39 protein-coding genes, 2 tRNA genes and 1 pseudogene are annotated in these 57,671 nt (G+C 63.2%); 21 read left to right on the forward strand and 21 right to left on the reverse strand.

Annotated features, from left to right (window positions below):
• Positions 1–712 precede the first annotated feature (712 nt).
• The 9 genes from CSQ85_RS06805 to rpmH all read right to left on the reverse strand — a co-directional run bounded on the left by CSQ85_RS06805 (position 713) and on the right by rpmH (position 8,378).
• Positions 713–1,834 carry an NAD(P)/FAD-dependent oxidoreductase gene (locus CSQ85_RS06805; RefSeq protein WP_150383429.1) on the reverse strand — a complete coding sequence of 374 codons (1,122 nt, stop codon included), beginning with the start codon at positions 1,832–1,834 and terminating at the stop codon, positions 713–715.
• Between the two features lie 254 nt (positions 1,835–2,088).
• Positions 2,089–3,651, reverse strand: a complete 1,563-nt coding sequence (locus CSQ85_RS06810) for a ParB/RepB/Spo0J family partition protein (RefSeq protein WP_150383430.1) — start codon at positions 3,649–3,651, stop codon at positions 2,089–2,091.
• Position 3,652: 1 nt separating this feature from the next.
• On the reverse strand, positions 3,653–4,597 hold the full coding sequence (locus tag CSQ85_RS06815) for a ParA family protein (protein ID WP_150383485.1): 945 nt from the start codon (positions 4,595–4,597) through the stop codon (positions 3,653–3,655).
• Positions 4,598–4,910: 313 nt separating this feature from the next.
• The gene (rsmG, locus tag CSQ85_RS06820; protein WP_150383486.1) at positions 4,911–5,579 is read right to left on the reverse strand and encodes a 16S rRNA (guanine(527)-N(7))-methyltransferase RsmG; all 669 of its coding nucleotides are present in this window, start codon (positions 5,577–5,579) and stop codon (positions 4,911–4,913) included.
• Between the two features lie 130 nt (positions 5,580–5,709).
• The gene (locus CSQ85_RS06825; protein ID WP_150383431.1) at positions 5,710–6,243 is read right to left on the reverse strand and encodes a Jag family protein; all 534 of its coding nucleotides are present in this window, start codon (positions 6,241–6,243) and stop codon (positions 5,710–5,712) included.
• Between the two features lie 204 nt (positions 6,244–6,447).
• Positions 6,448–7,455, reverse strand: a complete 1,008-nt coding sequence (gene yidC, locus CSQ85_RS06830; RefSeq protein WP_190972942.1) for a membrane protein insertase YidC — start codon at positions 7,453–7,455, stop codon at positions 6,448–6,450.
• Complete coding sequence (gene yidD / locus CSQ85_RS06835; protein WP_150383487.1) at positions 7,455–7,754, reverse strand: membrane protein insertion efficiency factor YidD; 300 nt, start codon at positions 7,752–7,754, stop codon at positions 7,455–7,457. Before yidD ends, yidC begins: the two co-directional genes overlap by 1 nt.
• A gap of 25 nt (positions 7,755–7,779) precedes the next feature.
• Entirely contained in the window at positions 7,780–8,217 is a 438-nt protein-coding gene (gene rnpA / locus CSQ85_RS06840; RefSeq protein ID WP_150383433.1) for a ribonuclease P protein component, read from the reverse strand.
• A gap of 26 nt (positions 8,218–8,243) precedes the next feature.
• Positions 8,244–8,378: a 50S ribosomal protein L34 gene (rpmH, locus tag CSQ85_RS06845; protein WP_003827866.1), complete on the reverse strand. Its 135-nt coding sequence runs from the start codon at positions 8,376–8,378 to the stop codon at positions 8,244–8,246.
• A 335-nt stretch (positions 8,379–8,713) separates the two neighbouring features.
• Here rpmH and dnaA point away from each other — a divergent pair, with 335 nt between their 5' ends.
• The 7 genes from dnaA to CSQ85_RS06880 all read left to right on the forward strand — a co-directional run bounded on the left by dnaA (position 8,714) and on the right by CSQ85_RS06880 (position 19,950).
• Positions 8,714–10,309, forward strand: a complete 1,596-nt coding sequence (dnaA, locus tag CSQ85_RS06850) for a chromosomal replication initiator protein DnaA (RefSeq protein ID WP_150383434.1) — start codon at positions 8,714–8,716, stop codon at positions 10,307–10,309.
• Between the two features lie 725 nt (positions 10,310–11,034).
• On the forward strand, positions 11,035–12,159 hold the full coding sequence (gene dnaN / locus CSQ85_RS06855) for a DNA polymerase III subunit beta (RefSeq protein ID WP_107042528.1): 1,125 nt from the start codon (positions 11,035–11,037) through the stop codon (positions 12,157–12,159).
• 157 nt (positions 12,160–12,316) lie between these two features.
• A complete protein-coding gene (gene recF, locus CSQ85_RS06860) occupies positions 12,317–13,558 on the forward strand; it encodes a DNA replication/repair protein RecF (RefSeq protein ID WP_150383435.1) in 1,242 nt (413 codons plus the stop codon).
• Positions 13,555–14,028 (forward strand): DciA family protein, encoded by a 474-nt coding sequence (locus tag CSQ85_RS06865; protein ID WP_150383436.1) that lies wholly within the window; start codon positions 13,555–13,557, stop codon positions 14,026–14,028. The genes recF and CSQ85_RS06865 overlap by 4 nt, the downstream gene beginning before the upstream one ends.
• A 261-nt stretch (positions 14,029–14,289) precedes the next feature.
• Entirely contained in the window at positions 14,290–16,329 is a 2,040-nt protein-coding gene (gyrB, locus tag CSQ85_RS06870) for a DNA topoisomerase (ATP-hydrolyzing) subunit B (RefSeq protein WP_395956534.1), read from the forward strand.
• A 154-nt stretch (positions 16,330–16,483) separates the two neighbouring features.
• A complete protein-coding gene (gene gyrA / locus CSQ85_RS06875) occupies positions 16,484–19,186 on the forward strand; it encodes a DNA gyrase subunit A (protein WP_190972934.1) in 2,703 nt (900 codons plus the stop codon).
• A gap of 296 nt (positions 19,187–19,482) precedes the next feature.
• Positions 19,483–19,950 (forward strand): DUF3566 domain-containing protein, encoded by a 468-nt coding sequence (locus CSQ85_RS06880; protein WP_395956536.1) that lies wholly within the window; start codon positions 19,483–19,485, stop codon positions 19,948–19,950.
• 1,109 nt (positions 19,951–21,059) lie between these two features.
• Here CSQ85_RS06880 and CSQ85_RS13055 read toward each other — a convergent pair.
• Positions 21,060–21,197 (reverse strand): hypothetical protein, encoded by a 138-nt coding sequence (locus tag CSQ85_RS13055; protein ID WP_190972935.1) that lies wholly within the window; start codon positions 21,195–21,197, stop codon positions 21,060–21,062.
• Between the two features lie 85 nt (positions 21,198–21,282).
• On the opposite strand from CSQ85_RS13055, the gene CSQ85_RS06885 reads away from it, so the two are divergent.
• On the forward strand, positions 21,283–22,209 hold the full coding sequence (locus CSQ85_RS06885) for a carbohydrate ABC transporter permease (RefSeq protein ID WP_190972936.1): 927 nt from the start codon (positions 21,283–21,285) through the stop codon (positions 22,207–22,209).
• A gap of 64 nt (positions 22,210–22,273) precedes the next feature.
• Positions 22,274–23,278 (forward strand): carbohydrate ABC transporter permease, encoded by a 1,005-nt coding sequence (locus CSQ85_RS06890; protein ID WP_190972937.1) that lies wholly within the window; start codon positions 22,274–22,276, stop codon positions 23,276–23,278.
• Positions 23,279–23,480: 202 nt separating this feature from the next.
• Here CSQ85_RS06890 and CSQ85_RS06895 read toward each other — a convergent pair whose 3' ends face one another.
• Both CSQ85_RS06895 and CSQ85_RS06900 read right to left on the reverse strand, forming a co-directional pair.
• Complete coding sequence (locus CSQ85_RS06895; RefSeq protein WP_150383440.1) at positions 23,481–24,875, reverse strand: ATP-binding protein; 1,395 nt, start codon at positions 24,873–24,875, stop codon at positions 23,481–23,483.
• Between the two features lie 170 nt (positions 24,876–25,045).
• On the reverse strand, positions 25,046–26,074 hold the full coding sequence (locus CSQ85_RS06900) for a LacI family DNA-binding transcriptional regulator (protein ID WP_223846884.1): 1,029 nt from the start codon (positions 26,072–26,074) through the stop codon (positions 25,046–25,048).
• 212 nt (positions 26,075–26,286) lie between these two features.
• On the opposite strand from CSQ85_RS06900, the gene CSQ85_RS06905 reads away from it, so the two are divergent.
• A complete protein-coding gene (locus tag CSQ85_RS06905; protein ID WP_150383441.1) occupies positions 26,287–27,630 on the forward strand; it encodes an ABC transporter substrate-binding protein in 1,344 nt (447 codons plus the stop codon).
• Between the two features lie 198 nt (positions 27,631–27,828).
• Here the strand turns inward: CSQ85_RS06905 and CSQ85_RS06910 are convergent, their stop codons facing one another.
• Both CSQ85_RS06910 and CSQ85_RS13060 read right to left on the reverse strand, forming a co-directional pair.
• Positions 27,829–28,890, reverse strand: coding sequence for a LacI family DNA-binding transcriptional regulator (locus CSQ85_RS06910; RefSeq protein ID WP_150383442.1), 1,062 nt, complete (start codon positions 28,888–28,890; stop codon positions 27,829–27,831).
• A gap of 249 nt (positions 28,891–29,139) precedes the next feature.
• Positions 29,140–29,397, reverse strand: a pseudogene (locus CSQ85_RS13060) (glycoside-pentoside-hexuronide (GPH):cation symporter); the annotation flags it as partial.
• 232 nt (positions 29,398–29,629) lie between these two features.
• On the opposite strand from CSQ85_RS13060, the gene CSQ85_RS06920 reads away from it, so the two are divergent.
• Together CSQ85_RS06920 and CSQ85_RS06925 are read left to right on the forward strand one after the other, a co-directional pair.
• A complete protein-coding gene (locus tag CSQ85_RS06920) occupies positions 29,630–32,812 on the forward strand; it encodes a glycoside hydrolase family 2 TIM barrel-domain containing protein (protein ID WP_150383443.1) in 3,183 nt (1,060 codons plus the stop codon).
• A gap of 209 nt (positions 32,813–33,021) precedes the next feature.
• Positions 33,022–35,949: an RICIN domain-containing protein gene (locus CSQ85_RS06925; RefSeq protein WP_150383444.1), complete on the forward strand. Its 2,928-nt coding sequence runs from the start codon at positions 33,022–33,024 to the stop codon at positions 35,947–35,949.
• Between the two features lie 439 nt (positions 35,950–36,388).
• On the opposite strand, the gene gdhA is transcribed toward CSQ85_RS06925, so the two are convergent.
• The 3 genes from gdhA to CSQ85_RS06940 form a co-directional block, all read right to left on the reverse strand.
• On the reverse strand, positions 36,389–37,735 hold the full coding sequence (gdhA, locus tag CSQ85_RS06930) for an NADP-specific glutamate dehydrogenase (protein WP_150383445.1): 1,347 nt from the start codon (positions 37,733–37,735) through the stop codon (positions 36,389–36,391).
• An 894-nt stretch (positions 37,736–38,629) separates the two neighbouring features.
• A tRNA-Ala gene (locus CSQ85_RS06935) sits at positions 38,630–38,702 on the reverse strand.
• An 80-nt stretch (positions 38,703–38,782) separates the two neighbouring features.
• A tRNA-Ile gene (locus CSQ85_RS06940) sits at positions 38,783–38,856 on the reverse strand.
• 180 nt (positions 38,857–39,036) lie between these two features.
• Here CSQ85_RS06940 and CSQ85_RS06945 point away from each other — a divergent pair.
• The 3 genes from CSQ85_RS06945 (at position 39,037) to CSQ85_RS06955 (ending at position 43,511) form a co-directional block, all read left to right on the forward strand.
• Positions 39,037–39,918: a M48 family metallopeptidase gene (locus tag CSQ85_RS06945; RefSeq protein WP_223846885.1), complete on the forward strand. Its 882-nt coding sequence runs from the start codon at positions 39,037–39,039 to the stop codon at positions 39,916–39,918.
• 491 nt (positions 39,919–40,409) lie between these two features.
• A complete protein-coding gene (locus CSQ85_RS06950; RefSeq protein ID WP_150383492.1) occupies positions 40,410–42,026 on the forward strand; it encodes a peptide ABC transporter substrate-binding protein in 1,617 nt (538 codons plus the stop codon).
• Between the two features lie 171 nt (positions 42,027–42,197).
• A complete protein-coding gene (locus tag CSQ85_RS06955; protein WP_150383446.1) occupies positions 42,198–43,511 on the forward strand; it encodes an ATP-binding protein in 1,314 nt (437 codons plus the stop codon).
• A 106-nt stretch (positions 43,512–43,617) separates the two neighbouring features.
• Here the strand turns inward: CSQ85_RS06955 and CSQ85_RS06960 are convergent, their stop codons facing one another.
• From CSQ85_RS06960 to CSQ85_RS06970, 3 genes are all read right to left on the reverse strand, one after another.
• Complete coding sequence (locus CSQ85_RS06960; RefSeq protein ID WP_150383447.1) at positions 43,618–44,097, reverse strand: Dps family protein; 480 nt, start codon at positions 44,095–44,097, stop codon at positions 43,618–43,620.
• A gap of 366 nt (positions 44,098–44,463) precedes the next feature.
• Positions 44,464–45,810: a hemolysin family protein gene (locus tag CSQ85_RS06965; protein ID WP_150383448.1), complete on the reverse strand. Its 1,347-nt coding sequence runs from the start codon at positions 45,808–45,810 to the stop codon at positions 44,464–44,466.
• A 474-nt stretch (positions 45,811–46,284) separates the two neighbouring features.
• Complete coding sequence (locus CSQ85_RS06970; protein WP_223846886.1) at positions 46,285–46,995, reverse strand: carbonic anhydrase; 711 nt, start codon at positions 46,993–46,995, stop codon at positions 46,285–46,287.
• A 577-nt stretch (positions 46,996–47,572) separates the two neighbouring features.
• On the opposite strand from CSQ85_RS06970, the gene ahpC reads away from it, so the two are divergent.
• Both ahpC and CSQ85_RS06980 read left to right on the forward strand, forming a co-directional pair.
• Positions 47,573–48,136 (forward strand): alkyl hydroperoxide reductase subunit C, encoded by a 564-nt coding sequence (ahpC, locus tag CSQ85_RS06975; RefSeq protein ID WP_150383449.1) that lies wholly within the window; start codon positions 47,573–47,575, stop codon positions 48,134–48,136.
• 118 nt (positions 48,137–48,254) lie between these two features.
• Positions 48,255–50,213, forward strand: coding sequence for an FAD-dependent oxidoreductase (locus CSQ85_RS06980; protein ID WP_150383450.1), 1,959 nt, complete (start codon positions 48,255–48,257; stop codon positions 50,211–50,213).
• Between the two features lie 158 nt (positions 50,214–50,371).
• Here CSQ85_RS06980 and CSQ85_RS06985 read toward each other — a convergent pair whose 3' ends face one another.
• Complete coding sequence (locus tag CSQ85_RS06985; protein ID WP_150383451.1) at positions 50,372–51,385, reverse strand: LacI family DNA-binding transcriptional regulator; 1,014 nt, start codon at positions 51,383–51,385, stop codon at positions 50,372–50,374.
• 339 nt (positions 51,386–51,724) lie between these two features.
• On the opposite strand from CSQ85_RS06985, the gene CSQ85_RS06990 reads away from it, so the two are divergent.
• From CSQ85_RS06990 to CSQ85_RS07005, 4 genes are all read left to right on the forward strand, one after another.
• Entirely contained in the window at positions 51,725–52,984 is a 1,260-nt protein-coding gene (locus CSQ85_RS06990; protein WP_107041984.1) for an ABC transporter substrate-binding protein, read from the forward strand.
• A gap of 177 nt (positions 52,985–53,161) precedes the next feature.
• Complete coding sequence (locus CSQ85_RS06995) at positions 53,162–54,088, forward strand: carbohydrate ABC transporter permease (protein ID WP_107041983.1); 927 nt, start codon at positions 53,162–53,164, stop codon at positions 54,086–54,088.
• Between the two features lies 1 nt (position 54,089).
• The gene (locus CSQ85_RS07000) at positions 54,090–54,953 is read left to right on the forward strand and encodes a carbohydrate ABC transporter permease (protein WP_107041982.1); all 864 of its coding nucleotides are present in this window, start codon (positions 54,090–54,092) and stop codon (positions 54,951–54,953) included.
• A 30-nt stretch (positions 54,954–54,983) separates the two neighbouring features.
• The gene (locus tag CSQ85_RS07005) at positions 54,984–57,131 is read left to right on the forward strand and encodes an alpha-galactosidase (protein WP_150383452.1); all 2,148 of its coding nucleotides are present in this window, start codon (positions 54,984–54,986) and stop codon (positions 57,129–57,131) included.
• Positions 57,132–57,671 lie beyond the last annotated feature (540 nt).

The following is a 57,671-nucleotide window of genomic DNA, read 5'->3' on the forward strand; positions in this document are numbered from 1 at the left end:
GGTATTCACAAAAGACATCCGAAGGAACGTACATTAAGTCCTACCTGGCGTACGTTTCCCCGGATGGATATGAAAAAAGGCCCGGTCAAACGTACGCCCATTCCGCTTACTTCAGTGTTCGCACCCCCGGGGCCGGGGGAACGTACACTACATCCTGCCCAGAGTACGTTTCCCCGGGTATTCACAAAAGACATCCGAAGGAACGTACATTAAGTCCTACCTGGCGTACGTTTCCCCGGATGGATATGAAAAAGCCCGGTCAAACGTACGTTCGCACGTTTATTTCAGTGTTCGAAAACCACGGGGGCCTTCATCGTATACGTGTGGGAATCACGAACCGACCATAGGCGCACACCCATATGACACCGACGACACCTGCCGCACGCATATTCAACACTTGGCCGGTATCGTGTATCAGAAATTCGTTTACTCCATTCTCGGCTCCCCTTGTCAGGACGTTGCCGTGAAGCAAACAGCGGAGCTGTTTGTAGGCAACGTGCGAGCCGACAGGCGAGCCAATAGAACACGCGCGCAGCGCATCCATAATTGCGGGCCGTTGCCGTGAAGCAAACAGCGGAGCCGTTTGTAGGCAACGTGCGAGCCAACACAGCAGCACACGCGCAGCGCATCCATAATTGCAGAACGAGCTGGCCCGCGAAGCGAGTCTGAGAGGTAGTCAATTCATCAACGAAATTACGACGCAGGACCCTAGTCACTCGGCGAGATACGCCTGCGCGTCGAGCGCGGCGCGGCAGCCCATGCCGGCTGCGCTGATCGCCTGACGGTAAATACGATCCACGCAGTCGCCGGCGGCGAACACGCCCGGACGCGACGTGCGCGTGCCGGCGCCGTCAACGAGCACGTAGCCGTCCTCGTCCTTGGCGACCAGATCACCAAGGAAGCCGGTGGCGGGCGTGTGACCAATCGCCACGAACACGGCCTTCGTGTCCAACGTGCCGGTCTCGCCGGTCACGGTATTGCGGATGTCGATGCGTGACACGTTGCCGACGGCCGCGGCAGGTGCCGCAGACGGAATGGACAGGCCGCCGCCGAGCGAGATCTTCGACTCCCCCACCACCGCACCGGCAGCACCACCGAGCGTGATACCACTCGCCGGCTTATTGAGCGAAAGCTGCAACCCAGCCGGCTTGGCAGCCGGAGCCTCGCCATGGATCGCCGTGACGACCGTATCGGTCAGCAGCGTGAGCTTCTCGTTGGCGCGCGCGCGTTCGACCATGATCGCGGACGCGCGGAACTCGTTGCGGCGATGGATCAGCGTGACGGACGAGCCGAAGCGCGTCAGATACAGCGCCTCCTCGAACGCGGAATCGCCGCCGCCGACCACGACGATCGGCTTGTTGCGGAAGAAGAATCCGTCGCACGTCGCGCAGTACGAGACGCCGTGACCGGAGTATTCGACCTCGCCCGGTACACCGAGTTTGCGATACGACGAACCCGTGGTGATGATCACCGCACGCGCATCCAGCTCATCGCCAGTGTCCAGCGTCAGGTGATAGATCGGCTTGCCGTCCTGTTCGCCGGATGCGGCGTCCGACTCCCCTGCGGCGACCTCGACGATCGACTCGACATCGGCGTGCTCGAATTCGGTGCCGAACTTCTCTGCCTGGGCCTTCATCGCGTCCATCAACTCCGGACCCATGATCCCGTCCGGGAAACCAGGGAAGTTCTCCACCTCGGTCGTATTGACCAGCTGGCCGCCGGGCGTCAACGCACCGGTCACCACCAGCGGCTGCAATCCCGCACGAGACAGGTAGATCGCCGCCGTGTATCCGGCAGGCCCCGAACCAACAATCACCACATTACGCAAAGTCATGCCACCCACCCTATCAAACCAACCGCCCGCCTCACTCACAGCGCAATACGAATTCCCTATAGTCGGTTGTGCGCATTGTTCTTCGTTTGTTTTCAGCTCCTGCGGCGACCAAGCGAGTATAGATCTTTTCTATTCCAACAGGACCGGACAGGATGGCGCGACGCAATATGCGAGTCGATCAGCCTAGACATGGCCCCCTCTGAGAGGGGGCCGTCACACCAAAACATACTGTCTGAGGACAAGAGACTTGGGACTTAGACCCACTTACCGTCCGTAGAGGAGGCGGTGTCAGGAGATGCGGAAGCGTCGGAAGGAGAACCGCTTTCGCCGGGCATGAGGAGGGCGAGGATACGGTCCATGTCTTCGGGCGAGGAGAAGACGATTTCGATGCGGCCATGCTTCGGCGTGCCCTTGATCGAGACCTTCGTGTCGAAATGGTTCTCCAGGTTCGTCTGGATCGGCGATCCGGCCCACGGGTTGTTCTTGTTCGCCTTCGGCTTCTTCGGCTCCTTGCTCTCAAGGTTCGCCAGCGCGACGATCTCCTCGGTGCTGCGCACGGAGAGCCCCTCCGCGATGATGCGGTTCGCGAGCTTGTCCATCGCGGCGGTGTCGTTGAGTCCGAGCAGCGCGCGGGCGTGGCCTGCGGTGAGGATCCCGGCGGCGACCTTCTTCTGTACGGCGCCCGGCAGGTTGAGCAGTCGCAGCGTGTTGGCGATCTGGGGGCGAGACTTCGACACCGACTTGGACAGCTGCGCCTGCGTGAGACCGAATTCGTCGATCATCTGCTGGTAGGCGGCGGCCTCTTCGAGCGGGTTGAGCGCGACGCGATGCAGGTTCTCAAGGAGGGCGTCGCGAAGCATATCGTCGTCAGAGGTCGTCTTGACGATCGCCGGAATCGTCTCGAGACCGGCCAGCTGAGAGGCGCGCCAACGACGCTCACCCATGATGAGCTCGTAGTCGCTGTCGAGGTGTCCATCGAACTGATTGAGCGGCTTGCGGTCGGCCTGCTGCTTGCGGGCCTCCGCGATCTGCGCGGCCGGGCGCCTCCGCACGACGATCGGCTGCAGAATGCCGACCTCCTTGATGGAGGCCGCCAACTCGTTGAGGTCATCCTCATCGAACACGGTACGCGGCTGATGCGCGTTCGGTCCGATGTCGGTGAGCTTCAGCTCGGCGAGGTATCCGCCCTCGACCGGCTTGAGCTGCTGCTCCTCGGACTCCGATTCACCATCAGACTTGCCGTCCTTTGTCTTCTCATCCGCGACCGTGGAACGTGTTTCACGTGAAACATCGCTTGCGGCGTCGTGTTTCACGGAGTCGTCGCCCTGAACACCGGCGACGGTCGTGCCAGCGGTGACGCTTGCCCCGCCGTTCACGGTGTCGTTGAAGAACATGTCGCTCGGATGGGCGATGTCGCCCAGCGCAGGCATCGTGGCGCGCTTCGACTTGCCGGAACCCTTCTTCGGGGACTGAGTGGACTGAGTATCAGCCGACATGGAACCGGACTTCGATTCGGCTGCAGCCGCACCCGCCGACTCCGACGCATCGGACGATTTCGCCGCGGCACCCGCCCCGGCGACGGACGACGAAATCGGCGGCACGGAGACACGGGCGCGCGACGTGACCACCTCGGCCTTCGGCTTCGGCTCGAGCGCCTTGCCTTCAGTCGTCTTGGCTGCGGCCTCCTCCTGATCCTGTCGACTCATCTTCTCATTGAGGAACCGATGTGTTTCACGTGAAACAACCGACTGTTCCTCACCCGGCAGATCGGGGAACAGTGCGCCCAGCCCCTTGCCGAGACGTGATTTCGCTGCCATATCAGGCCTCCTTCATTCGGGCTTCGATGGCGTCCAACACGGACGGGGAACGACGCGCGATCTCCAGCGCGGCTTCGGCATAGGAGATGGCACCCATGCCGTGCGGATCGTACGCGATGACGCTCTTGCCGAAGCTCGGCGCCTCGGAGATCTTCACGGTACGCGGGATCGTGGTGTCGAGCACGATGGATGGGTAGTGCTTCTTGACCTCGTCGAACACCTCGCGGCTGAGCAGAGTGCGGCGATCGAACATCGTCACCAGCATCGTCGACACCGTCAGGCTCGGGTTGAAATGGCTCTGCACCAGACCGATCGTGTTGATGAGCTGACCGAGGCCCTCGAGCGCGTAGTACTCAGCCTGGATCGGAATGAGCATCTCGTGCACCGCGCACATCGCGTTGATGACGAGCAGACCGAGGCTCGGCGGGCAATCGATGAACACGTAATCGTAGTGCACCTCGGAAGCCTCAAGGTAGGCGTCGATCGCCTCCTTGAGCAGCGTGTTCCTGTTCGGCAGGTCCGCGACCTCGAGTTCGGCGCCGCTCAAGTCGATCGAAGCGGGCACGACATCCAGCGTCTCGAAGTCGGGGCACTGATGCTTGACCTCAGCGAGCTTCAGGCGGCCTTCGATCACGTCGTACACGGAGGGCTCCCCCGACGCGTGACGCACACCGAGTGCGGTCGACGCGTTGCCCTGAGGATCCATGTCGATGACCAGCACCTGCGCACCGCTCTTCGCGAGTGCCGCGGCGACGTTCACCGTGGATGTCGTCTTGCCGACACCGCCCTTCTGGTTGGCGACGGCGATCAGTCGCGTCTTCGACGGCTTGGGGTACGTGATCTTCTGCAGGCGCGCGTACCGGCTGGACTCCTGTGCGATTTCCGCGCCGACCGGGGAGCTTCCCTCACCGAAGATGCGCTGCAATGTCTGTTCAGCGGACTCCATCGGATTCCGTTCCTCAGCCATGACTCCTCCTTGACACATTAAACTCGCTCCAGTCTCTCTAGCCGCATGGACACGACGGACCGGAATCTCGACTTATCCACAAAAATGTGGATAACTGTGGATAACTTTGACTACCGCGCTGTGGATAGTGCGATGATCACCCTCACGAACCCAATAATCACAATACCTCCCGCAAATCCGACCGTTCCCCGCGAATTGTGGATAACTTTTCCAACGACTTCGAATTGTGGATAAGTGACCGGCGTTTCACACCCGCAAGCGAGCACGTCAACCCCGGTGCCGACCAACCCGACTACCGCTTATCCACCAGCACGACGTGCGTCGGTTCGAGACCGGGACCGACCTGCGCTTCGACCACGCGCGGGTTCACTCCGTGACGCTTGGCGATCTCCTTGGCCGCCTTGTCGATCTCCGCCTGCGCGGAGCGTCCCTTGAGGGCGACCAGCCTCCCCTGCGGTTTGAGCAGCGGCAGCGTCCATCCGGACAGCTTGGTCATCGGCGCCACCGCACGGCAGGTGACCACGGCGAACGGATGCAGATCACGGCGCTTGCGCATCGCGGCGATGACCTCCTCGGAACGGGCGCGTTCGATGCGCACGTTCTCAAGTCCCATCTCATCGACGCACTCGGCAAGCCAGGCGACTCGGCGTTCCATCGGCTCGATCAGCGTGAACTCGTGATCGGGCAGGCACGCGGCCGCGACCAGTCCCGGGAATCCGCCGCCGCTGCCGACATCGGCCACCGTCTTGAACTTCGCACCTTCCGTGGCCTCGCGCACATACGGCACGATCGCCGCGGAATTGAGGATGTGACGCTCCCAGATGATGTCGACATCACGCGGACCGATCAGACCGCGGGGCTCCCCCTCCTCGGCAAGTTTCACGTGAAACACTCGCAACGGCGCAAGAGCGTCGCCGAGCACCTCTTCGAGTATCGGCGAGCCATCAAGCTGATCGGTCATCATTCTCCCCTGTGTCAAGTCTCCCATGCATCACGCGCACTTCATGCATACGACATATGCCGTGCGACATGCGTTGTCCCGCACGCAACAGCGACAGGGCCCCTCACAAGAAAGGCCCTGTCAGAAAACGTCACTCCTCGTCCGCGTCCTCGATATCGTCGTCGGCGTCGGCGTTCGCGCGCAGATAGACGGTGACGTAGCGATGCGGCTCCTCGCCATGCGAACGGGAACGCAGTCCCTCCTCGCGCACGACGTCGTGGACGACCTTGCGCTCGAACGAGTTCATCGGCTTCAGGTCGACCGGCTCGCCGGTGTCCTTCACCTCGTCGATCGCGTCCAGCGCGATGTCATGCAGACGCTGGCGCTTGCGCTTGAGGAAGCCGTCGACGTCCACGATCAGACGGGAACGCTCGCCGGTTTTCTGCTGCACGGCCAAGCGGGTGAGCTGCTGCAGCGCATCGACGACCTCACCGTTGCGTCCGATGAGATGCTTGATGTCGGTGTCGTCGTCGGCGACGATCTGCACCATCGGACGGCCGTTGCGCACGCCCATCTCGATGTCACCTTCGTAGTCGGCGATGTCCAGCAGTCCTTCAAGGTAGTCGGCGGCGATATCGGCCTCATCATTGAGCTGGTCCACCGTCTTATCGTCATCCTGGGCCATAGTGTTCTCCTTCATGCAAGGGTGTTGGTTTCAAGTCTAAACCCACGACCCCGTTTCCCTACGTTGTGAAACGGGAGGTCGTGCGGCCGGTGTTTCACGTGAAACACGTCCTCGCCTCGGTTGGCGATCTCACATCTCGTGGAACGTCCCGGTGGAATGTTCCACGTGAAACACCGGCCTCACTTACTCATGTGCTATTTACTGCTACTTCTTCTTGTTGCGCTTGCGCTGCGGCTGCTGACGCTGGTAGCCCTGGGACTCCCTGCGGTCGGCATCCTCCTTGGCCTTCTGCAGCTCCTCCTCCTCGAGGGACATCTGACCGGACTTGGCGCGGCGCTCGTTTTCCTTCTTGTGGTCGCGGATCTCCTTGGCGTCCGCGGCGGGCGATCCCGGAGTCGGGAACGCGTACATCTGCCAGAACGTGCGCAGCAGGTTGCAGACGTTGTTCGTCAGCCAGTAAACCAGCACGGCGAACGGCATGGTCGCACCGGAGAAGACGTACATCAGCGGGAAGATCCACAGCATCGTCTTCTGCATCGTCGCGGCCTGACCGGTCATCGTGGCCGGGTTCATGTTCTTCTTCATGTTGATCCACTGCATGAAGACCATGCAGGCGATCATCAACACGACGAAGATGCCGATGAACACCTTGCCGGTGATGTCGGCCGTGCCGAAGACGTCGGTCACGCTCACGAGACCGAACACCTTGGACTGCGCGAACTCCTTGGCGGTGACCACGTCGAACGCACCCAGCGCGGCGCGCTTGCCGCGGGCGATGAACGGGATCGCGGACAGCGTGTAGAACATGCACATGAACACAGGGCCCTGCACCAGCAACGGCAGGCACGAACCGGCGGGGTTCGCGTCGTTGTCCTGATAGAGCTTCATCATCTCACGGCTCATGGCCTCCTTGCTGGCCTGATCCGTCTTGCCCTTGTACTTGTTCTGGATGCGCATCATCTTCGGCTGCAGGGCCTGCATCTTGCGCATCGACTTCATCTGCTTGTAGTAGATGGGGAAGATGCACGCATGCACGACGAGCACCAGGAAGATGATCGACAGCACCCACGAGACACCGACGCGCGGCATGAACAGCGAGAAGAACTCGTGGAAGATGTTCATGATCTGCGTCATGAGCCATTCGATCGGGGTCAGCAGCTTGTACAGCCAACCCCAGAAGCCCGAGTCCAGAAGGAATTGATCTTGATTAATCATCGTACGGAATCCTTAATGTCGTCATCCGGCAGCGGCGTCAACCGCGGTTCCTCGTGGGCCTTCGACCACTTGAACCGGTAGAACACCGAGAACCGACGCGGTACGTCGTCGATGCCTCCCCTGCTCCACGGCCGGCAGCGCAACAGGCGCAGCACGGCGAGCAGTCCCCCACGGCACGCGCCGAACCGTTCGATCGCCTGAATGGCGTAGTTCGAGCAGCTCGGGTAATACCGACAGCAGGGTACGGCGCGGTGCGCCGAAAAGTGACGCTGATACCAGCGCACCCCCCGCACCATGAACTCGCCGACGCCCATCAGCAGGTCATCGACCTTGCGCGGACGCATCGGCGTGATCGCCGACGCCGCCGACCGTGACCGTACCGGTCACACCGGTCACACCGGTCTTGCGGGCCCTGTCCGCAACCTTGGCGAACCCCGACGCCACCTGCTCGTCCAACGACTGGAACGAGGCATGCGCCGCGGACGGTTTCGCACGCAGGACGATGTCGCACCCCTCGGGGAGACGATCCTCGTATCGCGCGGCCAATACGCGGAAACGGCGTTTGACCGCATTGCGGGTGACGGCGTGTCCGACCGATTTGGATACGGCAAGCCCCACCCGCCGGCTCTCCGGAGCCACAAACCGTCCCGTATACGAATCGTCGCGCACCAGATAGTGCACGACGATGTCGTTGCGGGATACTTTGCTGCGGCGTTTGAGCACGGCGACGAATTCGCTGTGGCTTTTCAGCCGTTCCACTTGCGTTGCTGCCGTCGACTCGGAAATCAGGCGGACAGGCTCTTGCGGCCCTTGGCGCGGCGACGGTTGATCAGGGCGCGGCCGGAACGGGTACGCATGCGAACACGGAAGCCGTGCTTCATGTGACGACGACGGTTGTTGGGCTGGAAGGTCCTCTTCATAATTGCTCCTAGGTCTTTAGGCCACGCTTACGCGCGGCTCTCACGTGAGTCAAGCTATACCAAACTACCCTCACCCCTCCCCCAACGTCAACACAGGGGCATTTCATTCACAATTCGTTTGGCGTCCACAGGGCGTTCATGGACGGGAGGACGCAAGGAAACGTTGCAATGGCGCCGTTTGCCGACGACGCCCGCTGCGAAAGTTATCCACAAATTACACGGATGTTATTCACAATCCAGTAATTGCAACACGCAAGCCTGTGGATAACTCCCACCGTATGAGTAACAATAGGGTCCGCACTTTATTCGTTTCGAGCGGGACAGGAGGAGCAGATATGGCCGCGCAGTCGAACGACCCCGTCGCCCATGCCAACAGCATCTGGTCCGACACGCTGTCCCTGCTCAAGCGGGACAAGTCCCTCTCCCCGCGTGATCGCGGCTGGTTCGAGGGCGTGTACCCGGAGGCGATCTTCGGCACGACGATCGTGCTGTGCGTCGAGAACATCGGCACCCGCCAGGCGCTGGAGAACGAGCTCAACCGCCCGCTGCTCAACGCGCTGCACATGGTGACCGGCGAGGAGATGACACCCGCGTTCAAGATCGCGCCGCAGAAGCCGAAGACCAAGGCGCCGAAGCCGTCCGCCCTGAAGATCGCCCGATCGACCCGTCCCCGCCAATCCGCGGGTCCGGACCGTGCGCCGACCGTGTCGGATCTGTCGAACGAGCCGTTCGGCGCGTCCGCACCGGTGCCGAACGTGCCGTCCGCGTCGAACGGCATGCCGTCGGACATCCAGTCGGCGATGACGCCGGTGCAGCCGCAGGCCGCTCCCCCGGCGTCGCACGACTACCCGCTCAGGCGCAACAAGGTCGCGCGCGATCCGGAGACACACCTCAACACGAACGCGACGTTCGACACGTTCGTGCCCGGCGACTCCAACCGTTTCGCCCGCACGGTGGCGCTCGCCGTGGCCGAAGGGTCCGGCCGCGACTACAACCCGCTGTGTATCTACGGCGGCTCCGGCCTGGGCAAGACCCACCTGCTCAATGCGATCGGCAACTACGCGCTCGTCAAGGACCCGACCCTGAAGGTCCGCTACGTCAACTCCGAGGAGTTCACCAACGAGTTCATCGAGGCGCTGCAGAACCCGAAGCAGTCGCAGGGCCAGATCGCCGAGTTCAACCGGCGATACCGCGAGGTCGACGTCCTGCTCATCGACGACATCCAGTTCCTCGGCGGCAAGGAAGCCACCCTGGAGCAGTTCTTCCACACGTTCAACGCGCTGCATCAGGCGAACAAGCGCATCGTCATCGCCTCCGATGTGCCGCCGAAGAACCTCAAGGGTTTCGAGGCGCGCCTGATCTCGCGCTTCGACTCCGGTCTGACCGTCGACGTCAAGCCGCCGGACCTCGAGACCCGCATCGCCATCCTGCGCATGATGGCCTCGATGAACCACAGCAACATCCCCAACGATGTGCTGGATCTCATCGCGGAACGCTTCACCGAGAACATCCGCGAGCTGGAGGGCGCGCTGACCCGCGTCACCGCGGTCGCGTCGCTGAGCAACCAGCCGGTCACGCGCGCGATGGCCGAGCAGACGCTGCAGGATTTCTTCACCAGCGACGTGGAGATCAAGCCCACCGACATCATCAGCCAGGTGGCGCGCTACTTCCATCTCACGTTCGAGGACATCACCGGCAAGTCGCGCATGAAGACCATCGCGATCGCGCGCCAGGTGGCGATGTACCTCACGCGCGAGATGACCAGCATGAGCCTCGTCGACATCGGCAAGGTGTTCGGCGGCAAGGACCACACCACGGTGATGCACGCCTGCGAACGCATCAGCAACGAGATGCAGGAGCGGCAGGACGTCTACAACTACGTGATGGAGCTGACGGTCCGCCTCAAGCAGCGCAACACCGACCTCAAGTAGGGTGTTGAATTCATTCTGATGGGTTGACTACCCCTCAGACCCGCTTCGCGGGCCAGCTCCCCTGACAAGGGGAGCCGAGAATCTGACGACCCCACTTTGCCGCCCGATGGTGGGCGGCCGCGTGGCCGATCCACGCCCGTTCGGCGTCCTCGTTCGTCCAGCAGGATCGTTTGTGGCGAACGTTTTTCCTGTCTTTTTCGCACGCCTCGGAAAAATCGCCGTTTTCGTTCGTCATACGCGATTCTGACAGCCGGATCGCCCCCGCGACACTCCGGTCGGGCGACGAATTTCGGGAAAAGTTATCCACATGGTTATTCACAATTGTGGGTAACCTCGGTGGAGAACTGGTGGATTACCCCGCTTGCCAGTGTGGATAAACAGTGGGTAACATGGCCTCGAATGTGGATGGCCCACAACGAAGCCGACGCCTGTGGATAAGTCACCTAGTTATCCACATCAATCGGCATAAGTTATCCACAAAAGTGGGACTGCGGAAAAACCAATCGCCGCAACGGGCGTGCCCCACTTTTCCACACTATCCACAGCCCTTATTATGACGACTACTTACGTTCTCTTCCTCTCGTCATCATTCCCTGCCCCACTTTTGCGCGAGCGAAGCGAGCCGGAAAAGTGGGGCACGCGAACGCCGCTAGAATGAATTCCAGCTATCAGCATCGATCCGCACGCGACGGAACGCGTACGACGAAACGACGAAAGAGGCACCCATGAAGGTAGAAATCAACTCCGCCGCGCTTGCCGACGCGGTCGCCTGGACGACGCGCGTCATTGACGCCCGCCCCTCGAACCCGATTCTGGCCGGCGTCAAGCTCGAGGCCATCGATGGAACGCTGCAGCTTTCGGCGTTCAACTACGAGATCTCGGCCCGTCACCACATCGAGGCCGGAGTCGACGAGCCGGGAGCGGTGCTCGTGCTGGGCAAGCTCCTCGCCGACATCACCAAGTCGCTGCCCGCGGAGAAGACCTATCTCGCCACGAACGAGTCGACGATGACGATCACGTCGGGCAAGTCGACGTTCACCCTGCAACTGATGCCGGAGTCGGAGTACCCGGATCTTCCCGGAATTCCGCCGAAACTGGGTCAGGTCGACGCGCCGACCTTCGTGCAGTCCGTCGCCCAGGCGTGCGTCGCGGTCTCCCGCGAGGAGAATCGCCCGGTGCTCACCGGCGTGCGCATGCAGTTCGACGGCGACAAGGTGATCATGACCTCGACCGACCGATTCCGCCTCTCCCGCGCCAGCTTCACCTGGACCCCGCAGGACGCGGAGGTCAACGCGACGACCCTGGTGCGCGGTTCGCTGCTGCGCGATGTGGCCCGTTCGCTCGACGAGCATCAGAACGTCGTGCTCGATTTCGACACGGAAAGCCCGTCGTTGCTTGGTTTTGAGAACGCCGGACGCACGTCGACCTCGCAGCTGATCGACGGCGAGTTCCCGGCGGTCGACCGACTCTTCGCCGACGAATACCCGATTCAGGCCGTGATCGACAAGAACCTGCTGATCGGCGCGATCAAGCGCGTGGCGCTTGTCGCCGAGCGCAACGCCCCGATCCGCATGGCGTTCTCCGGCCAGGAACTGACCCTGTCCGCCGGCGCGGTCGACGAGGCGCAGGCCATCGAGACGCTCGACATCGACATGGACGGCGATGAGATCACCGTCGCGTTCAACCCGAGCTACCTGATCGAGGGCCTGTCCGCGATCACCGAGCCGTTCATCCGCATGAAGATGACGACCGCCGTCAAGCCGGTCGAGTTCAACGGCCAGCAGGAGGCCGATTCGGACGAGTCGATGGACTACCGCTACCTGCTCGTGCCGATGCGCTTCAACAGCTGAAAACCGAAGAAAACCCGTTTTTCCCCTTGACTTTCGCAGTTGTTTCGCAAGTTTTCGCAAAATGCGAAAGTCGAGGGAAAACATGAAAACCGCATAAACCTCACACCCCGCACAAACCACGCCAACCGAATATCCGCTCAAAGGACCTGATCTTCCCGTGTACATCTCCCGCCTCGCACTCGACCACTACCGCTCCTGGGAGTCGCTTGTGGTCGACCTCGCCCCCGGCGTGAACGTGCTGCACGGCGAGAACGGACTCGGCAAGACCAACATCGTCGAGGCGATCGAGGTGCTCTCCACCGGCTCCAGCCACCGCACCTCCTCGTCGCTGCCGCTCGTCGAGCGGGGCGAGTCCAAGGCCACAATCCGCGCCAACGTCGTCGATCGGGACACGGACGCGGCCACCACGTACGAGGCGACGATCACGACGCGCGGCGCGAACCGGGCCCGCATCAACTCCGGAGCCTCGCGCTACCTGCGCGACATCGTCGGCCTCGTCCCTTCGGTCTCGTTCACGCCGGACGACCAGCGGCTCGTCTCCGGCGAGCCCGCGGCCCGGCGCACGTTCCTCGACCAGGCCGGCGCGCTGCTCGTGCCCCGATACGCAGACATGGTCCAGCAGCTCACGCGCATCGGACGCCAGCGCGCCGCGCTGCTCAAGCAGCTGGGCCAGCGCGAGGGGTCGTTCGACGCGGCCCTGAGCGGGCTGGAGATCTGGACCGGCCAGTTCATCGAGGCCGGAGTCGCCCTGACCCGCGTGCGTGCGCGCGTCATCGACCGCCTCGCCGGTCCGTTCGCCGCGATCTACGCGCGGCTCGCGTCCGGCAAGGGCGCGGCGTCGCTCGCCTACGCGCCGTCGTTCGAGGAGGTGGCCGCGGCCGACGCCGCGGCCGGCGACAGCGCAGGTGACGCCGCCGACCCCCGACCGGCGATCTCGGCGCACTTCCAGCGCCTGTACGCCGGGGAGGTGGCCCGCGGGATCAACCTGATCGGCCCGCAGCGCGACGACCTCGCCGTCACGCTCGACGGCGTGCCCGCGCGCGAGTTCGCATCGAACGGCGAGATGTGGACGATGGCGCTGGCGCTGAAGATGGCATTGTTCGAGGCCGTCACCGCCGATCGCGGCGTGAAGCCGATCGTCATCCTCGACGATGTGTTCGCGCAGCTGGACGAGTCGCGTCGCGCGCAGATCCTCGACTTCGCGGGATCGCAGGACCAAGTGCTCATCACCACGGCCGCCGCGGGCGACATCCCCGGCGGGCTTGGCGGGGACGGTGCGGAAGTCGGCATCGGCGACGATGCGGGCGACGCGCAAGAGGGCAAGCCGAACATCATCGACGTCGCGTCGCTGCTGCGGCAATCGGAGGAAGGCGACACCGACGGAGAGGGCGCGCGATGACCCCGCCTATCGCACGCACCCTCAAGCTCGACCCGCGCGAACTGCCCGCGAAGGTGTTCGAGGGCTACGCGAAACGCGAGAGCATGCGCAAACAGCGCGCCGAACGCGCCGAGAAAGCGTGGGAGAGCTTCGGCCAGCCCGGACGCGACCCGGCCAGACTCGACGGCGTCGCGGCGATCCTCGCGAAGAACGGCAACTGGATCCCGCATCTGAAGATCTCCCAGCTCAACAACCACTGGGATCAGGTCGTCGGCACCGTCAACGCGATGCATTCGCACGTCGTCTCGTTCAAGGACGGCGTGCTCACCATCGGCACGGACTCGCCGGTCTGGGCCACGCAGCTGACCTACCTCATCCCGCAGCTCGGCGAGACGATCCGTCGCCGGCTCGAGGGCCTTGACGTGCGCGACATCCGCGTGGTCGGGCCGACCGCCGGATACACCCGCCGCTGGGTGCGCAACAGGAAGTAGGGGTGTAGGGGCCTGCGGGCCGAGGCGAAGGGCATCTCGGAAAGCATATATATGCCCATATATGGCGCTCGTCGTGAAAGACGAGTAGAATCACATGCAGTATGGTCAAAACGCTCCAAGACCCCGTAGAACGCGATTTTGGGGCATGGACCCGCGAAACAACCCTTCGCGTGAAGTGAAATTGCAGGAGGAAGCCCTGTGGCGGATTCGTTGGACAAAGCCGAGAGCAAGGAAGAGCAGCTCAAGGCCGCGGACGAACACATCAACAACACCGAATTGCAGGAAGGCGAGCTCGACGAGTCGATGACCCCCGAGCACTACGACGCATCCGATCTGAAGGTGCTCGAAGGCCTTGAGGCGGTGCGCATCCGCCCGGGCATGTACATCGGCTCGACGGGCCCGCGAGGCCTGCATCACCTCGTGTACGAGATCGTCGACAACTCGGTCGACGAGGCGCTGGCCGGCTACGCCAGCCACATCGAGGTGTCGATCCTGCCGGACAACGGCATCCGCGTCGTCGACGACGGCCGAGGCATCCCGGTTGACGAGGTGCCGGGCGAGGGCCTCTCCGGCGTCGAGACGGTCATGACCAAGCTGCACGCCGGCGGCAAGTTCGGCGGCGGCGGATACGCGGTCTCCGGCGGTCTGCACGGCGTGGGCATCTCCGTGGTCAACGCGCTCTCCACGCGCGTCGACATCGAGGTGCGTCGTCAGGGATTCCACTGGACGCAGACCTACATCGACCAGCACCCCACCGCGCGTCTCGCCAAAGGCGAGCCGATGGCCGAGGGCGAGTCGACCGGCACGTCCGTCACGTTCTGGGCGGACCCGGCGATCTTCGAGACGACGGTCTACGACTTCGAGACCCTGCGCGCCCGCTTCCAGCAGATGGCGTTCCTCAACAAGGGCCTCAAGATCACGTTGACGGACCTGCGTCAGGTCGACGAGGCCGGCGACGAGGTCGCGAGCGACGGCGACAACCCGCTCGAGGAGACGCATCAGACCGTCACCTACCAGTACATGAACGGCATCCAGGACTACGTCGAGTACCTCGTGAAATCGCGCAAGTCCACGCCGGTCGAGGACGAGGTCATCAACTTCGACGCCGAGGACCTGAAGCTCGGCATCTCCGCCGAGATCGCGATGCAGTGGACCACCGCCTACTCCGAGTCGGTGCACACGTTCGCGAACACGATCTCCACCACCGAGGGCGGCACACACGAGGAGGGCTTCCGCGCGGCGCTGACGACCCTCGTCAACCGCTACGCGCGCGAAAAGAACATCCTCAAGGACAAGGACGAGAACCTCTCCGGCGACGACGTGCGCGAGGGACTCACGGCCGTGGTGTCCGTCAAGCTCACCACCCCGCAGTTCGAGGGCCAGACGAAGACCAAGCTCGGCAACTCCGAGGCGAAGACCTTCGTGCAGCGCGTGATGACCGACAAGCTCGGCGACTGGTTCGACGCGCATCCGAGCGAGTCGAAGAACATCATCCAGAAGGCGATCGAGGCGTCCCGCGCCCGCATCGCCGCGAAGAAGGCGCGCGAGAACACGCGCCGCAAGTCGATCTTCGAGTCGGCCGGCATGCCGGACAAGCTCAAGGACTGCCAGTCCAGCAACCCGGAGGAGTGCGAGCTGTTCATCGTCGAGGGTGATTCGGCAGGCGGCTCCGCCATCCAGGGCCGCAACCCGATCACGCAGGCGATCCTGCCGCTAAGAGGCAAGATCCTCAACACCGAGCGCGCCAGCCTCGACCGCATGATGAAGTCCGACACCATCGAATCGCTGATCACCGCGGTCGGCGGCGGCTACGGCGAGGACTTCGACCTGTCGAAGGTGCGCTACCACAAGGTCATCATCATGGCCGATGCCGATGTGGACGGCGCGCACATCGCCACGCTGAACCTCACGCTGTTCTTCCGCTACATGCGACCGATGATCACCGCCGGATACGTGTACGTGGCCATGCCGCCGCTGTACCGCATCAAGTGGACCAAGGGCGCGCACGACTTCGTGTACACCGACTCCGAGCGCGACCGCGTGCTCTCCGAGGGCCGTCAGAAGGGCCGCCAGCTGCCCAAGGGCGAAGGCATCCAGCGCTACAAGGGTCTGGGCGAGATGAGCTACCAGGAGCTGTGGGAGACGACCATGGACCCGGAGCACCGCGTGTTGAAGCAGGTGCAGATCGAGGACGCGGCCGCGGCCGACGAGACGTTCTCAATGCTCATGGGCGACGAGGTCGAGCCGCGTCGACTGTTCATCCAGCGCAACGCGCGCAATGTCGCCTGGATCGACGCGTAGCGGATCAGGAACCTCCCTCTGATGAGGGAGGTGGCACCGCGGAGCGGTGACGGAGGGAGAGACCGCGTTCTCTCCCCCAGTCAGCTTCGCTGACAGCCCCCTCATCAGAGGGGGCTATGAGTGGCTTACGACTTGAACGACTAAAGGAACGACAGTGGCAGACGACAATACCAATGACGACGGCCAGATCAACGATCAGCCCACGGGCGAAGGCTCGATGGAGCCGTTGAGCCCGCAGGAGGCCGACAACACCGACTACGGCCTCATGACCGGCGAACGCATCCAGAAGCGCGACCTCCAGCAGGAGATGCGTGACTCCTACCTCGCGTACGCGATGAGCGTGATCGTCGACCGCGCCCTGCCGGACGTGCGCGACGGCATGAAGCCGGTGCACCGCCGCGTGATCTACGCGATGTACGACGGCGGCTACCGACCCGACCGCGGCTACAACAAGTGCTCCCGCGTCGTCGGCGATGTGATGGGCAAGTACCACCCGCACGGCGACTACGCGATCTACGACACCCTCGTGCGCATGGCCCAGTCGTGGTCGATGCGCTACATGCTCGTCGACGGCCAGGGCAACTTCGGCTCCCCCGGCGACGACCCGGCCGCCGCCATGCGTTACACCGAGTGCCGCATGGCACCGCTGTCGATGGAGATGGTGCGCGACATCGACAAGGACACCGTCGACTTCGTGCCCAACTACGACGGCAAGACGCAGGAGCCGACCGTGCTGCCCTCGCGCTTCCCGAACCTGCTGGTCAACGGCTCGTCCGGCATCGCCGTGGGCATGGCGACCAACATCCCGCCGCACAACCTGCGCGAGGTCGCCGACGGCGTCCACTGGGCGCTTGAGCACCCGGACGCGAGCCGCGAGGAGCTGCTCGAGGCGCTGATCGCCCGCATCAAGGGACCGGACTTCCCCACCGGAGCGACGATCCTCGGCCACAAGGGCATCGAGCAGGCGTACCGCACCGGCCGCGGCCTCATCACGATGCGCGCCGTCGTCAACACCGAGGAGATCAAGGGGCGCATGTGCCTCGTGGTCACCGAGCTGCCGTATCAGGTCAACCCGGACCGTCTCGTCGTCTCGATCCGCGAGGCCGTGCGCGACGGCAAGATCCAGGGCATCGCCGACATGCGCGACGAGACCTCCGGCCGCACCGGCCAGCGCCTCGTGCTCGTGCTCAAGCGCGACGCCGTGCCGAAGGTCGTGCTCAACAACCTGTACAAGCACTCCCAGCTGCAGCAGACGTTCGGCGCGAACATGCTCGCCCTCGTCAACGGCGTGCCGCGCACCCTCTCGCTCGACGCGTTCGTGCGCCACTGGGTTGCCCACCAGCTCGACGTGATCGCCCGCCGCACCGCGTACTTGAAGCGCGAGGCCGAGGAGCGCGACCACATCCTGCAGGGCCTGCTGAAGGCGCTCGACGCCATCGAGGAGGTCATCCGCCTCATCCGCTCCAGCCAGGGCCGTGAGGACGCGCGTCCGAAGCTCATGGAGTTCCTCGACATCGATCAGGTGCAGGCCGACGCGATCCTGTCCATGCAGCTGGTGCGACTGGCCAACATGGAGGCCCAGAAGATCATCGACGAGCACAACGAGCTGCAGCGCAGGATCGCCGACTACGCCGACATCCTCGCCAAGCCCGAGCGCCAGCGTACGATCGTCGGCGACGAGCTCGACGAGATCGTCGCGAAGTACGGCGACGACCGTCGCACGCGCATCCTGCCGTTCTCCGGCGAGATGACCGACGAGGACCTGATCCCCGAGGAGAACGTGGTCGTCACGGTCACGCACTCCGGCTTCATCAAGCGCACCAAGGCCGACGAATACCGCGCCCAGCACCGCGGCGGCAAGGGCATCAAGGGCGCCAAGCTGCGCGAGGACGACGTGGTTGACCACTTCTTCCTCACGTCCACGCACAACTGGCTGCTGTTCTTCACCAACAAGGGCCGCGTGTACCGCATCAAGGCGTACGAGCTGCCTGAGGGGTCGCGCGACTCCAAGGGCCAGCATGTGGCGAACCTGCTGCAGTTCGGCCCGGACGAGACCATCCAGGCCGTGCTGTCCATCCCGAACTACGAGGTGACCAAGTACCTGGTGCTCGCCACCCGCTCCGGCAAGGTCAAGAAGACCGCGCTCGCCGAATACGATTCGCCGCGTCAGGGCGGACTCATCGCGATTCGCCTGATGGGCGGTGAAACCGGCGAGAACGGCGGGAACGCCGACGAGGTGATCGGCGCAGCGCTGTGCAACGCCGAGGACGACATCATCCTCGTCTCCAAGCAGGGCATGAGCCTCAAGTTCGAGGCGAACGACGAGCAGCTGCGCCCGATGGGCCGCCAGACCGCCGGCGTGCAGGGCATGAAGTTCCGCGACGGCGACGAGCTGCTTGCGATGGACGTCGTCTGGGGCGACACCGACAAGGACCTGCTGGTCGTCACGAACGAGGGCTTCGCCAAGCGTTCCGCGATCTCCGAATACCGTCTCCAGGGCCGCAACGGCCTCGGCATCAAGGCCGTGCAGCTGGCCGAGGGCCGCGGTTCGCTGGTCGGCGCGCTCGTTGTGTCCGAGGACGATCAGGTGATGGCGATCATGAAGTCCGGCAAGGTGATCCGCTCCGACGTGGCCGAGGTCAAGCGCACCGGCCGCAACACCCAGGGCGTCACGCTGGCCAAGCCCGACAAGGGCGACGAGATCATCTCGATCGCGCTGAACGCGGAGAAGGACGAGGATGCGGCCTCGGGCGATGACGAGTCCGTTGCCGAGTCCGTGGCTGAGTCTGTTGCCGAGTCCACGGTCGCGCAGGGCGACCAGACGGAGAATGTGAACAACCCGGCGGAAGGCGAGTAATCGTCTGCGAACATTGCTAGTCTCGGCTACAGATTTTCATCTCATGCCAACGACCAGCGGAATCGTGAAGGAGCATTATGAGCGACAACCGTGAAGAGCAGGGCGCCGTGCCCGAGGTGGCGCTGCCGGAGCGTCCCGAATCCGGAGCGACGACCGCGATCCCGACGGGTGAGCAGCCGGTCGCCGGCGTCGCGTCCGGTGAACCGTCGGACGCCGGACAGCCCGGGGTCGTCTCCCCTGCCGGACAGTCCGCCGGACAGCCCGTTGGCCAGCCCGCCGGCGAGGGGCACCCGCGTGTGGCGCGTTCCGTGTCCAACAAGCCGATCGTCGGCGAGGCCGGTCGCAGCGCCGAATCGGCCTCCGGCGCCCCGGTCCGCCCGGCCGTGCGCCGCGGCACCCCGCGCGCCCGCCGCATGAACCTGTCGCTCACGCGCCTGAACGTGTGGAGCGTCGCCAAGGTGTCGTTCATGATGGGCGTCGCCGGCGCGATCATCCAGATCGTCGCCGCCACGCTCGTGTGGCTGTTGCTGAGCGCGGTCGGCGTGTTCGGCCACGTCGCCAGCATCGTCTCCTCCACCGGCCTCGCGACAGACAACTTCAACCTGGACAGCGTCCTGTCATTGCCCACCGTATTGTCCGTCGTCACGATCCTCGCGATCGTCGGCATCGTCCTGTGGACGCTGTTGTGCACGATCCTCGCGGCGATCTACAACGTCGTCAGCTCCCTCGTCGGCGGCATCCACGTCACTCTCGGCGACGACTGACCGGTTGGTACGGGCCGGTTTGGTACTGATCGGTTGGTACCAACGGTGATCGGCCGGTACTGACTGGTTGGTAGTGACCGGTTGGTACCAACGGTGGTCGGCAGGTACGGGCCGGGTTGTACTGACTGGCCGGTACGGACCGGTTGGTGCAAACCGGTGATCGGCCGGTGACACGGGCGGCTGGTTTCCAGTCCGATCCCATCCCATCACCCTTCGAAAGGCTCCCTCAGGGGAGCCTTTCCCGTATCCGGGGTGGCTTGTGGAGTACTCAGGGTGGCCATTGTACGTTCCTTGTGACCGTTGAGGGCGGGATGGCCGCGTCGAGGACGTACGTTCCACGTGGGTATGGACGTCAATACCACCGGGAGCGTACGTTTCCCCGTCGTCAGCGTACGTTTGACCGGGTTATCATTCGTGCCATCCGACAGAACGTACTCTAAGCCTCGGTAAGAGTACGTTTCGCCGGATGGACGACGAAAAGACCCCGCTGAACGTACGCTGAGCCACCGGCAGCGTACGTCCAATGGGGTACGCGATTTCATCCACCTGTGTACACAGATTTATCTCTGTTTCTGTACTTGATGTACACGATTTTGTATGAATTCATGTACATGTTGTACGTGAATTCATACAAATGTCGGTGATACCCACCTGACCGGTGGGCCCGTGTGGTGGTGTCGGTGGTGGGGCCGTGTACGTTCCCTGTGGGATACACCCTGGTCCTCTGATGTAGGTTCCTCTGGAGTACCCGTGGTGGCCGGTGTGCGTTGCCTATGGGTGCTCATGGTGTCGGTGGTGGGGGCCGTGTACGTTCCCTGTGGGTATTGGCGGCCGATGAGGATGCGTAGCTCCTAGTCCACGAGTTTGTCGTACGTTCCCTGTGGGTATGGCGGCCGGTGCCACCGGGAACGTACGTTCCCCCATCGTCAGCGTACGTTTGACCGGGTCATTATTCGTGCCATCCGGTAGAACGTACGCTCATGCTCGGTAAGGGTACGTTTTGCCGGATGGGCGTCGAGAAAACCCCGTTGAGCGTACGCTGAGCCGCCGGCAGCGTACGCTCAACGGGGTTCCGTTCACACTGCTCGAGTTCAACGCCGACGGCACGATCAAGCCGGTGGTGCCGGACGATGTGTGGTATCGGCGTCCGTTGGATTGGTGATCGGTAAATCGCCGTTTTTCAGGTAGTAAACAATCTCAGTAAATTCGTTACCAAAAAGATATGAATGCGGTGTGTAACCGGTCACAAGAGTGCTATAGTGCATACTGTGACCGGTTACAGTGCCGGTTGTTCTTATGGAGGAACAGCTCTTTCAAAGGAGAGGAGTCGATATGGCTTCAGCGCAGGCCTCGGCTGCGGCGGTGCGTTCCACTGCGGTGCGGGAGAATGGGCATAAGCCTGATTGGCGTGGTTGGAAGTTCATGTGGCCGTTCGCGGTGGTGTTCGTGTTCGTGTTCATCATCCCGATCGTGTACGCGGTCTACATCAGTTTCTTCAAGAAGCAGATGATCGGTGGCACGAGGTTCGTGGGGGTGGAGAACTACGCGCGTCTGTTGCAGGACGGCCAGTTCTGGAGCTCGGTTGGTCGTGTGGCGTTGTTCACGTGTGTGCAGGTGCCGATCATGTTGTTCCTGTCGGCGTTGATGGCGTTGGCGTTGGATTCGATGAAGCTGCATGGCACGAAGTTCTTCCGTATCTCGACGTTCCTGCCGTACGCGGTGCCGGCGGTGGTGTCCACGTTGATCTGGGGTTTCGTGTATGGCGCGAAGTACGGTCTGGTGGGTTCGCTGAACGGTGTGCTGGGCACGGATCTGGACATGTTCGCGCCGTCGGTGTTGTTGGCGTCGATCGGCAACATCGTGACGTGGGAGTTCACGGGCTACAACATGCTGATCTTCTACAGCTCGCTGTCCACGATCCCCCACTCCCTGTATGAGGCGGCGTCGATCGACGGCGCGTCGGAGTGGAAGATCGTGAAGAGCATCAAGCTGCCGGAGTTGAAGGGCAGTCTGGCGATCACGGTGATCTTCAGCATTATCGGCTCGTTCCAGCTGTTCAATGAGCCGAGCATTTTGCAGAACATGGTGCCGGGCAACGCGATCACGACGTATTACACGCCGAACATGTACGCGTACAACCTGAGCTTCTCCGGCAACCAGTCGAACTACGCGGCGGCTTTGGCGATCACGATGGCGGTGATCACGATGGCGATCGCGTACGCGGTGCAGCTCAACAGCCTCAAGGAGCAGATGAAGTGATGGCGCGTCGTATGGTCCCGGTTTCGATGATGATGTCCGATGTGTTGGTGAAGGAGCGTGCGTGATGAGCGTGGTTGAGACTGCCCCCGGTCGTATGAGCGCGGCCGATCTCAGGGCCCAGGAGAGGGCCGCCAGGAAGGCGGAGAAGGAGCGCCAGAAGCGCGTCGCGCGTGACGAGGCCGCCGAGAGGAAGAGGGCGCAGAGGAGCGGGTTCGCGAATGTGAACAATCCGCGCCGGAGCGTGTGGATGACGGTGGTGTGCGCGGTCTTCGCGGTGTACTGCCTGTTCCCGTTCGTGTACCTGCTGATCAACGCGACGAAGACCCAGGCGGACTTCACGTCGACGTTCGGTCTGGGGTTCGGCAGGACGTTCGCCCTGTGGGACAACATCGTGACGGTGTTCACGTACCAGGACGGGATCTTCGGCCGCTGGCTGGTGAACACGCTGCTGTATGTGGTGGTGGGCGCGGGCGGCGCCACGTTGTTGGCGATCATGGGCGGGTACGCGTTGGCGAAGTTCCGGTTCCCGGGCCGCAAGGCCGTGTTCGCCGTCATCATCGGCAGCATTTCGGTGCCGGGTATCGCGTTGGCGGTGCCGCAGTTCCTCCTGTTCGCCAAGCTGGGTTTGACGAACACGCCGTGGGCCATGATCATCCCGAGCCTGATCAGCCCGTTCGGTTTGTATCTGATGTGGATCTTCAGCGAGCAGGCGGTGCCGACGGAGCTGCTGGAGGCGGCGCGTGTTGATGGGGCGAGTGAGTTCCGTACGTTCTGGACGATCAGTCTGCCCTTGTTGGCGCCGGGTATCGTGACGACGGCGTTGTTCACGATCGTGGCGACGTGGAACAACTACTTCCTGCCGTTGATCATGTTGAAGGACGCGGACTGGTATCCGTTGACGATCGGTCTGAACCAGTGGAAGGACCAGGCGTCCACGGCCGGTGGCCAGGCGATCCAGAACCTGGTGATCACGGGCTCGCTGATCACGATCATCCCCCTGGTGATCGCGTTCCTCGCCCTGCAGAAGTACTGGCAGTCCGGCCTCGCCGCCGGCGCAGTCAAGGAGTAACCGGGGCTGACGCCTCGACTCCGTCATTGGGTATCGCGTCGGCCGGGCATGGGGGTTGTCCTCGTGCCCGGCCGACGTTTGTGTTGGTCCGGCGTCCCTCGTTTCGCTGTTCCGTTGCGTATGCATGGTTGCGTGTGCAGGTTGGCTAGATGGGACAAGGCGATGCGTCGGTACGGGGGGCCGTGCAGTGCGGGGCTGGTCATCACATGTCGTCGAAGGAGACGAGCGTGATGGCGGCGTCGTTGCTGGCTGCATTGCGTACCGGCTCGTCGAAGCCGGATTTGGCGAAAAGCATGTAACGGTTGTCGTTTGCGTGCAACAAGTCGGCGCGGTGCTGCAACGTCTCAAGCTCTCTCATACCGCTGGGGATGCTACGCCACTTGCATTCGCAGAACAGCATCTGTTTCGGATCTTCTCCTGAACCTACGATATCGATCTTCTCCTGACGACGAGTGCGGGGATCGGCTCCCCACCATCGACCGGTTTGCAACAGCAGGAACGGGAGGTCGTCGGTCCCGTTCCTCATCCACAGCCATTGCGTACAGATGTCCTCGAACACCTGGCCCATGAAATCGGTGATCGAACGCATGATACGGTCGGCCGCAAGATCGGATCGACCTGATTGAATCAGTGACATATTCGTCGGTACGAAGCGATACCAGAACCGGAAGAACGAGTCTTCGATCCTGTAGATGGTTTTGCGCGTCGAATCCTGCTGGAACGGTGTCTCCTTGCGCACGATGCCCAAATCGATCAGATTGCGCAAGTATGTGGAACAGTTGGACGTTTCCATATGGCAGGCCGTTGCTATGGTGTTCGAACGTGAGGAGCCCGAGGCGATCGCTTGGATGATGGCGTTGTATTCAGCCGGGTTGCGAAGCTCCTGTTTGAGCAGATTGTCCGGTTCCTCAAATAGATAGCAATCGGGATCGATGATGTTCCAACGTATGTTATCGCGAATGGTCATGGAGTCATCGATCTGATTCAGGTACTGCGGGATGCCGTCCGTCAGCCCATAGGCAATCGCCGCATCCTCCGCGCTGAACCGTGGCAGGAACCGTCGGACATCCGTGTATCCGAATGGTTCCACCTTGATCTGTGCAGTACGACGGCCATACAGCGGGCTTTCATAGCCGAGCACCTGACGTTCCATGAACGACATGGATGAACCGCACAGGATAAGCATGAGTCGGCTGTCGTCTTTATGGCGGTCGATTGCGTGCTGCAGCACCGAATTGGCCGACCGATCGGCTTTGGCGAGATATGGATACTCGTCGATGACGAATGCGATACGTTGCGTACGTGCAAGTTCGAAGACGGCATGCAAAGCCTCCTCGAAATTACGGAATATGGGTGCCGATTCCATCGCGGCATCACCCTTCTCGAACAGGGCGATACTGCGGCTGAGTGCTTCAAGATTCCGCGACTCGCTGGATTCGATGGCAGAGAAGAAAATGGTAGGTCTGTCGTTGAGGAATTCGTTGATCAGCGTGGTTTTGCCGACGCGTCTTCGGCCGTACACGACGACGCATTCAAAGGCGTTGGTGTTCCATCGACGTTGCAAGGTGGCGAGTTCGCGATGTCTGCCTATGAACATAGTCCCGGACTCTTCTCTGATTTATAGAATCGTAATTTACTAAATCACGATTCTATAAATCGGAGAAGGGAGATGCAACATGGACGTATGCACATCGGTTTGGGCGGGCTGGTTCAGCAGTGATGGGTGTTTCACGTGAAACACCCACCGCGTTCCACACGGTCGTTGTTTCACGCCGACTGGCGTTCGATGATCGAGGTGGGCAGGAGCTTGATATAGTGATCCTCCACCTGCTCCCCGCGCATCATCGCGAGCAGCAGTTCGGCCATCGTGCGTCCGTGCAGGATCGAGTCCTGCCGGATTGTGGTGAGCTTGGGGTTGGCGAGGATCGCCATCGGGGAATCGTCGAAACCGGTCACGGCGATGTCATCGGGCACGCGGTAGCCGAAGCGCGTGAGCTGGTTGATCACGCCGACCGCGATGTTGTCGTTCGCGCACACGAACCCGTTGATGTGGTCGAGCATCGGCTGGAACTCGACCGCGGCCATCTCGCCGCTGGTGATCTCCCAGTCGTCGGCATAGTAGACCTGACGCTCGTCGAACCGCTCCCCCATCGCCCGCTTGAAGCCTTCGAGGCGGTTCACCGCGGATGGCGAATAGCCCGGCCCGCACACATACACGAGATCCGCGCGGTCCTTGTCGAGGAGATACCGGGTGATGTTGAACTGTCCGTCGCGGTTCGTGAAGTCGACCGCCGGATACGGCAGGTCGCCTCGGTCCCCGGCCTCCGAACGCACCACCGGATGGCTGATGTTGAGGAACGCGTTGGCGAGTGAGTTGTCGTTGCTCAGCGAGAACAGCAGGTAGCCGTCGGCGAAGTCGCTGCGCACCAGCTTGGCGATGCGCTCGGTCGACTCGTCCGAGTTGGCGATGAGCGTGACCATCTGATAGCCGGCGTCGCCGAGCGTCTGGTTCGCGCCGGTCATCGCCTCGCTGACGCTGGCCTGCACGATCGTCTCGTTCGACTCGACCTGGATGATCAGCGCGACGGTGAGCGTACGCTGCTGCGCCAGCGACTGCGCCGCCCTGTTCGGCGTGTACTCGAGCTCCCTGATGGCCTCGGCGATGCGTCCCGAAGCGTCCTTGGAGACGTGGTCGTTGCCGTTCAGATACCGGGAGACGGTGCCGTAGGAGACGCCCGCCTGCTGCGCCACGTCACGTATCGTGACCTTTTTCCTTGTCGTCTTCATATACGTCATCGTATTCGTCCTTCTGTCTCGGCCGGTACACCCATTATCGGGGATTGCCTTCCGCGACGTTGTTCCGTGTCTTGTCGTCGTTTGCTCTCCGTTGCAGCGACACGCGTATTGTGACCGGTTACATACCAGTGTATACTCATCTCTGTAACCGGTCACACGGAGTGTTGCGGGGCCGGAACAACAAAGCCTCAAGGAAGAGAAAGGCAAGTAACATGAGCTTCTCGATGAAGAAGTCGGTGGCACTGATTGGCGCTGCAGCCATGCTGGTTTCCGTTGCCGCGTGCGGCGGTTCGTCGTCCTCCAACCAGGGCAGCGCGGGAGACGCGAACGGCGACGTCACGCTGAACCTGTGGGCGTGGGAGCCCACCCTCAAGCCGGTCATCGAAGCGTTCCAGAAGAAGTACCCGAACATCAAGATCGACTTCAACAACACCGGTAAGGCCGACACCACCGTCACCTCGCTGAACAACGCGATCCAGGCCGGCAGCGGCATCCCGGACGTCGTCCAGCTCGAGTACATGACCATCCCGCAGTTCGTCATCGGCGAGCAGAGCCAGCTGGCCAACATCAAGGACAAGACCTCCGGCTTCGACAGCTTCTACACCCCGGGCACCTGGAACTCCGTGAGCATCAACGACGGCGTGTACGCGCTGCCGATGGATTCCGGCCCGCAGGCCATGTTCTACAACAAGGCCACCTTCGACAAGGCCGGCGTCACCGAGGTTCCGAAGACCTGGGACGAGTACTACGAGGCCGCCAAGAAGATCCACGCCCTCGGCCCGAACTACTACATCACCGCCGACACCGGCGACATCAAGGTCATGACCGCGTTCCTGTGGCAGGCCGGCGCCAAGCCGTACGAGTCCAAGGGCGAGAACGTCACCATCAACTTCAAGTCCGACCCCGAGGTCAAGACCGTCGCCGAGTACTGGCAGAAGCTGATCGATGAGGACCTCATCAACACGAAGGTCGCCACCTGGGCCGACGAGTGGAACCGCGGCATCGGCGACGGCACCATCGCCTCCATCTTCGAGGGCGCCTGGATGCCGGCCAACCTGGTCTCCAACTCCGCCGCCGCGAAGGGCAACATGCGCGTCGCCCTGCAGCCGAACTGGGACGCCAGCAAGCCGTCCAACGGTGAGAACGGTGGCTCCGCGCTGGCCGTGACCGCCGCCTCCAAGAACCAGGACGCCGCCTACAAGTTCATCGAGTTCGCGAACCACAGCAAGGAAGGCATCAAGATCCGTACCGACGGCGGTGCGTTCCCGGCTGACAAGGACACCCTGAAGGACGCCGACTTCCTCAAGGGCTCCGACGAGGTGCGCGCCTACTTCGGCGATCAGGACTACAACCAGGTCCTCGCCGAGGCCGCCAACCAGGTCACCTCCTCCTTCCAGTTCCTGCCCTACGCCGGCCAGGCCAACACCATCTACGGCGATTACGTCGGCAAGGCCTACACCGACAAGTCCACCACGCTCGTGAAGGGCCTGTCCGCCTTCCAGGACGCGCTGGTCAAGTACGGCAACGATCAGGGCTTCACCGTCAAGGAAGGCTGATCCTGAGCCTCTGCTCTCCCCCAGTCAGCTGTGCTGACAGCCCCCTCGTCAGAGGGGGCCGGGAGGGCCGTGGATGATCCCGGGAAGGCCGATCACCCTCCCCGAGACCCCTCATAGATCCCTCATAGATCCCTCATACTTCGCACGAATCTCCTCTCATCCGGCCGGGGTTCCGCTTCTCGCGGGTCCCGGCTTTTCCTATTGCGCGGCCGGCGTGAAGCTGTCGCGGACGACGAGGCGGGTGGACAGGAAGGTGTGCTGCTTGATGTCGGTGTCGTAGCTCAGCGAATCGGACAGCGTGTGCAGGGCGGTGCGGGCCAGCGCCTGCTGGTCGATGTCGAACGTGGTGAGGGTCGGCGAGGTGTACCGAGAGATCGACTGGTTGTTGATGCTGATCAGCTCCACATCGCGCGGTACGACGATCCCCGCCTTGGTGAACGACTGCAGCACGCCCACGGCCAGCGAGTCGGTGGTCACGATGAAGCAGTCCGGCAGCCCGCCGCGCGCGCCTTCGGCCGCATTATCGGCCGTGCCATCGGCCGTGTCGCCGGCGAACGCCTCGACGACCCGCTCCCCTAGCTCGCGTCCGTTGTCGACACTCACCGGCCCGTCGACGAACATGAGCCCCTCGGTCGGCAAGCCGAGCCGTTCGCACCAGTTGCGGTAGGCCATCGTGCGGATGTCCTCCGGGTATTCGTGCCCGCCCATCATGCGCCCGGTGCCGCCGATCAGGCCGATGCGGCGCATGCCGCGCGCCATCGCGAGATCGAGCGCGTCAAGGATCGTCTGCGGCAGGTCCGGCTGGACCGAGTCGAACAGGTTCGGCGCGGGATTGACGTCGATGAAGACGCCGTGCGGCAGGGCGTCGTGCAGCCGCTTCAGCTCGGGGTACGGGTACAGCTGCGGGCCGATCGCGATGAACCCGTCGAACTGGTTCGCGTTGTCGATCAGATGGGTGATTCCGGAGTGGAACGACAACGTCACATGCAGCTGCTGCGCGGTGTCGAGCAGGGTCGAGCGCAGTTCGCGGTAGTACGCGTTGTTGAGCTCCTCGTCATCGGTGATGCCGTCGAGCACCGCGACGTCGCGCATCGCGACGAACTGGCGGTCCTGCGGTTCGTAGCCGAGGCGTTCGCTGACCTCGAGGATCTTGCGGCGCGTCTCCTCCTTGACCGAGAAGGTCGGGTCGCCGTTGAGCAGGCGTGAGACGGTCGCCGGTGAGAATCCCGCCTGTTTCGCGATTTCCTTGATCGTGACCATGTTGCTGTTCGCTGCTCCTTCGCAGGGCGGATCGTGCGTTTGATGCCGCCCTCAAGCTGATTGGTAATGCGTTTACTAACGTCCATCCTAGCGCATAAACGAACTCGCGCGTCCGGGGATCCTATAGGATCAGGCGCGCGAGTGAGTTCCCGGAGTCGGCTGGGAGCCGGGAGCGGGGTGGCCGGGGGCCGGGAGCGGGGGCCGGGCGGTTCAGAACAGCAACCCGGCCCTCGGACGGACCGACCGGTATCAGGCGGCGAGGTCGCCCTTGAGGTCCTTGCCGAGGAGCGTGGCCTTGGCGATCTCCTTGCCGTACTTGGCGGAGCCGTCGTCGGCGTGCATGTTGCGCTCGATGCGGGTGACGATGCGGGCGTGGGCCTTCTCGTCGATCTTCACGAAGAACGCGAACACCACGAAGCCGACGAAGCCGTTGGACAGGGCGCCGGCGATCTTGTCGAGCATCGGGCGCACGGACAGCGTGACGGCCTCGTTGCGCTTGCCGGTCTTCTCAGCCTTCTTGCGCAAGACGCTTTCCTTGTTAGTAAAAGCGTAACTAAATCGTTTATGGAATTGTTGTCGTTTTGGGACGTGGTGAATTGTCCTGTTGATTGACGTATGCGTAACTTGCGCCAGTGCCCTCCGGAGACTATATTTAGTAAATGGTTTACTCCAGAGTTGCGCCGATGGAGCAGTGACGCGAAACGACGCAACAACGGAACACAGAAAGGGCACACATACTATGACCAGTACTCAGCCGCTCGATCACGCAGCACCCGCAGTGCGCGCGGACCGCTTCGATCCGGCGTGGCTCGACGACCCGCGCACGTTCGAGGTCAACCGCCTCGCCGCGCACTCCAGCCACCGCTACTACGACCACGTCCCCGGCGCGGGCGAGTCGATGGACTTGAAGCAGAGCCTCGACGGCGCATGGGACGTCAAGGTCGTCGACCTCGCCGCATACGGCAAGGACGCGCTCGCCGCCGATCCGGCCGCAGCGTTCGCCGGCCCCGGCGACGGGACCGACGCCGCGGACGCCGGCTTCCAGCCGATCGACGTGCCCTCCACGCTCGAGACCCGCGGATTCCTGAGCCACAAGTACGTCAACCAGCAGTACCCGTGGTCCGGCCACGAGGCGCCGGTCGCGCCCGCCATCCCCGAGCACAACCACGTCGCGTTCTACCGCCGCGGATTCGCCGCCTCCCCGAAGGTCGCCGCCGCGCTCGCCGCCGGCCACACCGTCACCCTGACCTTCCACGGCGCGTCCACCGCGATCGCCGTGTGGCTCAACGGCGCGTTCATCGGCTACTCCGAGGATTCCTTCACCCCGAGCGAATTCGACGTGACGTCCGCCCTGCGCGAGGGCGCGAACAGGCTCGACGTCGCCGTTTTCGAGTACTCCTCCGCCAGCTGGCTCGAGGATCAGGACTTCTGGCGCATGCACGGCATCTTCCGCTCGGTCGAGCTCGTCGCGCATCCGGCCGTCCACGTCGGCAACCTCAAGGTCGACGCCGACTACGACCACACGACCGGCGCGGGCACGCTCGATGTCGCGGCGACGGTCGAGGGCGTGGACGCGGGCGTTGCGGGCAAGGCCGCGTCGCTCGAGGCCGCGCTGCTCGACGCCGACGGATCGGTCGTCTGGCAGGAGGTCAAGGACTCCGCCGGCGCGACGACGATGGAATGGCGCACGAAGCTCGCCAAGGTCGCCCCGTGGAGCGCCGAGGAGCCGAACCTGTACACGCTCGCCGTCACCGCGATCGACGACGACGGCCATGTGATCGAGGTCGCGACGCAGCGCATCGGCTTCCGTCACTTCGCCATCGAAGACGGCATCATGAAGATCAACGGCAAGCGCGTGATCTTCAAGGGCGTCAACCGCCACGAGTTCGACGCGCGCGAGGGCCGCGCGGTGTCCGAGGAGGTCATGGTCCAGGACATCCGCGAGTTCAAGCGACTCAACATCAACGCCGTGCGCACCAGCCACTACCCGAACCAGATCCGCTGGTACGAGCTGTGCGACGAGTACGGCATCTACGTGCTCGACGAGACCAACCTCGAGACCCATGGCAGCTGGACCGATCCGGGCGACGTGTTCCAGACCGCCCGCGCGATCCCCGGCAGCAAGGACGAGTGGCGCGCCGCGTGCGTCGACCGTGCGGAGAGCATGCTGCGTCGCGACTACAACCATGCGAGCGTCATGATCTGGTCGCTCGGCAACGAGTCCTTCGGCGGTGACGTGTTCTACACGATGCGTGACTTCTTCCACGCCAACGACCCGTTCCGTCCGGTGCACTACGAGGGCGTGTTCAACGATCCCGAGTTCGCCGCCGCCACCGACATCGAGAGCCGCATGTACGCCAAGCCCGCCGAGATCGTCGAGAAGTACCTCGGCGATGACGCCGTCAAGCCGTACATCTCCTGCGAATACTGCCACTCGATGGGCAACTCCTCCGGCGGTCTGCACCTGTACACCGAGCTCGAGAAGTACCCGAAGTACCAGGGCGGCTTCATCTGGGACTACGTCGATCAGGCCCTGTTCCAGCGCCTCGGCGACGGCACCGAGCGCCTCGCCTACGGCGGTGACTTCGACGATCGCCCGAACGACTACGAGTTCGCCGGCGACGGCATAGTCTTCGCCGACCGCACCCCCTCCCCCAAGGCGCAGGAAGTCAAGCAGCTGTACGCGAACGTGAAGCTCGTCCCCGACGAGTCCGGCGTCACGATCACGAACGACAACCTGTTCGTGTCGACCGGCGCGTATGTGTTCACCGCGCGCGTCCTCGTCGACGGCGTCGAGCGCTGGCACGCCGACTACCGCTTCGACGTGCCCGCCGGCGAGACGGTCCGCGAGCCGATCGCGTTCCCGCGCGTCACCGATCTGGTGCCGCTGTCCGGCCGCGCCGAAGTCACGTACGAGGTCGACCAGCGTCTCGCCGAGGCGACCGATTGGGCGCCGGCCGGCTACGAGCTCGCGTTCGGCCAGCACACGACCGCCGTGTCGTTCGATGGCGACGGTGAGGGCGATTCCGCTCAGGCCGCTGCTGGCGACTCCCGCGCGGTCATCGCCGAGGACGGCTTCAACTCCGGCATCCACACCGATGTCGCCGAAGTCCTCCTGTCCAAGACGGCAGGCGGCATGGTGTCGTTCCGCTACGGCGATCGCGAGATGGTCATCCGCCGCCCGAACCTGACGACGTTCCGCGCGCTCGTCGACAACGATCGCGGCAACGGCTCCGGCTTCGACCGCGCCCAGTGGTTCGCCGCCGGACGCTACGCCCGCGTCACCGGCACGTCGATCGAGAAGACCGCCGACGGCACCGGACTCGTCGCACGCTACGACTACGAGCTCGCCGACGCCAAGCGCACGCCGGTCACCGTGCGCTACGAGGTCGACGCGGCCTTGCATGTGCACCTGACCGTCGAATACGCGGGCGAGGAGGACGCGCCGACCCTGCCGGCGTTCGGCCTCGAATGGATGCTGCCGGCGCAGTACGATCACCTGAAGTTCTACGGACTCGGCCCCGAGGAGACGTACGCCGACCGCCTGCACGGCGCGAAGCTGGGCGTCTACTCGCGCACCGCGGCCGAGGACTGCGCGCCGTACCTGATGCCGCAGGAGACCGGCAACCACGAGGGCGTGCGCTGGGCCGAGGTCACCGACGTGGACGGCCACGGCATGCGCGTCGCTGCGGCTCTGGGAGCCTCGCCGTTCGCGGTGAGCCTTCTGCCGTACAGCTCGCTGATGCTCGAGGAGGCAACGCACCAGAACGAGCTGCCGCCGGTTCGTCACACGTTCCTGCGCCTGCTCGCCGCCCAGATGGGCGTCGGCGGCGACGATACGTGGGGCGCCCCGGTCCACCCCGAGTTCCAGCTGCCCGCCGACAAGCCGCTGACGCTCGACGTGACCCTGCAGCTCATCTGATCCGGGTTCCGGGGGCCGGGGTTTCCGGGGTGTCCGGTTATCCGGGGTGCTCGGTCATCCCGGTCGTCCCCCGGTAACCCCGCGGAGCGTACGCTGAGGAATCCTTGGCGTACGCTCTTCGTAGCTATCCGGCCTTGCGGGGCCTGTTCTGTCGTCGTATCGCACGACAATGGTGGGCGTTGAGAGGGTTGTTTTCGGAAGGGGAAACAATGGGGCGTCAATCACTGATTCAGGATCGTCTGCGTCACGGGGTTCGTGGCGCGGTCGCCGGGCTCGCCGTGGGATCGCTGCTGATGGCGGCCGCGTGCCTGCCGGTCACGGCGGAGGCATCGACCGTCAATCCGAATGTTCGCAGAGCCTCCGGCACCGCGCAGGTGCAGTCGGGCGAAGTCGGACGGTATTCGGCCAACGGAATCGACGGGTACGGTGCGGCCGGGACGTCGGAAGGTGCGAATGGCGTCGGAGTCGGTGGGGGCAACGGGACTTCCGGTGCCGGTCAGGGGAACGGTAATGTCGCGCAGTCGGCCGGGGATGCCGGGAATCAGGGTGATTCGGCGCAGCCCGGAGCCGGCGTCGGAGACGACCCGCAATCGGACGCGGATGGGTCGCCGGTTGAAGGGAACGGTACGGACGGGACTCAGGTCGGCGGACTGAACGGACAGGGTAATCAGCAGGGCCAGGACGGCACGGCCGGTGACGGTCAGGCAGGCCAGTCCGACCAGCCTGACCAGTCCGAAGCCGACCAGAACAACCAGACCGTCGACCCGACGCTGAGCGAGCTCGACCGGCTCGCCGCGGCCAACAGGAACGTGATCGCGGAAGGTGAGTACACGATCGTCTCCGCGCTCGGCTCGAACCTCGTGCTGGACGTGTCCGCCGGAAGCAACCGGAACGGCGCGAACGTGCAGATCTATCAGGACAACGCCTCCGCGGCCCAGCGCTGGATCGTCACCAAGGACGCCAAGGGCTACCTGACGATCACCAACGAGAAGTCGGGCAAGCCGCTCGACGTGTCCGGCGGCAACGCGCGGCCGGGCGCGAACGTGCAGCAGTATGCGGCGAACGGCACGGCCGCGCAGAAGTGGATCGCGGTGCCGAACAACGGAACCGTCACGCTGAGGTCCGGTCTGGACGGACAGACGGCCCTGACGCTGGACGTTTCGGGCGCGTCGGCGAGGAACGGCGCGAACGTGCAGATCTACGCGGCGAACGGCACGGCCGCGCAGAGCTGGCGGTTCGAGGCGCTGCCGAAGGTGAACGAGCCGATGAAGTCCTACTGGAACGCGCACCTGTGGCTCGGCCGTCCTACGGCCGCCGCGGTCGACACCGGCGACGGGGTCAAGCAGCAGTTCCAGCACGGGCTGCTGTATCACCGCGCGTCCACGAACGCGACGGTCGCCGTGCGCGCCGACGCAATCGGCGTCAAGTACGTCGCGCTGGGCGGCGAGAAGAGCGCGCTGGGATTCCCGGTCGCCGAGGCCGGGGCCGACTCGGCCAAGCGCGGCCAGGTGCAGCGCTTCGAGCACGGCGACATCGTGTGGTCGGCCAAGAACGGCGCGTTCGCGATGACCGATCAGGGTGTCATCGACTACTGGAACTCGCAGAAGGCGGGCGCCGGGTGGCTCGGGTATCCGAAGGGCGACACGGTCTCGCTTGGGAGCGGGGTTGCCGGGCAGGGCGCCGCAAGCCAGGCGTTCGACGGCGGTACGGTGATCAACGATCCGCGTCACACGGTCGTCCCCGCGATCTGGAATCACTGGGCCTCCGGGCCTTCTGCTGCCGGTAGCGCGGCCGGTCTGGGCGCCGGCAATACCGGCAATACCGGAACCGGGGCTGGAGTTGCCTCTGGGGCCTCTTCCGCCACCTCCTCCGCCACCGGCCGTGACGCGTTCGGCCAGCCGACTGACAGCATCATCGTCCAGTACCCGAACGGCATCTACTTCAAGCAGTTCCCGAACGGCATCATCTTCGCGACCTCCGCCACCGACACCGCGTCCGCGATGGACCTGACCGGCGACATGTACGACTACTGGAAGCGCCACAACCTCGGCGTCCCGTCCGGCGGCCGCGTGCAGGGCTCGCGACTCGGATACTGGCAGGACTTCGCCGGCGGTCGCGTCTACTGGTCCCCGAACGGCGGCGTCCACCTCGTGAAGGGCGATTTCCTGAAGAAGTACGCGGCGCTTGGCTACGACGCCGGCGCGCTCGGATACCCGACCTCCGACGAGCAGAAGCTCAACCGGGCCGGCGGCATCTCGCAGGTCTTCGAACACGGGCAGATCCACTGGTCGCCCAAGACTGGTGCGCACGCCACTCGCGGCGCGATTCTGGACTACTGGAAGTCGCAGAACTGGGAGAACGGCTGGCTCGGCTATCCGACCGGCGACCAGCTCGACGGACTGCGCGACGGCGGCAGCTCACAGACGTTCCAAGGCGGCACGGTGTTCTGGTCCGACGCCACGGGCGCGCACGGCGTCACCGGCGGCATCCTGAACAGCTACGCCGCGCGCCGCTACGAAGGCGGTGACCTCGGCTATCCGACGGACGAGGAGCACGACTGGGGTCAGGGCCGTGCGCAGGACTTCCAGCACGGCACGCTGTTCTGGAACGGCTGCGGCAAGCGCGGCTGGCAGAACCCCGCCGGTCTCTTCCAGGTGAGCTCCTGCAACGTGTGGGTGCCCGGCAGCGGTCGCTTCGCCTTCGCGACCCCGACGCGCATCGGCATGAGCGCCACCCGCCAGCAGTCGATCGACGCGATGATCAACCGCGCCTACGAATACCTCGGCACCCGTTATGTGTGGGATTACGCGCTGCGTCCCGGCGAGGGCGTCGACTGCGCCGGACTTGTGATGCAGGCGCTGTACGCCGGCGGCCTGCAGATCTCCGGCGACTACAATCCGTCGAACCACTGGTACGATCCGTGGCACAGCCACGACGCGAACAACATGTTCAACGACGGCCGGTTCATGCACGTCCCGCTCGACCAGCGCCAGCGCGGCGACCTCATCTCCTGGCCCGGCCACATCGCCATCTATCTGGGCAACGACCAGATCATCGATGCGAACGTGCCGGTCGTGAAGTTCAACAGCCTCTGGGCGTACGGCACCCCGCGCGGCGTCATCCGCCCGTTCGTCTGATCCTCGGGTCGGTCGGCTCTGTCCGGGGCGTCCGGTCGTCGATAGACGTATGGGCCCGTAACTCCGTTACGAGGGGTACTTTTGCTGCTTCCCGGACGTCTATCTCGCTTAGGAGGGGTACCTACTGCGGGTATCGAAGCTTGAAAATGGCTTAGCCTCGTTGCACGCAAGCCGTTTTTGATCCCTTATACCTACGATAGGTACCCCTCGTAAACGAGATAGAGGTCGGAGAACAAGGGAAAGTACCCCTTGTAACGCAGATAATGCACGATAGCCTGTGGAATATGAAAAATCCGGCGCATGGAACAGAGAGGATTCGTTCCACGCGCCGGACGACTGAATCATGACTCCCCTGATGAGGGGTGGTCAATGTGGGTGGATTCCCGATGCCGGGTATTCACCCACAGGGCCTATATGCTTCTATATGCTCACAGCACGCTCACAGCACGCCCTGGGCGACCATCGCGTTGGCGACCTTGACGAAGCCGGCGGCGTTGGCGCCGAGCATCAGATCACCCTCGTGGCCGTACTCCTTGGCGGCGGCCAACGATTCGGCGACGATCGACTCCATGATCGACTTGAGCTTGGCGTCGGTCTCCTCGAAGGTCCAGGAGAGGCGGTAGGAGTTCTGGCTCATCTCCAGACCGGAGACGGCCACGCCGCCCGCGTTCGCGGCCTTCGCCGGGCCGTACAGCACGCCGTTCTTCTGGTAGACGGCGATCGCCTCCGGGGTGGACGGCATGTTCGCGCCCTCGCACACCACGGTCACGCCGTTGTCGACGAGCTGCTGCGCGGACTCGCCGTCGATCTCGTTCTGCGTGGCGCACGGCAGGGCGATGTCGCCCTTGACGGTCCACACGCCCTTGCTGCCCTCGTGGTACTCGGAGCCCGGAACGCGCTCGGCGTACTCCTTGATGCGACCGCGCTCGACCTCCTTGATCTGCTTGACCACGTCGACGTTGATGCCGTTCGGATCGTAGATGTAGCCGTTGGAATCGGACACGGTGACGACCTTCGCACCCAGCTGCTCGGCCTTCTGCGCGGCGTAGGTGGCCACGTTGCCGGAACCGGAGATGATCACGGTCTTGCCTTCGAAGGAGTCGTTGCGCAGGACGCGCAGGGCCTCGGCCGTGTAGTAGCACAGGCCGTAGCCGGTGGCCTCGGTGCGGGCGAGCGAGCCGCCGAACTCAAGACCCTTGCCGGTCAGGACGCCCGAGTACTCGTCGCGGATGCGCTTGTACTGGCCGAACAGGTAGCCGATCTCACGGCCGCCGACGTTGATGTCGCCGGCAGGCACGTCGGTGAACTGGCCGATGTGGCGGGACAGCTCGGTCATGAAGGCCTGGCAGAAGCGCATGACCTCGGCGTCCGACTTGCCCTTCGGGTTGAAGTCGGAGCCGCCCTTGGCGCCGCCCATCGGCAGCGTGGTCAGGCTGTTCTTGAGGATCTGCTCGAAGCCGAGGAACTTGATGACGCTCTCGGTGACGGTCGGGTGGAAGCGCAGGCCGCCCTTGTACGGGCCGATCGCGGAGTTGAACTGGATGCGGTAGCCGCGGTTGACCTGCACCTTGCCTTCATCGTCGGTCCACGCGACGCGGAACTTGATCACGCGCTCGGGCTCGACGAGGCGCTCGAGCACGCCCGCCTTCTCGTATTCCGGGTGCTTCTCGACGACCGGCTGCAGGCTCTCGAAGACCTCCTGCACGGCCTGCAGGAACTCCGGCTGATCGCCGTCGCGCTTCTCGACCTGCGCGTAGACGCGCTTGACGTACTCGTCCGTGAGCATATGGACTCCCCCTTGGGTTGGGCTATCAATAGACAATTGTGATTGTATGCACGCGAATCTCAATCCGACAAGGGTCTGTCCACGAATGGGGGCGGTTGAGGGTGGTGTGGTGGCGGAGGGTGGTGCCCGGTCGGGATGTGTGCGGTGCGGGTGTGGGGTGGCAGTGCGGGTGTGGGGTGGCAGTGCGGCGCGGGAGTGTCGGGAACCCGATCTTCTCGTGCGTTCGACGGATGAGATGTTCGAAGAGGCGCTGTGACGTGACCTGTGATTCCGTTCTGTGGGGCCGGAGTGTATGTCACTTCGGGTGTCGTATCGGGTTCGTGTGTGTTTTTGTGGCCGGGCGTGACAGGGGATTCGGCCTGTGTTGGACGGCCTGCATATGGTCAGGCTGCTTCGTGAGATGTCCGCTGTTCCTTATGGTGACAATGTCTTACAAAAGAGTGGTTCGGAGAGAGATGTCTGCCGTCGACTGACGGGTACCTCTCGCTGAGATGTGCCTTTGGGAGAGGTATTCGTCACTGGCCTGCGCATGTCTCTCGCTGGGAACGGGTTTTCGGGAGGTCGGGGTGGTGTTGTGACGGCAATCTCTCTTCAAGGGGTGGGCCGGCGAGAGATTGCCGTCACAACTGGACTGTGGTCTCTCTTCAGAGAGCGCCAGAGTCTGATGTGGAGAGATCTGCCGAATGAGAGGCGTCCGGTATTGCGCGGCAGGACTCGGCGGTGTCGTGCAACATGCGTGCGATTAGGGGTGTGAATTCGGAAGGGGACGAAAGCATGCGGACGTCTTCAGAAGGGTGACGTTCGTTCGTGCTGTTTCTATCCGCAGACGAGATGAGGGCCGCGGAATCGGTTGATCCCGCGGCCCTCATCCTGTCCCTGAAGTGTCGCCACTAGTGGAGCATGCCGGGTTCGAACCGGCGACCCTCTGCTTGCAAAGCAGATGCGCTACCAGCTGCGCCAATGCCCCAGTGTCCCTAGTTCGAAAGGCGCCCTCTTCAGTTGCAGATAGAAAAAAATAGCGGCTCAAACGGCCGCTGTTTTTTCCTGTGGGCCCGGGAGGACTTGAACCTCCGACCTCATCCTTATCAGGGATGCGCTCTAACCACCTGAGCTACGGGCCCGTCCGTGCACTTCAAAGCACAAGCAGTTATAATACAGGTCATTCAAGCTTTGTCAAAGAATGGGTGCTCTGCGGCGTGTCGCCTTGTGGGAGTAGGGCTGCGAGCCGATTTCTTGGTGTACGGCAGGTAGTCGCAGCATGAAGAAATCGCGATGTCCGCTCGGGCGGCACAATGGCGGGTATGCCCTATCGCCGTCGCCCTTCCCGTATCAGCCCGATTCCCGCCGTCATCTCCACGCGCGTGATCGACGTCGACGGGATGCCGGTCGAGGTGACGCGCAAACGCATCAGGAACATGTATCTGCGCATCAAACCGCCGGCCGGCGAGATCGTGGTGTCGGCTCCCGCGCGGATGCCCGAACGCACGATCGTCGGGTTCGTGCGCGGTCGGCGCGAGTGGATCGAACAACAGCGTGAGCGTATGGCGCAGGCGCGTCGCGAGGCGATGGCCGGGCTGATTGCGGATGATGGTGACTCGGGCGGCCTAGGCGACGATCTGTTCACCGCCGGCGGACTGGAGCCGATCGACGTGGGATCGGGTGACGCCGGGGCCGATGCCGTCGGCCATGTCGGCCGTACCGGCCGTGCTGGTGTCTCTGGTGGGTCTGGAAGCGCGGGCGTCGACGGGAAGCCTGACGGCGCAGGCCCCGAGTCCCCGAACTCCCCCGCCTCGCCGGCCCCTCTGGGTTCCGACGACGGGATGGACGGGTCGATCGAACCGATATGGACCGACGAACGCCGCAAGCGCGCGGAGGATGCGATCAACGCGGCTCTGCCGGGACTCCTGGCCAAGTGGACGCCGGTGGTCGGCAAATCGCCGACGCACATCACCCTGCGGCTGATGACCTCGCGATGGGGGTCATGCACGCCGAAGACCGGGCGTATCAGGCTCAACCTGCAACTGGGTCTGATGGAGCCGGAGTTCCTCGAGTACGTGCTCGTCCACGAGCTCACGCACCTGTGGGAGCGCGGTCACGGCGAGCGATTCCGCGCGCGCATGGACGCCTACCTGCCGCGGTGGCGCGAGCTGCGTCGCGAACTCAACCGCCGCATCGTGCTGTGATCCCGCGGCGAGACGCAGTGAGCGTGTCATACGCGTCATAAGCGATGTCGATGACGCGGCCGGCATGCCGATTGCGCTGGTGGCATAGCGTATAGATGATTTACCCCATATCGTATTGAGATATTTCGGTGCGAGGGATACAGTATCCGCACCGGAAAATTCATCATATTGGGTGCTTGACTACCCCTCAGTCCCGCTTCGCGGGCCGGCTCCCCTGACAGGGGAGCTGGGAGGGGCGTCGAAAGCAGGATGACGACCCACGGCGCAAGCTGGCGGGCGAACGAGAGGAAAGACACATGGGTATCGCGCAGTGGGCCTTGAGGCTCGGGAAGTCCGGCGGTTTCGGCACCGGTAACGGCACCGGTGATGGCGCTGGTGATGGCGGCAGCGATGGCCGCGCAATCGGCAATGGCGGAGTCGTCGGCAACATCGGCAAACGCCGGCTCAAGGCGAGGCTGACGGCCGCCGTCGCGGGCGTCGCCGCGCTCACGATGGCGCTCGCGGGATGCGGCGCGAACGGCGGCGCCGGGGCAGCCAACGCCAACAACGCCAACAGCGGCGACACCGGCGCGAGCGCCGCCTCATCGCAGGTCATCACCGTGAACAACGTCGAACCGGCGGCATCGCTCGTGCCGTCGAACACCAACGACATGGCCGGCTGGAAGGTCGTCACGCAGCTGTTCGAGGGCCTCGTCACGTTCAGCGACACCGGCAAGCTGGTGTACGCGGACGCCGAATCGATCACCCCGAACGACGACGCCTCGCAGTACACGATCAAACTGCGCGACGGACTGCAGTTCTCCGACGGCGAGAAGATCACCGCCGAAACGTACGCGAAATCGTGGTCGTTCGCCGCGAACGCCGCCAACGGGCAGATGGGCGCGGCGATCTTCGCCACGATCAAGGGCTACGACCAGCTGCAGGACGAGCACGGCGACAAGAACGCGCAGCTGTCCGGCCTCGAGGTCGTCGACGACACCACGCTCAAGGTGACGCTCGCCGCGCCCGACTCGTCGTTCGACTACAAGGTCGGCGACGTCGCGTTCCTGCCGCTGCCCTCCAGCGCGTACAAGGACATCGAGGCGTTCGGCGAGAAGCCGGTCGGCAACGGCCCGTACAAGTTCGACTCGTGGAAGCACGACAGCGAGATCAAGCTCGTGCCCAACGACAAGTACACCGGGCCGCGCACGGTCAAGAACGGCGGCCTCACGTTCAAGCTGTACACGAACCTCGACTCCGCATACGCCGACCTGACCGCCGGCAACCTCGACGTGCTCGACACGATCCCGTCGAGCGCGCTCGCCACCTATCGCAACGAGAAGTCGATCCAGTCGTTCTCGCAGGCCGGCCCCGGATTCAAGTCGTTCACGATCCCGCAGAATCTCAAGCATTTCACGGGGGAGGAGGGCCGCCTGCGTCGCGCGGCCATCTCGTACGCGATCAACCGCGATCGCATCGTCGAAAAGGTGCTGCGCGGCACGGCGACGGTCGCCACCGACTTCACCGCGCCGTCGATCGCTGGGTATTCGAAAGACCTGACCGGTGCGGACGTGCTCTCGTACAACACGGACAAGGCCAAGGAGCTGTGGAGTAAGGCCGACGCGATCTCCCCGTGGGACGGCACGTTCCGTCTCGCATACGCCTCCGACAGCGGCTCCAAGCAGTGGGTCGACGCGATCGTCAACTCGATCAAGAACGCGATCGGCATCGACGCGCAGTCCTACCCGTTCCCCACGCAGAAGGACTTCTCGGGCGCCGTGCGCGATCGTACGATCAACGCGGCGTTCACGCAGGGCCTCCAGTCCGACTACCCGCATCCCGAGGGGTATCTGGTGCAGGCGTACGATTCGTCGGCGGCCGACGGCAAGGGCCTCAACAACGGCGACTACAAGAGCGCCGAGTTCGACGGGCTGATCGACGAGGCCGCGAAGCAGACCACGATCGACAGCGCGGTGACCTACTACCATCAGGCCGAGGAGACGCTGCTCAAGGATCTTCCGGTGATTCCGCTGTGGTACGGCAACGTGTCCGCGGGCGCGGCTCAGGGCGTGAAGAACGTCCAGTTCAACTACATGGGCGTGCCGAAGTACTACAGCGTCACGAAGTGATCGTCACGAAGTGAGTTGAGGGGCGCCGCCGGGGTGGCGAGGCGAGCAGTGAGCTGACGCTGCGCTAACCGTTCACTTGACTGTTCGCTTAACTATGGAAAAATGGTGTATCATACATTTTTATCTATTAAAAAATGTGTGATACACCATTTTTATAGTTAAGGTGGATTCATGCGTAGGAATCTTCTTGGTGCGCTTAGCGACTGGGCTTCGTCGCGCAATGCGCGCAGTCGGAAGCCGTTGCTGCTGTATGGCGCCAGACAGACGGGAAAGACGTACCTGCTCAACGAGTTGGCTCGGACGGTGTTTGCCGGCGATGCCGTGCGTTTCGATCTGGAACGCGACGACCGCGCCAGACAGGTGTTCGAGCAGGATCTTCGTCCCGATACCTTGGTGCGAAGGCTGTCGCAGGTATCGGGAAGAACGATCGATCCGAATACGACGCTGCTCATTCTGGATGAGGTGCAGGCGTCGAACCGTGCGCTGGCGTCCCTGAAATACTTTTGCGAGGACATGCCTCAGCTGCATGTCGCCGCGGCGGGAAGCCTTCTCGGCGTAGCGGTCAATCAGAGTGGATTCACCATGCCTGTGGGGAAGGTGCAGACCATGACGCTGCATCCCATGGGATTCGACGAGTTCCTGGACGCGCTGGGTGAGGGGTCGCTCGTTCAGGAGATCCGTGACTGCTATGAACGCGCCGAACGTTTCTATCTGCATGATCAGATGCTGCAGCGCTTCTGGCAGTATGTGCTGGTCGGCGGCATGCCGGAGGTCGTATCGGAATTCGCGCAGAGCGGTGATTATGGGATCGTACGCTCGCTGCAATCGGACATCATCGACCTGTACGCCGCCGATATGGCGAAATACGCGACACCGGTGGAGACGGCCCGTATCCGTGACACATGGAACAGCATCCCCGCTCAACTGGCGAAAGAGAACCATAAATTCCAGTACAAACTGGTGCGTAGCGGCGGCCGTTCCTCGGTGTATGCCCCGGCGATTTCATGGCTGGTGACTGCCGGGCTGGTCGAGCGGTGTGTGCGGATCTCCAACGGTTCCGTGCCCTTGGCCATCCACGAGGATGATGGCTCCTTCAAGGTATATATGGCGGATACCGGTTTGCTGTCGGCTCGTTCGGGACTTGACTCAGGGGTGGCGTTGGACGCGGACTATCGCCGACGGATCGAATTGGGGGGATTGGTCGAGAACTATGTCGCCCAATCGCTGTCGGCGAACGGCGTGCCTCTTCGATACTGGACGAGTGGCAATACGGCCGAAGTGGACTTCGTCATCCAGCCGCGGGAAGTGGTTGTCGGGGTGCCGGTCGAGGTCAAATCGTCCGACAACACCAGATCGCGCAGCCTCGCGGTGTACCGGGATAAATATGGGCCTCGGTATGCGATTCGTCTGTCGACGAAGAACTTCGGTCTTGAGAACGGCATCCGTAGTGTGCCGCTGTACGCCGCGTTCTGTGTCGGGAGGTGAGGTGTCGGGAGGTGATGGATCCGAGCGTTTGCGAGAAAAGCCGTCGCTAGGCGTTACCTGACGACGGCTTTTCTCGATCCCGGTCTTTGCTTTGGGCCTCAGCGCCTCACGCGAGGTGGGAGCGCATGAACCACTGGAACTTTTCGAGCTCCTGGACGTGGTCCTGGATGATGTTGGAGCTGATCACGTCCAGCTCGTCCAATTCGGCGATGGCCTTGCGGTCGTCGGCGATGAACGCGTCGTAGTACTCGATAAGCGCCTTGAGGTACTCCTCGGTGCCCTGACGGCCCTCAACGTCGAACGGCTTCCAGGTGCGGTTGCGGGTGATGGCGTCGGCGCGGCCGTCCGGGGTGCCGCCAAGGGTGGCGATGCGCTCGGCGGTCTCGTCGGCCTGAGCGAGGACGACCTCGACCTGCGGGTCGAGCATCTCGTGTACGGCGATGAAGTTCGGGCCGGTCACGTTCCAATGCGCGTGCTTGAGGACCAGCGCGGCCTCCTGCTCCTGGCTCAGGCGGTTCTGCAGGATCGCGATGGCCTTCTCGGAGGCCGCCTCGTCGAGGCCGGGGACGATGAATGCGAGTGTCATGGTTGTTCCTTTCCTTCCTTGTGGGAATCTCCCGTAAGGAACTTTGCACTACCCAGTCTAAAGGTTTCGTCTTCAATCAGGGCCGGGGTCGGCGTACATCCTGGCGTACGTGCCGGCGTACATACTGGCGTACGTTCTTCCGGGTTTTTCTCCTGTACATCCGGGCAACCGTACGTTGAGTGTTGCCAGGAGTACGTTTGCCCGGATGTCCCTCGAAAAACCCCGGAGGAACGTACGTTACCGTTTGCCAAACGTACGTTCCTCCGGATGCCCACCGGAATAACCCGGGGGAACGTACGCCGACATCATCAGTCGTTGTTGGTGTCAGTTGGTGTCGGTCGGTGTTGACGTCAGTTGGTGTTGGTGTCAGTTGGCCTTGGTGGCCCCGGTGGCCCCGGTGGCCGGCTCGTAGTGGTCCGGCGCGCCGGCCTTCTTCACCTCGATGGTCTCAATACGGCGGCCGTCGACCTTCGTGACGATCATGTCGTAGCCGTCATCGGAGTGGAGCACGTCGCCGACCTCGCCCATCTTGCCGGTGTGCGCGAGGAAGTATCCGGCGACCGTCTCGTACGGTCCGTCGTCCAGTTCGATGCCGGTCAGATCCTCGAAGTCCTCCAATGTGGTGCCGCCCTCGATCGTGGCGACGCCGTTGACGAACGCGCTTCGGCGGTTGCGCGGGCCGCCCTTCTCCTCGGGCAGGTCGTACTCGTCATGGATGTCGCCCACCAGCTCCTCGGTCATGTCCTCCAAGGTGACGATGCCGTCGGTGCCGCCGTATTCGTCGATGACGACGGCCAGGTGGATGCCGCGCTTGCGCAATAGTTCAAGGCTCGGCAGCAGCTTCGACGTGCCCGGCAACGAGATGCCCTCGCGGGTGATGTCGGCGACGGTCTTCGCGTCCGGATCGCGCACGTCGAGCAGATCACGTACATGCACGAAACCGAGCACGTCGTCGAAGTCCTTGCCGGTGACGGGGTATCGGGAGTACGGCATCTCACGCACGTACTTGGCCGCGTCCGGGATCGCCATATCCCCGTCGAGGAACACGACGTCAGCGCGGGGTCGCATCACCTCGGCGACGATCGTCTCGGACGCGTCGAACACGTCGTCGAGGATCGTGCGCTCGTCCTTGCTCAGGTTCGTGTTCGTGTTGACGAGCACGCGCAGCTCGTCGTCGGACACCTCGGATTCGGTCTCGTTCGGGTCGAAGCCGAGCAGGCGGACGATGCCGTTCGTGTTCTTGCCGATCAGCCAGATGATCGGGCGGCAGATCTTCGCGAATACGTCGATCGCCGGGACGACCGCGCGCGCGATCTGCTCGGTCTTCTGCATCGCGATGCGCTTCGGCACCATCTCGGAGATCACGATCGAGCAGTAGGAGATGACGAGCGTCAGCACGATCGTCGTCAGGGGTGCGGCGATATGCTGCGGGACGCCGAGCTGCACCACCCACGGTACGATGAACGGCGAGATCGACGATTCACCGAACGACGCGGACAGGAAGCCACACAGGGTCACGCCGATCTGCACGGTCGACAGGAAGGTGTTCGGATCGCGGGCGATTTTGGCCACGCGGGCGCCGCGGGCGTCCTCCTGTTCCATCTGGTCGATCTGCGAGCCTCTCAGGCTCACCAGTGCCAGCTCGGTGCCGGCGAAGACCGAACCGAGCAGCAGGAAGACGAAGATCAGCAGGATATTCAGGCCAAGTGACATGCCCCCCACTTTAGGGGAGCGGGGAGTCAAGTCGGTTTCGTGGAGGTTGGTTGGTTGATCGGGGTCGGTTGGAGGACGCCGGTGTGATGCCCGGCGTACGTCATTGGTGGCTTGCGGGAGGTCGTCCCCCGGATTCGTACGCCGGCATCGGCGGCATCGTCGGCCGGGCGTATCCGGGCGTATCCGGGCGTATCCGGGCGTATCCGGGCGTACGTTCCGCGGGGTCATAATCGTGGAGCTCCCGGGGAACGTACGCTAACCGTCGCTCACCGTACGTTCCCCGTGGCTTACCCGAGGTCATCCCCCGGATTCGTACGCTGACGCCGGGCAAGCGTACGAATCCGGGTGACAGACCGGCGTTGGCCCCCGCCGCCGTACGCTGATCGCCCGTCAGCGTACGTTCCTCGGGGTCTTTGGGGTCTGGGTCGATGGGGCGACAGAGGCCGGGGACATGGCAGTGCCTGAGGCGGTCAATCAGAAGCTCAGCACCTCGACCAGGCCGGTGTCGAGCTGGTAGCGGGCGCCGACGAGCATCAGGCGGTCCTCGGCCAGAGCGGTCTGGATGACCTCGCTGCGGGAGACCAGGTTCTCGATCGTGCTGGCCACATGCACGCGCTCGATGTCGTCCTGCGCCTCGAGCTCGGCCTCGCGCGCCTGCCAGACGGACATGCCGACCGAGCGCATGATGATCGACTCGGATTCGGCGATGCGCTCGTCGAGCGAGTCCATGAGCTCGGCGGCCGCAATCGAATCGTCGGCGTCGGCGGTGGCCTCGTGCAGCATCGCGTCCAAGCCGTCCATCGCCATGTGCACCGCGCCGCATCCCTGATGGCCGAGCACCACCAGCAGGCTCACGCCCAGTTCGCTCACCGCGTATTCGAGCGAGGCGAGCACGCCGTCGTCGACCACCTGACCTGCGGTGCGCACGGTGAACAGGTCGCCCAATCCCTGATCGAAGACGATCTCCGGAGGCACGCGCGAATCCGAGCAGGACAGCACCGCCGCGTCCGGGTTCTGGCGGTCGATCAGCGACTCGCGCGTCTGCGCGTCCTGCCACGGGTGCTCCGCCTTGCCCTCGGCGAACCGCCGGTTGCCCGCCAGCATGCGGCTCCACGTCGCGTTCGCCGTGGACTGCTCGGGATCGGTGGGACCCTGCCCCTGCTCGAACTGCTCGTCAGCCGTCATCGTCGATCTCCTTTTCGGCCGTATTCCGCTGTTCCGGCGCAGAGACTGTCGCCTGTTGCCGCCGGATGATTGCGGATGATTGCTATGGCCCATAGTAGATCATTAACGTTGTATCGCCCCATCCTCGGGGGCGTCCCGGGGAATCGTCCCGGAGGATGTTCGGGCAACTTGTTCGAGGCATGAGTAAGGCGTCCAGAGAGTCAGGCGGCAGTCGGTTGGAATCGTCGTGAGCCTCGTGCGTCTCGCGGCCGGGGCGGAAGGCTCGTCCGCGGCCATGCAACGCGCGTCCGGCCGCGTGTGCAGATCACGCACCCCCGTCCATGCACCCGTTCCGACGATCGTCTTTCCGTGCGATTCCCGTGTCCATGTTCGTCCGATTCCCGCCTGTGATGTTCCTCATATGGTCTTGCGCGCGCCGTCCGTTCCGCCGGCGGTGCGCTCGGGATAGGATGGGAGGGCATGGGAAGCGACCGGGGCCGCAACCGGCGGAGGTCTGTCCGGCGGCCGTCCGGCCTCGTCCGTCCGGACGGACGGGCACGGCCGAGTCCCACGAAGACTCTCACGGAAAGGAACAATGATGACTCTTCTGCAGCACGAACTCACCGACTTCAAGGTCCAGGCGTTCCAGAACAACGACTTCCACGAGGTGACCAAGGCCGATGTGCTCGGCCACTGGTCCGTGTTCTTCTTCTACCCGGCCGACTTCACCTTCGTCTGCCCGACCGAGCTCGAGGACCTCGCCGCCAAGTACGAGGACTTCAAGAAGATCGGCTGCGAGATCTACTCCGTGTCCACCGACACGCACTTCGTGCACAAGGCGTGGCACGACGCGAACGAGAAGATCGCGAAGATCCAGTACCCGATGCTGGCCGATCCGACCGCCCTGCTCGCCCGCGACCTCGACACCTACAACGAGGCCGACGGCATGGCCGAGCGCGGCGACTTCATCGTCAACCCGGAGGGCAAGGTCGTGGCCTACGAGGTCATCTCCTCCAACGTCGGCCGCAACGCCGACGAGCTGCTGCGCCGCGTCCAGGCCTCCCAGTTCGTCTACGAGCACGGCGATCAGGTCTGCCCCGCCAAGTGGCAGCCGGGCGAGGACACCATCGAGCCCAGCCTCGACCTCGTCGGCCTGCTGTGACGCAGACAGCCCTTCCGGCTGTCTCTCCCCCAGTCCGCCGCGCGGACAGCCCCCTCGTCAGAGGGGGCCTACTTGTTAGAGGCCTATTTACTGCTTTTACTGCTCTGAAGGAGTTTGCATGACTGAGAACAACAGCGATCTGTATGACGTCGTCGTCATCGGCGGCGGCCCCGCGGGACTCACCGCCGGCCTGTATCTCGCCCGCGCCCGCTATCGCGTGCTCGTGCTCGAGAAGGACGATTTCGGCGGCCAGATCACCATCACCAACGATGTCGTCAACTATCCGGGCGTCGGCCGCACCACCGGCCGCGCGCTCACGCAGACCATGCGCGAGCAGGCGCGTGACTTCGGCGCCGAGTTCCTCTCCGCCGAGGCCACCGGTCTTGACGTCGACGGCGACATCAAGACCGTGCACACCTCGCGCGGCGACCTGAAGACCTTCGGCATCCTCATCGCCACTGGAGCATCCCCGCGCAAGCTCGGCTTCGAGGGCGAGGCGGAGTACGCGGGCCGCGGCGTCGCGTACTGCGCCACCTGCGACGGCGAGTTCTTCACCGGCAAGGAGGTGCTCGTGATCGGCGGCGGATTCGCCGCGGCCGAGGAGAGCGTGTTCCTGACCAAGTACGCGAGCAAGGTCACCGTGCTCGTGCGCGAGGACGACTTCACCTGCGACGCTTCCGTCGCCGCCGAAGCCAAGAACAACCCGAAGATCGAAGTGCGATACGGCGTCGAGCTCAAGGGCGTCACCGCCGGTCAGGGCGGCCTGCGCGAGGCGACGATTCTCGATCGCGCATCCGGCGAGACCGAGACGTGGAAGCCGTCCGACGGCGGCACGTTCGGCGTGTTCGTGTTCGCCGGATACGTGCCCGCGACCTCGCTCGTGCGCGGCGTCGTCGATCTCGATCCGCAGGGCTACGTCGTCACGCACGACTACCTCGAGACATCCGTTCCGGGCGTGTACGCGGCGGGCGATCTGCGCGTCAAGAACCTGCGTCAGGTCGTCACCGCGACGGCCGACGGCGCGATCGCGGCCGTCGAGCTGGAACGCTACGCGAAGTCGATGAGCGAGAAGACGGGACTCGTGCCGCCGCGTCCGACCGCGTCCGCGTACGAGAAGGCCGAAGCCGAGGCCGCGAAGGCCGCGTCCGGGGCCGAGGGCACGACGCCCGCCCCCGCGCCGGTCAAGCGCAGCGTCGACGCGGCGGCCGTCGCCTCCGCGCAGCGCAAGCCCGGCGAGCTGTTCTCCGATGCGATCAAGCAGCAGCTCGGCGTCGTCTTCGGACGCATGACCCGTCCGGTCACGCTCGCGCTCGAGCTGGACGACACCCCGCTTTCGGCGGAATTGCAGGGATTCGTCGGTGAGATGGTCGCGCTGTCCGGCGGCAAGCTCGCCTCCGTGGCCGTGGATGCCGCCGGTTTGATCACCGCAATCGACGGTTCCTCCGCGCCGGCTGGTCTGGTGGTCGGCGAACCGCTGGAGATCACGTTGCCTTCCGCTACCGCCGCTGGTGCCGCGGGCTCTGGCGACGGTTCCTCCGCCGTGATCCTGCCGACGTACGGGACGCTGGACGACACCGGTCGCGCCGAGTTCGACCCGGCCGGCCTGCTGCCCGGTGCCCGTCCGGCCGTGCGCCTGTGCGTTGCGGGCGATGACGGTCGACTGGTGTTCACCGGCTTGGCGTTCCACGGCGTGCCCTCCGGCCACGAGTTCAACTCGTTCGTGCTCGGTCTGTACAACGCGGCGGGCCCCGGCCAGCCGCTCGACGACGACCTGCGCTCGCGCGCGGAGGCGATCGACAAGCCGACCGACGTGATGATCCTCGTGTCGCTCACCTGCACGATGTGCCCGGAGACGGTGCTCGCCTCCCAGCGCATCGCCTCGCTCAACCCGAACGTGCGCGCCGAGGCATACGACATCTCGCACTTCCCGGAGCTCAAGGACCAGTACGGCGCGATGAGCGTGCCCTGCATCGTCATCAACCGTGGTGATGGTGCCGATGGGGCCGAAGGCGGCGAGCAGAAGGTCGAATTCGGCAAGAAGAGCATCCCCCAGATGCTCGCGTTGCTCGGGGCGTAAGGTCTCTGAGGGTCGTTGCTTCCGTGCCAAGATCGTCTGCAATAGGCGATTTCTGGCGCGGAAGCAACGCCGTCGGCCGGGGTGCAGGTTGGGCAAGGATGTAAAGCTGCGGTTGCAAAGCAGATTTGCAGTGATTTGATACTTTTCAAGTATCCCTGCTACTTCAGGCACCCGCAAGACTGACGGGGGACCAGCGTGGTGTCGATGAGCTGTAGGTCGGGAGTGCCTTGGGGATCAAGCGCGGCTTGGAACATACGCTCGGCAATGGCGGTGGCGTCCTGCTGTACGACGGTGAGGGCAGGCCAACTGAACTGTGAGTCGATGGTGCCGTCGAAGGACACGATGGCGATGTCTTCAGGGATGCGCACATGTCGTTCATGCAGCGCCCGCAATGCGCCGATCGCCTCAAGGTCTGAGTCCGCGAAGATCGCATCGGGACGATGATCCGAGTCCAATAACGCGAGAGTCGCGTCATAGCCGCCCTGACGGGTGAAATGAGCCTGCATGACCGGTCCGACGGGGATTTCACTCTCCTTGTGGGCCTGATACCAGCCCTGTATGCGTTTGTCGCTCAGCCCGTCGTCGGCTTTTCCGGACAGCATGGCAATGCTGGTGTATCCGTGGCCCAGCAGGTGCCGTACCGCCAGACTTACCGCTGCTTGAAAGTCTGTCGATACGCATTTCGCGCCGGGAATCGGCTGGGTTTGATCCATGAAGATGAACGGGCATTCCTTGCGTGGCACTCCCGCCAGCGACGAAGTGGGTTGGGCCGAAGCGATGATGATGGCGTCCACTTCGCGGGCGATCAGCTGCGAGATGCGGTCCATCTCCTTCTCGGGATTCTGATGGGAGGCCATGAACAGGGTCGAGTATCCGTTGCGTGCCGCGGCGGTTTCCAACGCGCTATAGACGCCGGAGAAAAACGGGTTGGACAAATCGGGCACGACGATGCCGAGTGTCTTCGATGACCCGGTGCTCAGTGCGCGTGCGACCGAATTGGGGCGATAATGCAGTTTTTCCGCTGCCTCGCGGACCCGTTGGGCGGTGTCAGCCGCGACCGGACGGGGGCCATTGTTGAACACATAGCTGACCACTGCCGTGGAGACGCCTGCGAGGCGGGCGACGTCCGCTCTGGTTGCACGACGTTTCTTTCCGTTCGATGTGGCTTCCATGTTTTCTCGTTCCTGTGTTGATGTGTGTGATCGTGGGCGCTGTCTGGCAACGTAATCCAGCGATAGTCTACGGTTGATTCTACGCGCGTCATTTCTGTAGACACGCGGTCGTAGAAACAGATTCGGTGGAATGTGGATGATAAACAGCTTTAAAACATTGGAATATTAACCTTCTTGCGAACTGCATCCAGAGGAGACACGCCGTGCAACCCGGTAGACTTGCACTTGAAATCTACCCGCGTAGAATCAGTAATCACTGATCGGCCGGTACGCCGGGCGAAAGGCGCGGCAGCCTTTCGGATCAGCATCCGAAACAGGAAAGAACAGCGAGGTTTGAACATGAAAAGCATCACCAAGGGCATCGCGGCGCTGGCCGCTTGCGCCATGGCCGTCACCGGACTTGCTGCCTGCGGAAGCGGTTCCGCCGGCGGAAGCAAGAAACTGGACTTCATCACGGGCATGGCTACCGGATCCGTGCATCTCAAGACGCTGCAGTCAATTACCGATGCTTTTGAAAAGGACAATCCGGGCGTCGAGATCAACCTGATCCCGTCCTCTCAGGACTTCACTCAGGACATCAAGGTGCGTTTGGCTGCGAAGAACGCGCCGGATCTGTGGAACACCCACGGGTGGTCGCGCGACCGTTACGCCGATTTCCTTGAACCGCTGCAGAACCGCAGCTGGGCCGGCAAGATGAAGGACCTCACCAAGGAGGCCTTCATGGAGGACGACGGCACATTCTACGCGCTGCCGCTCGATATCCAGGTCACCGGCGTTCTCTACAACAAGGACGTCCTCGACAAGGTCGGCGTCGATCCGAACTCCCTGAACACGTGGGACGAATTCAATGACGCCTGCGCCAAGGTCAAGGAAGCCGGTCTGACCTGCGTGGTCGCGGGCGGCAAGGACACCGCCATCGCCGGCGATCTGGCCGATCTCACCGCTTCCGCATGGTATGACGATGCCGAACTGAAGAAGCTGCAGTCCGGCAAGTTTGATTCCTCCGTCTATGAGAAGGAGAGCGGTCTGATCGAGGGCTGGAAGAAGGACGGCTACTTCAACAAGGACTACACCTCCGCCACCCAGGACGATATCGAGAAGCTCATGGCCAACGGCCAGGCTGCCTTCTACTTCCGTTCCAACCTGCACTCCGCCCAGATCGAAACCTTCAACCCGGATGTGAACCTCGGCTTCATGGCCACTCCGACGGAAAGCGGCGATCGCTACGTCACCATCGGCGAGGACTGGGCCGTCGGCGCATCCAAGACCGGCAAGAACAAGGACATCGCCCTGAAGTACATCGATTTCCTCGCCGAGCCGGAGAACATGACCAAGCTCACCAAGATGACCAACAACGACTCCGCCCTTGACGGCATCGACGTGAACCTCGGCAAGATCAACGACACCTACGATTACTGGGTCAACGAGAAGCAGACGCGCACCGTGCCGTTCTTCGACCGCATCTACCTGCCCGACGGCATGTGGGATACCCTGTGCAAGTCCACCGATGGTGTGATCACCGGTCAGCTCGACGCCAAGGGCGCAGCCGACCAGATGAGCAACAGCTTCACCACCATGTGGGCCAAGAAGCAAAGCTGACCAATGTCGGTCCGAACCGACCGATGACGTTCCAGTCTTCGGAACCGTCGCTCCCCTCCCCGTCCCCGGAGAAACGGAGCGACGGTTCTGGACGGACGTCATCGCACGAACCACAAGGGATTGCCGTCAATCCACCAATCACCCCCATCGAATCATCGAATCGGAAGCATATCCATCATGAGCAACAAGACGTCATCGTCGCGTGGCCGTCAAGAGACGCAAAGCAAACGCGCAGGCCGATTCCGCGGCTCCTCCATCAACCTGTTCTACCTGCCGGCGGTGATCCTGCTGGCCGTCTTTATCGTCTATCCACTGTTTTCCGGAATCGGACTGTCCCTGACGAACTGGGATGGCTACAGTCCCGAGAAGACGTTCATCGGGGTGACCAACTTCGTCCAGATGTTCAAGGACGCGAACTTCCGGCTCATCCTCATCAACACGCTGATCTACGGCGTCGGATCTACCGCCATCCAGCAGGTCCTCGGACTCGGCCTGGCGTTGCTGCTGAATTCGAAGATTCGCGGGCGCAACGTGTTCCGCGCCATCATCTACCTGCCTGCGCTCGTCGCCCCGGTCATCATGGGCACGATGTACTACTTCATCTTCCAGTACCAGCAGGGCGCGCTGAACACGGTCATGACCGGCCTTGGCTTCGAGAAGGTGGCGTGGTTCAATAACCCTGCCGTTTCCGTGGCGATCATCACCCTCGTCAATTCCATCCAGTTCGTGGGTGTGTCGATGATCATCTATCTGGCCGGTCTGCAGACCCTTGACCAGTCGGTGATGGAGGCCGCCAGCCTCGACGGCGCCAGCGGGTGGAAGAAGTTCTGGAACATCACGCTGCCCATGCTGCAGCCTGCCTTCACCACATCCGTCGTACTGAACCTCATCGGCGGCCTCAAGCTGTTCGACATCATCAAGGTGCTCACCAATGGCGGCCCCGGATACGCGACGAACTCGATCTCCACCTACATCAGCTCGATGTACTTCGATGCGCAGAACGCCGGATATGCATCTGCACTGGGTGTGTTCCTGTTCATCCTCATTGCGATTATCACCTACCTGCTCAATACGGGTTTGGCGAAGCTCAACTGGGAGGCCTGAGATGTCGACGACCAAGAGAATCAATCAGAAGAAAGTCGATCAGATCGGCTACCAGCGTGGACGTTGGGCTATCTATCTGTTCCTCGCCATCGTGGTGGTATGCCAGCTACTGCCGTTCTACCTGGCGATCAACGCCTCGATGAAGCCGCAGACGGACATGTCGTCCACGCTGATGCCGCGCCTGCACGACATCGCTTGGGACAATTGGACCGCCGCCATCACCGATGGCCAGATCCTGCATTCGGTGGTCAACAGCATCATCGTCACCGTATGCACCACATTGATCGTCTGCGTGGTTGGCGCCGCCGCGGCCTATCCGCTCGCCCGTCGCGCCACGCGCTTCAACAAGGTCATCTCCGCGCTGATTCTGGCCACGATGATGGTTCCGCCGCTGAGTATTCTCGTGCCGCTGTACACGATGCTCGTCGATCTGGGCGGCGCAAACACCTACTGGGGCATCGTTCTGGTGCTGGCCGCCATCAACATGCCGTTGTCGGTGTTCCTGTACACCGCGTTCATCCGTTCGATTCCCGTGTCCGTGGACGAGGCGGGCATGATCGATGGCGCCAACCGTTTTACGATCTTCGTCAGGCTGATTCTGCCGATGCTCAAGCCCGTCACCGCGACTGTCATCATCATGACCGGCACGACCGTCTGGAACGATTACGCACTGTCGGTCTACCTGCTCACCGACGCCGACAAGCAGACGATCGCACCGCGCGTCGCCTCCTTCTTCGCCGCGAACAGCAGCAACCTCGGCACCGCCGCGGCCGCTGCCCTGATCGCCGCCGCGCCGATGGTCATCGCCTACCTGTTCCTGCAGAAGTACTTCATCGCCGGCATGATCGCCGGTGCGGAGAAGTGACGTTCGGAATCAAACCTGTAGGGAGAAATCATGTTGTTTCCTTCCGTGTCGGTTCCCGGAGAACTGACCAGAATCGCCCTGTCCGACGTCCATGTCGGTGACGATCTGCCCAACGTCAACGCACTGCTGAGCACGGATGATCCATCCGCGTACGCCGACGCCCCCGCATTGACCACGCGTGCGGTACCGCTGCTCACCGAACATGCGCTAAACACCTTCACCCGCCCGGGATTGCGCGGTTTCCGCATTGCGGTCGATGTCGATGATGCGGGCAGTGCTGCGGATTTCGCGGCTCTGATGCAACTCGGTGGAGGCTGGACCCCACGATTCGTCATCGCGCAAGAACCTGAAGTCAGCGATCGCCGGTTGGCGTACCGCGCCGTCGACGCGTCTGCCGGACTTGAACTCAGCACTGAGCTTGAATCCCTGACAGGTGGTTCTCTGCGCATCCGGCACACGCTGACTAATCGCGCGGATTCGCCGTACGTGGTGCAGGGGCTTGACGTCAGCGTGCCATTGTCTGATAACCAGACCGAGCTGCTGGACTTCACCGGCCGCCACGAACGCGAACGCCAGCCGCAACGTCACACTATTGCCGACGGTATCTGGTCGCGAGAATTTCGTTGGGGCAAAACAGGCTTCGAAGGTCCGCTGTTCATCGCAGGCACGCCAGGATTTGATTTCGCCCACGGCTCGGTGCTCATGGTGCAGCCTGCATGGAGCGGCAACAATGAACTGTATGTCCAGCGCGACATGGCACAGCTCGCTACCGTCAGCGCCGGCGAGTTGCTGGAGCCGGGCGAGATCGTGCTGCGCCAAGGGGAAAGCTATGCCACGCCGTGGATCATGGTCACGGCATCCAACGCCGGCCTTGACGGGGCCGCCGCCAGCCTGCATCAGTGGGAGCGCTCACTGCCCGCGCACCCGCGCCGCCAGCCGGTGGTGCTCAATGTATGGGAAGGCGTGATGTTCGACCATAATCTGGATACGCTGCTGGAGATTGCCCGCCGGGCCGCCGCCATCGGGGTGGAACGATATGTGCTCGACGACGGTTGGTTCCACCTGCGCCGTGACGACAATGCCGGCCTCGGCGATTGGTGGGTGGACCCTGATGTGTGGCCTGAAGGATTGCATCCGCTCGTTGATTTCGTGCATGAGCAGGGTATGCAATTCGGTCTGTGGTTCGAGCCGGAAATGGTCAACCCTGATTCCGATCTGTACCGTGAACATCCCGATTGGGTGTTGCAGGAGTCGCCCCGGACCCCGATTCTCCAGCGTCACCAGCTCGTGCTCGACCTCGCCAATCCCGAAGCATTCGATCATGTCTATCGAGCGATTCGCGATGTGCTGGCCCAATACCGCATCGACTACATCAAGTGGGACCACAACCGGTATCTGCTGGAGGCGGGGTCGAACCTTCACGGTGGAGCAGCATCGATCCACAACCAGACCGTGGCCTATTACCGGCTGCTCGACATGTTGCGCGCCGATTTCCCCGATATCGAATGGGAATCCTGCGCATCCGGCGGCGGTCGCATCGATACCGGTGTCATCGAACATGTGCAACGATGCTGGACCTCGGACATGACCGACGCGCTCAGTCGCCAACGCATCCAGCGGTGGACCGTGCAGAACATCGCCCCCGAATACCTGGGCGCGCATATCTCGCAGCCCACCTCGCAACAGACCGGCCGCACATATTCGGTGGCGTTCCGCGCCGCAACGGCCGTGTTCCACAGCTTCGGCATTGAATGGGACATCACTAAAGCCAGCGATGCGGATCTGCAGGAGCTCGCAGCCTGGATCGCTTGGTACAAAGCCAATCGAGACTTCCTGCATTCCGGCCGATTCGTGCGGCTCGATGTGGCCGATCCGGCCGTACTCGCATATGGTGTGGTGGCTGGGGACAAGTCGCATGCGATCATCGCGCACGTGCAGTATGAGGAATCATCCTCGAACCGTGGCGTATGGCTGCGTGTGTCTGGACTCGACCCCGATGCGCAATATGTGCTGCGCTGGGTGGGCCCTGAACCGGCGCGGGCCTCGCTTGAGCCGATCGATTCGCTCGGACCGGTGGGGTCGCGCTCGGTATCTGGAGCATGGTTGGCGTCCCCGGGCGTGCGCGTTCCGCGTTGCCGGCCCGAAACAGTGAGGCTGGTTGAAATTGTCAGAGCCTGACGTTTCCAGAAGCGCTCGCATTACACTGTAGGAGATCGCCCCGCACGATGGGTGCGAAGTGGACTCCCACAGATCCCGGACTTCTTTCCTTGCGGTAATCAAAATCGCGGTCGGCTGCATCGGGCTGGCCGCGACCCTGCTGGTCAGGCTTGTGGTGCGGGTGCCGGCGCGGATGGCGGCGGCGAGCAGAAGGTCGAATTCGGCAAGAAGAGCATCCCCCAGATGCTCGCGTTGCTTGGGGCGTGACGTTCCCCGGCCTTCATGGTTCCCGGGATTTCGCCTTGTGATCCCGGGAACCGGCATCGTTCTCGTTACCCGTTACCCGCTACCCACGCTCACCCGCTCCCCATCGCACCCATCGTGTGGTCTGGAGGCCCATCGCGCGGTGAAAGTCACATGGAGCGGTGAGGGGATTTTGCGGATTGGCGGAATATAGCCATTTTGCGTCACCGCGTCATGGGGGAATCACTGCTTCATGGGGAAGTCACCGCTTCATGAGGGGAATCACCGCGCGATGGGCGAGATGCTCACGTCGGGGTG

The organism is Bifidobacterium rousetti (assembly GCF_008698235.1).
Classification (GTDB): Bacteria; Actinomycetota; Actinomycetes; order Actinomycetales; family Bifidobacteriaceae; genus Bifidobacterium; species Bifidobacterium rousetti.

What these genes read in the sequence shown, in the direction of transcription:
- CSQ85_RS07005 (WP_150383452.1), top strand. Translation starts at nt 54,984, where the DNA reads ATGTTGTTTCCTTCCGTGTCGGTTCCCGGAGAACTGACCAGAATCGCC.
- dnaA (WP_150383434.1), top strand. Translation starts at nt 8,714, where the DNA reads ATGGCCGCGCAGTCGAACGACCCCGTCGCCCATGCCAACAGCATCTGG.
- CSQ85_RS06905 (WP_150383441.1), top strand. Translation starts at nt 26,287, where the DNA reads ATGAGCTTCTCGATGAAGAAGTCGGTGGCACTGATTGGCGCTGCAGCC.
- CSQ85_RS06810 (WP_150383430.1), bottom strand. Translation starts at nt 3,651, where the DNA reads ATGGCAGCGAAATCACGTCTCGGCAAGGGGCTGGGCGCACTGTTCCCC.
- yidD (WP_150383487.1), bottom strand. Translation starts at nt 7,754, where the DNA reads ATGGTGCGGGGGGTGCGCTGGTATCAGCGTCACTTTTCGGCGCACCGC.
- CSQ85_RS06945 (WP_223846885.1), top strand. Translation starts at nt 39,037, where the DNA reads ATGCCCTATCGCCGTCGCCCTTCCCGTATCAGCCCGATTCCCGCCGTC.
- CSQ85_RS07000 (WP_107041982.1), top strand. Translation starts at nt 54,090, where the DNA reads ATGTCGACGACCAAGAGAATCAATCAGAAGAAAGTCGATCAGATCGGC.
- CSQ85_RS06895 (WP_150383440.1), bottom strand. Translation starts at nt 24,875, where the DNA reads ATGTTCATAGGCAGACATCGCGAACTCGCCACCTTGCAACGTCGATGG.
- CSQ85_RS06865 (WP_150383436.1), top strand. Translation starts at nt 13,555, where the DNA reads ATGACCCCGCCTATCGCACGCACCCTCAAGCTCGACCCGCGCGAACTG.
- CSQ85_RS06965 (WP_150383448.1), bottom strand. Translation starts at nt 45,810, where the DNA reads ATGTCACTTGGCCTGAATATCCTGCTGATCTTCGTCTTCCTGCTGCTC.
- gdhA (WP_150383445.1), bottom strand. Translation starts at nt 37,735, where the DNA reads ATGCTCACGGACGAGTACGTCAAGCGCGTCTACGCGCAGGTCGAGAAG.
- CSQ85_RS06950 (WP_150383492.1), top strand. Translation starts at nt 40,410, where the DNA reads ATGGCGCTCGCGGGATGCGGCGCGAACGGCGGCGCCGGGGCAGCCAAC.
- CSQ85_RS06990 (WP_107041984.1), top strand. Translation starts at nt 51,725, where the DNA reads ATGAAAAGCATCACCAAGGGCATCGCGGCGCTGGCCGCTTGCGCCATG.
- rpmH (WP_003827866.1), bottom strand. Translation starts at nt 8,378, where the DNA reads ATGAAGAGGACCTTCCAGCCCAACAACCGTCGTCGTCACATGAAGCAC.
- ahpC (WP_150383449.1), top strand. Translation starts at nt 47,573, where the DNA reads ATGACTCTTCTGCAGCACGAACTCACCGACTTCAAGGTCCAGGCGTTC.
- CSQ85_RS06885 (WP_190972936.1), top strand. Translation starts at nt 21,283, where the DNA reads ATGGCTTCAGCGCAGGCCTCGGCTGCGGCGGTGCGTTCCACTGCGGTG.
- dnaN (WP_107042528.1), top strand. Translation starts at nt 11,035, where the DNA reads ATGAAGGTAGAAATCAACTCCGCCGCGCTTGCCGACGCGGTCGCCTGG.
- CSQ85_RS06995 (WP_107041983.1), top strand. Translation starts at nt 53,162, where the DNA reads ATGAGCAACAAGACGTCATCGTCGCGTGGCCGTCAAGAGACGCAAAGC.
- CSQ85_RS06960 (WP_150383447.1), bottom strand. Translation starts at nt 44,097, where the DNA reads ATGACACTCGCATTCATCGTCCCCGGCCTCGACGAGGCGGCCTCCGAG.
- CSQ85_RS06910 (WP_150383442.1), bottom strand. Translation starts at nt 28,890, where the DNA reads ATGGTCACGATCAAGGAAATCGCGAAACAGGCGGGATTCTCACCGGCG.
- CSQ85_RS06955 (WP_150383446.1), top strand. Translation starts at nt 42,198, where the DNA reads ATGCGTAGGAATCTTCTTGGTGCGCTTAGCGACTGGGCTTCGTCGCGC.
- CSQ85_RS06825 (WP_150383431.1), bottom strand. Translation starts at nt 6,243, where the DNA reads ATGGCCCAGGATGACGATAAGACGGTGGACCAGCTCAATGATGAGGCC.
- CSQ85_RS06980 (WP_150383450.1), top strand. Translation starts at nt 48,255, where the DNA reads ATGACTGAGAACAACAGCGATCTGTATGACGTCGTCGTCATCGGCGGC.
- rsmG (WP_150383486.1), bottom strand. Translation starts at nt 5,579, where the DNA reads ATGACCGATCAGCTTGATGGCTCGCCGATACTCGAAGAGGTGCTCGGC.
- CSQ85_RS06815 (WP_150383485.1), bottom strand. Translation starts at nt 4,597, where the DNA reads ATGGAGTCCGCTGAACAGACATTGCAGCGCATCTTCGGTGAGGGAAGC.
- CSQ85_RS06900 (WP_223846884.1), bottom strand. Translation starts at nt 26,074, where the DNA reads ATGACGTATATGAAGACGACAAGGAAAAAGGTCACGATACGTGACGTG.
- CSQ85_RS06805 (WP_150383429.1), bottom strand. Translation starts at nt 1,834, where the DNA reads ATGACTTTGCGTAATGTGGTGATTGTTGGTTCGGGGCCTGCCGGATAC.
- CSQ85_RS06985 (WP_150383451.1), bottom strand. Translation starts at nt 51,385, where the DNA reads ATGGAAGCCACATCGAACGGAAAGAAACGTCGTGCAACCAGAGCGGAC.
- CSQ85_RS06890 (WP_190972937.1), top strand. Translation starts at nt 22,274, where the DNA reads ATGAGCGTGGTTGAGACTGCCCCCGGTCGTATGAGCGCGGCCGATCTC.
- CSQ85_RS06920 (WP_150383443.1), top strand. Translation starts at nt 29,630, where the DNA reads ATGACCAGTACTCAGCCGCTCGATCACGCAGCACCCGCAGTGCGCGCG.
- CSQ85_RS06970 (WP_223846886.1), bottom strand. Translation starts at nt 46,995, where the DNA reads ATGACGGCTGACGAGCAGTTCGAGCAGGGGCAGGGTCCCACCGATCCC.
- CSQ85_RS06925 (WP_150383444.1), top strand. Translation starts at nt 33,022, where the DNA reads ATGGGGCGTCAATCACTGATTCAGGATCGTCTGCGTCACGGGGTTCGT.